Here is a 53,644-nt window from a genome sequence, read left to right as displayed (position 1 = left end):
GCTCGGCGACGCCGGCATCGTGCGCCACCGCGGCAAGATCGAGGCGGCCATCAACAATGCGCAGCGGGCCCGCGAACTGCTGGAGACGGAATCATCGCTGGCCGCCTACTTCTGGCGCTTCGAGCCCGATCCGGCCAGCCGGCCCAAAGTGCTGACACCCGAGGTGCTGCGAACCATGGCGACCTCGCCGGAATCCACGGCGCTGTCAAAGGACCTGAAGAAGCGCGGCTGGCGCTTTGTCGGTCCCACCACCATGTACGCGCTGATGCAGGCGATGGGGCTGGTCAATGACCACCAGGAAGGCTGCACGACCCGTGCCGAGGTACTGGCTGCACGCAAGGTGTTCAAGGTGCCGCGCTAGCGTTGCGTGGACGTATACCCGGCGCGCCAGGTATACGCCGGCGTACCAGCGCCATGGCCCGCGTAAACGTCAGGCCAATGCGAACAGCGCAATGGTCCTGTCTATGTCTTTAATATTGTTTACGTATGTAAACATAGTAGTAGTAGGTAAACCAGGCATCAGGCCGTGGATAAGTCACCTTTCCCCTTTTGGCTCAGGGACTTGCAACAAAGATAACCACTGCGGGATAACCCTGATTCGCCGGGATAGCGCGGCAGTCACGTATACGTCGGCAGTGCGGGCGCCCGAGTTATCCGTATACGTCCCACAAGGCGCCCCCAGGCGGGGCACAGCTTGTCCGGCCGGTTATCCCCAGCAACCGGCAAAGATGTCCACAGGCCGGGCTCAGGCAGCGCTGGCCTGGCTGCTCATGTATACGGGATCGACGTGCGTCATCACGTTGAGCACGTGATGGTTCTCCAGGGTGCGGCGCCGGGCTTCGACCGCGATCGCATGCCCCTGCGCCACCGTCAGCGCGGCATCGATCTCCAGGTGCACGTCAACCAGCACCTGGTCGCCCATCTTGCGGGTGCGCAGGTCGTGCAGGCCCAGCACGCCGGGCGTGCCCAGCATGGTCGCGCGGATCGCTGCGACGGTTTCCTCGTCGGCCGCGCGGTCCATCAGGTCGTTAAGCGCATCCCAGCCGAAACGCAGGCCCATGCGCGCAACCATCAGCCCGACCACGATGGCCGCCACCGGGTCGAGCATGTGGTAGCCCAGCAGGTTGCCGCCAATACCCAGCGCCACCACCAGCGACGAGGCCGCATCCGAGCGCGCATGCCAGGCATTGGCCACCAGCATGCCCGAGCGCACGCGCCGCGCCACCGCGAGCATGTAGCGGAACAGCAGTTCCTTGGACACCAGCGCGACCAGCGCCACCCACAAGGCCACTGGCTGCACCGGCTGCAGGCTGGCCGGGTGCTGCAATTTGTCCACCGCCGCCCACAGCATGCCTGCCCCCACCGCCAGCAGCAGCACGCCAAGTGCCAGCGACGCCGCGGTCTCGAAGCGCAGGTGGCCGTACTGGTGGTGGGCGTCCGGATCCTTGCGGCTCTGCCAGGCGGCCAGCAGCACCACGAAGTCGGACAGCAGGTCCGAGAGGGAATGCGCGGCGTCGGCGATCAGCGCCTGCGAGCCAGAGATGACACCGGCCACCGCCTGCGCGGCGGTCAGACCGATATTGACGGCCACGCTGACCAGCGTGCTGCGCCGGCCAGCCCGGTGGCGCGCGTCGGCCTCGGCCGGGCTGGCGGCGGTGGCGTCGTCCGGAAGGCCGGCGGATGCCGGCCGCAGAGGGTTGTGTTCCGATTCCATCGGGGTGACTATAGCCCAACATCCGCGATAGGCGGACCGGGCCACGGCGGCGCTGCCGTGCTGATTTCGTAACAGCGCTGGCGAAGTTCTGGTGTCGCCTTTACCGTTACACAGGACGGAAACACCCGGACACTGCAAGGAGGACCCAACGATGGCGATTCGGTCACTTGCCTCGCACAGCACATCCCAGCTGCGCCGCCTGGTCGGACAGATGCAGGCGGAAGTCGATGCATTAGAGAACCTTTCCACCCCTGACGCCGATGCGCAAAGCCGCCTTGGCTATGCCATCGGCCGCCTGCGCGACGGCATCGAGGCGGTCGAGGACGCGCTGCAGTCGCTGCGCGCGCTGCAACAGGTACGGCCCTCGGCGATGAAGGCCCGCCGGCCAACCCGGGTGGCCTAGCCTACCCGCGCCTGCACGCTGGCGCGACCCAGCTCCTTGTTGTCCCCATGGGCCGGCTTACGCCGCCGGGCAATAGCGCAGCGCCCGCGACATGGCCGCGCACGCCGCCGGCACCGGGCCGATGACGGGAATCGGAAAGCGCTGGCCCAGCGCCCGGGCGGCCTCGCCCAGCGGGCCGCCGCCGATGATCACGGCTTGCGCGCCGTCGGCTCGGATGCAGGTATCGACTGCGCCCGCCAGCAGGTCTTCCTGCTGCTGCGGCGCGCCGCCCAGCGCGCGCGGATCGCCCTCGGTGAAGCGCGTGCCCGTGAACAGCTCGTCCAACCCCTGCCGGCGCACGCTGGCGCTGATCGACGCCGCCAGCCGCGGCGTGGTGGTGGCGATGCCGAAGCGCCGCCGCCCGGCCGCGGCCGCGTGCATCGAGGCTTCGCCGATACCCACCACCGGCACTGACAGCTGCGCGCGCAGGGCCTCGATGCCGGGGTCGCCGAAGGCGCCGACGATCACGCCGTCGGCACCGCCGGCCAGGCGCAGCATGTCTGCATCACACATAGCCTCGGCGGCGACGGCAAGGTCGTCTTCATCGATGATCATCGGCGCCCCGCGCGAGACCGTCGCGCCGACCACGGCCGGCGGCGCGGCCATGGCCTGCGCGAACCAGGCGCGCGCGATCTCGACCATCATCTGCGTGGTGGCACTCGACGTATTCGGGTTGATCAGCAGGATGTGGCTCATGGATGTCTCTTGAGATTCAGGATTGCCAGCGCAGGGACATCGCCAGCGGGTGGCTCGATTTCCTGTTGGCTTGCATGGGATCGAACAAGGCCCCGGCGGGTGTAGGTTGGCGGCGGCAAAGGCGCGTACGCCTGTGCCGAGGAGTCAACGATAGCGTATGGCGGCTGCCAGCGCGAGATGACGGACAGCGCGGGCGGCAGAAACACAAAAGCCCCGGAAAGCGTTGGCTTTCCGGGGCTTTTGCGCGGGATATCTGGTGGACCGAAGGAGGATCGAACTCCCGACCTCTGCATTGCGAACGCAGCGCTCTCCCAGCTGAGCTATCGGCCCGTGGCGGTTGATTGTAGCGTAATACCGCAGCGCCCTTCAATCCTCTGCGCGGCGCGTGACGGGGCCGCACAACATCAGGCGGCCATGCCCGGATTGCCGTCCATGCCGCGCACGCGCGGCAGGTTCAGCGGGCGGGCGCTGACTTCCCTGGTGCTGCGCAGCCACTGCGCCATCACGTCCCAGATCGGCGCGCCGCCGGCCTGGCGCGCCTCTTCGGCCACCGGGGCCCAGCCCGCCACCTTGTAGGTCTTGCCGGCTTCCAGCGGCTTGCCGGCCAGGCGCATGTCGCTGATGCGCTTGCCCATGCCGGCGGTCGGATCGATGGTGTACTGCAGCCCGCCCACGCGCACCATGTCGCCGCCCTGCTGGTAGTACGGGTCGGGGTTGAACAGGTTGTCGGCCACGTCTTCCAGGATGGTCTTGATGGTCTCGCCGCTCATCTGCGTCACCGTGGTGTACGGGTAGGTGATGGCGGTCTGGTCCATCAGGTGTTCCATGGTGATGGCCTCGCCCGGCAGCAGCGTGGTGCCCCAGCGGAAGCCCGGCGAGAACGCGATCTGCGCGCCCTGGGCCTGCATCAGGCCGTCCAGGATCAGCTGGTCGAAGGTGCCATTGAAATTGCCGCGGCGGTACAGCAGGCCGCGGTTGACGGCCAGCACTTCGCCCAGTTTTTGCTCATAGGGCGCGCGTACCTTCCTGATCAGCGCGTCCATGGCGGGATCGGCCGGCAGGTAGTTGGCGAACACCGGCAGCAGCCGGTAGCGAAAGTCCGCGACCTTGCCGCGCTTCACATCAAAGTCCAGCACGCCGAGGAACTTGCCGTTGGAGCCGGCATTGGTCACCAGCGTGGTGCCGCCGGCATTCTTCACCGGCACCGGCGCGGGCATGCCGTCATGGGTATGGCCGCCCAGGATGGCATCGAGCCCGCGCACGCGCGAGGCCAGCTTCAAGTCCACATCCATGCCGTTGTGGGACAGCAGCACCACCGCCTGCGCGCCCTTGCCGCGCGCTGCGTCGATGACCTGCTGCAGGTTCTCTTCCTGGATGCCGAAGGTCCAGTCCGGCACGAAGTAGCGCGGGTTGGCGATGGGCGTGTACGGGAACGCCTGGCCGATGATGGCCACCGGCACGCCGTTGATCTCGCGGATCACGTACGGATCGAACACCGGATCGCCGAAATCGTTGGTCTTGACGTTCTGCGCCAGGAAGGCGACCTTGCCCTTGAAGTCCTTGTCGACGATCTCCTTGACGCGGTCCGCGCCCAGGGTCATCTCCCAGTGCGGCGTCATCACGTCCACGCCCAGCGCCAGCGCGGCGTCGACCATGTCCTGGCCCTTGGTCCATAGCGCGGTGGCCGAGCCCTGCCAGGTATCACCGCCATCGAGCAGCAAGGCGCCCGGCCGGTCCGCCTTCAGCCGTTTCACCAGCGTGGCCAGGTGCGCAAACCCGCCGACCTTGCCATAGCGGCGCGCGGCCTCGTTGAAATCCAGGTAGGTGAACGCATGCGCCTGCGGCGTGCCGGGGCGGATGCCGTACTGGCGCAGCAGCGCGTCGCCGACCAGGTGCGGCGGCTTGCCGGCATAGTCGCCGATGCCCAGGTTGACGTTGGGCTCGCGGAAATACACCGGCCGCAGCTGCGCATGGCAGTCGGTGAAATGCAGCAGGTGGACGTTGCCGAAGCGCGGCAGGTCGTACATGGCCTCGGCGGCCTGCGCGGCGTGCGCGTCTTGATGGGGGAACGTCATGCCGCCGGCGCCGGCAATGGCCAGCACCTGCAGGAACTCGCGTCGGTTCATGTCTCTTCCTGGAATTGGCGCTGGCGGTCGGCCCTGGCGCGGGCGTCCGCCATCGCAAAACTATGGCCGCGCGTACCGCTCCAGCGCCGCCACGTCGTCTTCAAGCATTTCGCCCACTTCCTTCTGCGCCACGCGGCCGCGCGCGTCGATCACGTACAGCTCCGGCAGTCCCTTGCGCTTGCCGAACACGGCCTGCAGCTCGGGCGAATCCATCGTCGCCGGGAAGGTGTAGCCGCGCTTCTTCATGTAGTCGGCAGCCTCGCGCGGATCCTTGTCGATGCTGATGGTCAGCACCTGCAGCGGCGTGCCGCGCGTGCGTTCGTAAAGCTTCTGCAGGCGCGGGTTCTGCATCGCGCAGAACGGGCACCACGAGGCCCAGTATTCGACCACCAGCGGCTTGCCGGCCAGCGCGCCAGCGCTGAGCGTGCGTCCGTCGAGCGTGCGCACGTCGGGCAGGCGCACGGTGTCGCCGACCTCCAGCGCTGCCGCGCCAGCTGCGGCGCCGGTCAGGCTGAAGGCCAGCAGCCAGCGCAGCAGCACGGCAGGCGCGCGCATCGGCCTTACTGGTTGACCGGCGAGGCCGGGTCGAGCAGCAGCGCCATCACGTCGCGGATCTGGGCCTCGGTCAGGATGCCCTTGTGGCCAAAGCGCGGCATGTTGGAGCAGGCGGCGTAGGCGCTGGAGTCCCAGATCTTGCCCCAGGTGTACTTGATGACTTCCTGCGAGTTGCCGCGCAGCTTGCCGTACTGGTACAGCGACGGGCCGATATTGCCGAACGAGATCTCGGCCTTGGTCATCTGGTGGCAGGCGTAGCAATTGCCGCCGTTGGTGCCGCCGACCTGGTCGGTGAACTGCATGCCGCGGCCGTTCTGGGCGACCTTTTCGCCTTCCTTCCAGTCGCCCAGCCATTTGTCTTCGGCGGGGTATTTCACCTGCTTGAGCTCGGCCGCTTCGATCTTCTTGGCAAGCTTTGCCGGCACCTTGGTGCGGTCCGGGTACTGGCTGCAGGCCTGCTGCATGCCGTCCTGGTTGAGCACACCCTCGACCGTGACCGGCCCGCGCGACGAGAACGAGTCCTCGATCAGGTGCTTCATATCGGCACCGCTGACGGCGGCGGGCTTGCCCTTGGGCGCGCGGGCCTTGGCGCTGTCCTGCGCGTGGGCGCCGCTTGCCAGCAGGGTGGCCAGGGCCGCGATGGCCAGTGCCTGGTGTTGTCGTTGCATGTTGTCTCTCCCGTACTGGTCAGCGCTTCATCGCCGGACCGTCGTAGGTCCCGCCGTTGGCGTTCTTCGCCAGGAACATGGTCAGCGCGGTGATCACGTCCGAGCCATAGGCGGGTTCGGGAAAGCGCTGCTGGCGCAGGCAGTCGTACAGGCGGTGCTGCATGGTGCGGACCTCGCCCTGCGAGACGCGGTAGGCGGGCCAGGTGGTGTAGGCCGCCTGCGCGCCCTTGTCGGTCAGCAGGTTGGGCAGGTCCTGCAGGCGGATGCGCTGGCCGTCCACCGCATGGCAGGTGGCGCAGGCAAAGTCATAGGCGCCGCCGCGGTAGAAGAACATCTTCTCGCCCAGCGCATAGGTGCGCTTTTCTTCGGGATGGCCGAGCTGCACGTTCATCTTCACGCCGCGCGACTCGCCGGTCAGGTAGGCCACCAGGCGCTCGATCTCGGACGGCTTGCCCGACGACGAGAACGGGTTCTTCGTTGCCTCTTCCCTGGTCAGCCCCTGCAGCGTCATGCGGCAGTAGGCGAGCCGCTGCTCCAGGTCCATCACCTTGCCGGCGTCCTTGAAGTAGCGCGGCAGCTCGGCGTAGGCGCCCTTGGTCACGCCCGGGCCCTTGCCCAGGTCGCATTGTTCCAGCGAGGCGTTCTTCAGGCCGGCCGGCTTCTTCCACAGTTCTTCGCCTGCGGCTTCCCACAATTCGGCGGGATTGCCTTCGGCCAGCATCTGGCGGTACTTGGCGATTTCGTCGGCGGTGCTGCCCTGCGCATGCACGGCGGCAGCTGAGGCCACCGCAGCGGTGGCCGCCGCGGCCAGCGCGGCGCGCCGGGCCAGGCTTCGGATGGTGTTCATGGGGCTTCTCCTCGCGGCCTCGCACCGTGGCGGGCCGTTCTCTCTCTTGTTGCCGGAAGCTACGCCGCCCGGCTCAGGGCTTGATATAGGCGTAGCCTTCTTCGGCCTGCAGGCGCGCAATCTCGACCACGCCGGCCGGTACCACTTTGGCTTCCATCAACAGGCTCGATTCCGCAATCTTGCGTGCGGTCAGCGTGTTGCGGCACACGCGGAACTCCACCCCGGCCGAGGCCAGCGCGCCCACCGGGCCGTCAAAGGTGTTGCCGCGCGCATCCTTGGCGCCTTCGACCAGGAAATCGATGCCGTAGCCGAACGCCACCACCACGATCTTCGTTCCCGGCGCGCCGTTCAGGTGGTTGCGCAGGTTGCCCATCGCGCGCACCGCCTGGTCGATGCCTTCCGACAGCTGGTACACCACCTTGATGCGCCCGCCCTTGCCCGCAGCCGGCGCGGCCTGGGCCGCGGCTTTTGCCGACAGGCCGATGGCGGCCAGTGCCGCCGATGCTCGAATAAATGCTCGCCGCATGTTGTTCCTTCCCGCCGGGCCAGTCCCGGCATCCGTCCCGAACCTTAGCAGAGGACGGCATGGCCTGCCGGCCGCGGAACGGCTGTCAGGCGATGGTCGCTTCGTCGGTGCGCTTGTCGCCCTTGTTGTCGATCCAGGTCACTGCGACCTTGTCGCCCTTGGCGCCGCCCTTGAACTTGAAGTTCAGGAACGGGTCCTTCGACACCGCCGGGCCGAACTGGGCGCGGAACACTTCCTTGCCCTTGCACTGGGCGGTCACGGTCTGGATATGCCAGGCCGGCACGGCCTTGCCGGATGCGTCCTTGCGCTGGCCGGTTTCCATGTCGTGCTTCATCAGAATCTTGACGTCAACCACGCCGCCGTTTTCGGTGGCGCGTACGCGCATCGGGTCTGCCATGTGTTTCTCCTGTTGCAGTTTGGGAATCTCGATCCGGGGCGCGGCGTCAGCCGCCGCAGCCGCCCAGCGTGACCTTGATTTCCTTCGATGCCACGTACCACTTGCCGCCGGCCTTGACCGCGGCATGCACGACCGAGGTCTGGCCCATCTTCACGCGCGTGGAGACGAACGGCTCGGTGCCGGCCGGGATGATGAAGTCGGCGGCCAGCGTGTTGGGGTTCTTTTCCACCAGGATCGCGATCTGCTCGGTATCCGGGATGGTGCTGGTCACGGCCACCGGCACCACGGCGCCGTTCTCGGCGATGTCGGGGGCGGTGAAGGTGATGGCGGTGCTTTTCTCGGTGCCGCTGCCGCCGAGCGCCTTGATCACGTCGGCAACGCTCTTGCCGTCAAAGGCGTTCTTGTTCCACTCGGCCGCCTGCGCCTCGCTGATCAGGCCGGTGGCGGCCATCAGCGACAGGACAGCGGTGACCCGCAGCACTTCTCGTCGTTTGGAATTCATGTTTCTGCTCTCCGGCTACTCCGTTCCAGTCGGTCGATGACCGCTTCGGGGATCTGCTTCATGCGGCCGGTACATGGCCGGCCGCTGGTCTGTCCTAGCCGCGCGGCATTCACCGCCCGGCCTGGTGCATCGGCGGACTGCCCGCCTGGTCGGTAAGGCTTACTTGGCGGGGGCGCCAGCCAGCACCCACTCGACCACGGTCTTCAGGTCGGCGTCGTTGAGCGCCGCATTCGCGGGCATCGGCACCGGGCCCCAGACGCCCGAGCCACCGCTCTTGACCTTCTTGGTCAGCGTCGCCAGGGCGTTCTTGTCGCCCTTGTACTTGGCGGCCACTTCCTTGTAGGAAGGTCCGACCAGCTTCTTGTCGACCTGGTGGCAACCCATGCAGGCGTTCTTGTTGGCGATCTCCTGTGCCTTGGCGGCATCGACCGCGTGGGCCGATGCGGCGGCGCCGAGCATCAGCGCTGCGATGACAAACTGCTTCATTGTTAAGCTCTCCAAGCTCTGTAAAGCCGTGGGGACGGCAAAGGCCGCTGGGCCGTACTGCAATGGCTTCGCGGCACACACTGGCCGCCGCCCGGGGGCACTGCGGTGGCCAGTCCGCTATTTTGCCTCAAGAATCCAGCCCACCATGGCCTGCACGTCGGAATCCGGGATCTGTGGCTGCGCCGGCATCGGCACGCTGCCCCATGCGCCCTGCCCGCCTGCCTTGACCTTGCGCGCCAGCGCGCCATGCGCGTCCTGGCCCTTGTACTTGCCGGCGATGTCGGCAAAGGACGGCCCAACCAGCTTGCGGTCCATCGCATGGCAGGCCATGCACTGGTACTGGCTGGTGAGCCGCGCGCCCGGCGCGGCCGGCTCCGAAGGAGCTGATGCAGCACTTTTCGATACGGTATTGCCCGCGGCCACGCCGCGCACCGGGCCGAAGCTCCGCTGCTGCTGCGCCAGTTCGCCATGGGCATCGCGGGCATAATCCGGTATCGACGAGGTAATCGCCACCTTGCCGGCGCAATCCTTCATGCAGGCCGTATTGCGCGTGTCCGGGCGGCCGCGCCCCGGCCACAGGCCGTGGCCGGTGGTCATGCCGTCGCGGTTGGGCATGCGCCGCTGGATCTCGGCGATATTGGCGTCGGACAGCGTGAAGTCGGCCGGGACGACCTCGCCCAGGTGCAGCATATAGGCGGTGACCGCGTAGACGTCGCCCACGCTCAGGCTCTTGGGCGCGTTCCACGGCATGGCGCGGTGGATGTAGTCCCACAGCGTGCTGACGGTGCTGACCTTCATCAGCGTGGTGCGGTACGGCTGGTTGCCGGTCATGCCGGCCACGCGGCCGCGCCTGATGTCTTCGGCGGTGGTGCCGCCGACCAGCGGCGTGAACACCTCGTTGGATTCGCCGAAGTCGCCGTGGCACGACGCGCACTTGCCGTCCCAGACCTTCTGCCCCTGCGCCACCGTGCCGCTGCCCCTGGGCAGGCCCTGGAAGTCCGGGCGCACGTCGATGTCCCACGCGGCGACTTCGGCGGGCGTGGCGGTGCGGCCAAGTGCCGCACGCGCGTCGGCCGTGCCCGCCCACGCCGGGGCGGCGCTGACGGCTGCCAGCACCAGGGCGGCGGCGGTCCTGAGTTCAGCCCACATGGACATTGGACACCTCGCCGCCTGCCGCCACCTGCCAGCTCTGGATAGCGTTGTTGTGGTAGATCGAGCGCGTGCCGCGCACCGCGCGCAGCTGCCCCAGCTTCGGCTGCACATAGCCGGTGTCGTCGATGGCGCGGCTTTGCAGGATGGCGGGGCCGCCGTCCCAGACCCAGTCCAGGTTGAAGCGCGTCAGGCACTTGGACAGCACCGGCGCCTCCAGCCGCGCGCTGCGCCAGTTGCGCCCGCCGTCGGTCGAGACATCGACACGCCTGATGCGCCCGCGCCCCGACCACGCCAGCCCGCTGATGTTGTAGAAGCCCTTGCCCACCATCTGCTGCCCGCCCGAAGGCGTGGTGATGACCGACTTGCACTCCTGGATCGAGGTGTACTGGCGCAGCTTGCCGTCCGGCATCATGTCCACGTAGTGGATGGTCTCGTCCTTCGCATTCCACGGCTGGTCGCCCAGCTCCAGCCGGCGCAGCCACTTGACCCACGACACCCCCTGCACGCCCGGCACCACCAGCCGCAGCGGATAGCCGTTCTCGGGGCGCAGCATCTCGCCGTTCATGCCCCAGGCGACGATGATCTCGTCGGCCAACTCCATCGGGATGGTGCGCGTCATCGACGAGCCATCGCCGCCTTCGGCCAGCAGGTAGCGGCCGCGGCGCAGGTCGGCGCCGGCATCGTCCAGCAGCACCCGCAGCGGCACGCCGGTGAACTCGCAGCACGACAGCATGCCGTGGGTGTACTGCACCGTGGGCACGGCCACGTTGCCCCATTCCATGCCGGTGTTGGCGCCGCATTCGATGAAATGCATGCGCGACACCGCCGGCAGGCGCATCAGGTCGTCCATGGTGTAGACGCGCGGCGTGCGCACCAGGCCGTTGAGCATCAGGCGGTGGCGGGCCGGGTCGATATCGTGCCAGCCCTGGTGGTGGCGCTCGAAATGCAGGCCGTTGGGGGTGATGATGCCGAAGAAGCCCTGCAGCGGCGCGAAGGCCACCGAAGCGGCGGAGACGCGCGTCAGGCCCGGCGACTCGCGCCGCACCAGGTTTTTCTCATGCACGGAGGGCTGCCCGTACGGGCGTGCAGCCACCGGCTGGCCGAGCGAGGTGGCCCACGGCTGCGGCTGCAGGATGGCGGGATCGCCGTCGGCTGCCAGTGCCTGGCGGCCCGCCGTGGCGGCGGCAATCCCCGCGGCCGCGCCCAGGAAGCTCTTGCGCAGGAAGTCGCGCCGCGGCGCGTCCAGGCCGTGCCGGCCGATGTCCTGCTGCAGCGATGCGCTGACGAAGTGCTCGGGCGCGGGCACGATGCGCCCGGGCCGGTTCCGTTCCTGCAAATCGGTCTCCTCCGGCGCGCTCGCCACGGCCCTTGGACCGGTCGGCGTGCCTGTTATCGGGCCGCTGCAGCGGGTGCGGCAGCGATCCGTTTACCGGAAGAGCTGAGCTAGCCTGCGGTGCGCCGCCTGCGCGCCGGGGCTTCGGGTGCCGGCTGTGCCATGAAGCGGTCGACCACGCCGGAGGGCAAGGCGCTGTCCTCCAGCCGGCTCGCCACCTGCACGCAGACCGTGCGGCACAGCTCGATCACGCTTTCGTCCGCAATGGCGTAGAACACCAGGTTCGCCTCCTTGCGGCGCGACAGCACGCCCGAGCGGTACATCGCGTTGAGATGCCGCGACACATTGGTCTGCGACGAACCCACCGTCTCGACCACCGTGCTGACCGGCTTCTCGCCATCGCACAAGGCGTGCAGGATCTTCAGCCGCGTCGGCTCCGCCAACAGGCTGAAGTAGCCCGATACCTTTTCGAATACGCGATCCAGCTCTTCCATGGCATCCAATATATTCGTATATGCGTGAATGCGCATATAGTGTTTACCCACTGATGCAGCACAGCATAAGTGCGGCGGGAGGATCAGCGGCGCGCCAGCGCCCTGCCCGCCCACAGGCGCTGGCCGAACACATTGAGCAGCAGCCCGGCCATTACCACTGCCGCGCCCGCCCACTGCGCGCCGGACAGGTCCTCGCCAAGCAGCACATGCGCCGACACCAGCCCCACCACCGGCACCAGCAGCGTCAGCGGCGCCACCTGGCTGGCCGGGTAGCGCGTCAGCAGCCGGCCCCACATGGTGTAGCCGAACACCGTCGCCGCAAAGGCCAGGTAGGCCACGGCGAACACGGCCATGCCCGACACATGGGTGACGCTCTGCACGATGCGCGCCGGGCCCTCGACCCACAGCGACAGCAAGGCGAACGGCACGATCGGGATCAGCGCGCCCCAGATCACCAGCCCCAGCAGGTCGACCGGGCCGATCTTCTTGCTGACGATATTGCCGCTGGCCCAGCAGAACGCCGCGCACAGCGTCAGCACGAAGCCCGCCACGCTCATGCCGCCGGCGCTGCCGGCACCGGCCCCGATCAGGGCCAGCCCGCCCGCCGCCACCGCCATGCCCGCGATGTTGTGCCAGCGCACCGGCTCGCCCAGCCACAGCGCCGCAATGGCCAGCGTGAAGAAGGCCTGCGACTGCAGCACCAGCGAGGCCAGGCCGGCCGGCATGCCGACCGCCATGGCGTAGAACAGGAAGGCGAACTGGCCCAGGCTGATGGTGACGCCGTAGGCCAGCAGCAGCCGCCACGGCACGCGCGGGCGCGGCACGAAGAAAATCGCCGGGAACGCCACCAGCAGGAAGCGCAGCGCACCCAGCAGCATCGGCGGCATGTCCGCCAGGCCAACCTTGATGACGACGAAGTTGACGCCCCAGACGCAGACGATGGCGAGGGCGAGTAGACGGTCTCTGGCTTGCATGAGGGGGCTGGGGGCGCGGCCCGGCACAGTGCCGGACAAAACCCGTAGGGTAGCAGCCCCCGGCCTTCGGGGCATGGCCCGCCCTGCACCTACCCCAGCATCTCCGCCCAAATGCCCTTGGCCCATGCCAGTGCGTAGTCGCCTTCGAGCTGGTTCGGCGCCTCCGACAGCCCGCCCGATCCCGGCACCGTGACCATGGTCTTCTGCGCCGCGTCATAGCGATGCACGCTGGCCACGTGCACCGCCTCGCGGTCGGAGGTGAAGCTGTAGCAGGTGTTGTTGTAGAGCGGCTGCGGGTCGGGTGCCCGGCCCGACAGCAGCGCGACCATGGCCGCGGCCGCGACCTTGCCATGCTGGTTGGCCATATGGCCCGACTTGGGCATCAGCGGCGCGATCTGGATGGCATCGCCGATCACGTGGATATTGGCCGCGGCGCGCGACTCGAAGGTGACGAAGTCCACCTCGCACCACTTGCCATTGGCCGTGGCCAGCCCCGCCGACACCGCGATCGCACCGGCGCGCTGGGGTGGCAGCACGTTGAGCACGTCGGCACGCTCGTCGTCCTGCACCTCGAACTTGAGCGTGCGCGTGGCGGGGTCCACATCCACCGCGTTGAACTGCGGCCGGTATTCCACCATGCCCGGGTACTGCGACGCCCACACCTTGCGGAACAGCCCGGCCTTGGAGGTGATGTCGGGGTTGGCGTCCAGGATCAGCACCTTGCTGCGCGGCTTGTGCTGCCTGAAGTAGTACGCCACCTGGCAGGCGCGCTCGTAGGGTCCCGGCGGGCAACGGTAGGGCGCCAGCGGGACGCTGATGGCATAGGTGCCGCCGTCCGGCATGGCCTCCAGCTGGCGGCGCAGCGCAACGGTCTGCGGGCCCGCCTTCCAGGCGTGCAGGACCTGGTCGCCGCCGGGCTGCTTCAGCCCGGGCAGCGCATCGCTCATCATTTCGACGCCGGGCGACAGCAGCAGGCGGTCGTAGGGCAGCGTGGCGCCGCCCGCGAGGCGCACGGTCCGTTTGGCCGGGTCGATGGCCACGGCGGTATCGCGCACCAGCCGCACGCCGTGGCGGCGCACCAGCGCGTCGTACGGCAAGGTCAGGTCCGCCAGCTGCCGGCTGCCGCCGAGCACCAGGTTCGACAGCGGGCAGGAGATAAAGGCCGGATTGGGTTCGACCAGCGTGACCTCGATCGCCTGGCCGCTCCACTCGCGCAGGTAGCGCGCGGCGGTGGCGCCGCCGTAGCCACCACCCACCACCACCACCCTGGCCGGCGCCGCGGCGCGTGCCGACCCGACCCCGACCGAACCCAGTACTGCGGCGCCCGCGGCGCCCAGGAAGCTTCGTCTTTGCATGGTAGTCCCCCGCTGTCAGCGCACCGCGGCGAACCACGCCGTGATGGCCGCGATCTGGTCGTCGCTGTAACCCTTGGCAATCTGGTGCATCACCGTGGCCGGCCGCGTGCCGGCCTTGAAGGCCTGCATCTGCGCGGCCAGTTCCGCCTGCGGGCGGCCGGCCAGCGGCGGGATCGTGCTGCCCGCCGGCGCGCGCCCGGCAGGGCCGTGGCAGCTGGTGCAGGCGGCGGCCTGGCTGCGCGCACGCAGCGCGGCATCGGTGGCAGGGGCGGCGCTGTCTGCCGACAGCGCCGGCTGGGCGCCGCACAGCGCCGCGGCCAGCAGCGCCAGCCGCAGCAACACAGCGGGCCGGGGGAAGATTGTCATGGTCTCGCTCCGTGTAGGGCCGGCGCTGGGTTCCGCTTGGGGGCGGCCGGCGTGGCTACCGTAGCACATCGGGCAGGGACCGTGTGCGGTGAAAACCGCAGAAGGACAAACGGCGTCCGCATGAGCGGACGCCGTCGGAACCGGCCCGGGAAGCTGGGCCGGGCGCGTGCTCAGGGCAGGTTGCGGCCCGGCGGCAGCGTCACCGGCGAAGTCACCGGTGCGGCGACCGGGCTGGTGGTCGCGGTGGTGCCCGTGGCGGCCCCGGCCGGCGCATCGATCGGACCGCCCACGCCCGGCACCGACTGCACCGGCGCCGGCGTGCCGACATTGCCGTCGAACGACGGGTTCTGCGAGGTGGAAGCCGAGTCCAGGCGCGCGCGCTCGGTGTCGTTGACGTAGTCGAAGGCCTTGACCACCTTGGTCACGCCCGAGGCATTGCGCGCCACGTCGGTGGCGCGGTCGCCCTCGGCGGCGGTGACCACGCCCAGCAGGTAGACCACGCTCTTCTCGGTGGTGACCTTGATCGAGTTGGACGGCACGCCGTCGGCGGTCATCAGCAGGGTCTTGACCTTGCTGGTCAGGTAGGCGTCCTGGCTCTGGGTCATGAAGCCCGGCGAGTTGACGACCTCGAGCTCATTGATCACCACGCGCGCATTCTGCAGGCCACGCACATACTGCTCGACCTGCTGCTTGACGGTGTCGTTGCTGGCTTCGCCGGTCAGCAGCACCTTGCGGTTGAACACGGTCACGTTGACGCGGGCCTGGCCGCGGTAGCGCGAGTTGATGGTGTTCTCGGCCTCGAGCTGCAGGCCGCGGTCCACGGTCTGGGTGGCGGCCGGGCGGCGGTCGGTGGCCATGGCCACGCCGGTCCCCATGGCGCCGGCGATCACGGGGAAGCAGCCGGCGAGCTGGGTGGCGCAGACCAGCACGGCCGCCGCGGCCAGGCTGGCGCGGCCAAGGCCGGCGGTGCGGGAAGGATGGCGCGCGCCGGCGCCGTTCCGGGGGGCTTGCGTAGTGGGCAGGTTCGTCATGCGGTCCTTGCTGTGGCTGGATGTTGGGAATGGGAGGAAGGCAGCATCAGGCTTCCCCGAGCAGTGCCTCGTCGATGCCGTCGCACAGGCAATGCAGGGTCAGCAGGTGCACTTCCTGGATGCGCGCGGTGCGCTCGCTCGGCACGCACAGGTGGATATCGAATTCATCGAGCAGGCCGGCGATGGTGCCGCCACCCTTGCCGGTCAGCGCAACCACGGCCATCTCGCGCTGGCGCGCGGCTTCGATGGCGGCGATCACGTTGGCAGAATTGCCCGAGGTGGAAAGCGCCAGCAGGATGTCGCCGGGCTGGCCCAGCGCCTCGACCTGCTTGGAAAACACCTTGCTGAAGTCATAGTCGTTGCCGATCGCGGTCAGGATCGAGCTGTCGGTGGTCAGCGCGATCGCGGCCAGGCCGGGGCGCTCGCGCTCGAAGCGCCCGACCAGTTCGGCGGCAAAGTGCTGCGCATCGGCTGCGGAGCCGCCGTTGCCGCAGGCCAGGATCTTGTTGCCGCTGGTCAGCGCGCCGACCATGCGTTCCACGGCGGCGTCGATATAGGGGGCCATCACCGCCGCGGCCTGTCGCTTGGTCTCGGCGCTGTCTAGAAACTGTTGCTGGATACTGTCGATACTCATGGCTCTGGGGCCTTGTTGTTGCCATTGCGATCCGCGGATCGTACCTTAGGGTCTGCCGCGCATTATGAACCAGCCCCGGCGGCATCCTGGTCAAAGGCATGCTGCAGCCAGTCCAGCCGGCCGGGTTCCAGGGCCACCACGTCGAAGCGGCACGGCGGCACCTGCGCCAGCGTGGCCAGGTAGTGCGCTGCTGCCAGCAGCACGCGCCGCTGCTTGGCCGGCGTGACGCTGGCGGCCGCGCCGCCGAAGCCCCGGCCGCTGCGCTGGCGCACCTCAACGAACACCAGCGTGCCGTCCGGCGCGCGCATGACCAGATCGATCTCGCCGCCTTTGCAGCGATAATTGCGCACCACGGGCTCCAGGCCCTGGCGCCGCAGGTGTGCCAGGGCCCGGTCCTCCGCCTGCGCACCGCGTAGCTGTGTGTTTTGCAACTGCGTGGTGGATTTGAATGATGGCATCAACGGAAGTTCTCAAGCATGAGTGACTGGATCTCCCTGGCGGCCAGCCAGTCCTACCCGGCCGGCACCCTTTATGTCGTGGCCACGCCCATCGGCAACGTCGCCGACCTGTCGCTGCGCGCGCTGCATGTGCTCGGCCTGGCCGACGCCGTGGCCTGCGAAGACACCCGCAATACCGGCCAGCTGCTGTCGCGCGTGGGCCTGCAGCGGCCGCTGGTGGCCGTGCACGAGCACAACGAGCGCGAGGCCGCGGGCCGCATCGCGGCGCGCCTGGCGGCCGGCGAGCGCATCGCCTACGTCTCCGACGCCGGCACGCCGGGCATCTCCGACCCGGGTGCGCGCCTGGTCGAGGCGGTGCGCGCCGCCGGCCATCCGGTGGTGCCACTGCCCGGCCCCAGTGCCGCGGTGGCCGCGCTGTCGGTGGCGGGCGACATGCTCGATGCCGGCGAAGGCCGCTTCACCTTTGTCGGCTTCCTGCCCAGCAAGCCCAAGGCGCGCACCGAGGCCATCGCCCGGCTGGCGGCGCTGGACCACGCCTGGGTCTGCTACGAGGCGCCGCACCGCATTGCCGACACGCTGGCAGCGCTGGCCGCGGGCCTGCCAGGCGAGCGCCGGCTGCTGGTCGGGCGTGAACTGACCAAGCTGTTCGAGGACATCGCTGTGCTGCCCGTGGCGCAGGCGCCGGCCTGGCTGGCCGCCGACCCGAACCGGGCCAAGGGGGAATTCGTGCTGGTGGTGGAAGGCGCTGGCGCCGCAACTGCCGCGGATGGCTTGCCGGATGCCGAGGCCCAGCGCGTGCTGGCGCTGCTGCTGGCGGAACTGCCGGCCAAGCGCGCCGCCAAGCTGGCGGCCGCCATCACCGGCGCCGGCACCGATGCGCTCTACCAGCTGGCGCTGGCGCAGCGCGCGGGGCAGGCAGAGGACTGACGCGGTGCGCGCGTGATCCCGGGATCGGGAGGAGGAAGGTAAAGCAGAGGTGTCAGCGCGCGGCGGCATGCGGCGGCGCTGCCCTGGTCAGCGCCGTGTGCGCTTGACGGTCTTGCCGCCGGCCTTGGTCGACTTGCGCGCCTTGGCGGGCGCCAGCGAGTTGGCCAGTTCCGGCACGGATACGTCGTCGTCGCCGCTGCCGTCGCCGGCCTCGGTGCCGCCGGCATCGATCTGCGGACCCAGCGCGGCCACTTCGGTGCGCGTCAGGCGGCGGATTTCGACGTTGGTGGCGCCGCGTTCGACGAAGCCCAGGCGGCGCGCGGCGCCGTAGGACACGTCCAGCACGCGGTTGCCGTGGTATGGCCCGCGGTCATTGATGCGCAGCACTGCAACCTTGTTGTTGCGCAGGTTGCGCACCAGCACCCAGCTGTCGAGCGGCAGCGTCGGATGGGCGGCGGTCATGGCGCGCATGTCGAAGCGTTCGCCGTTGGCGGTCTTGCGGCCATGGAAGCCCTTGCCGTACCAGGACGAAACGCCGCGCTGCTCGAACGTGCCGATGTCGGCGCGCAGGCCGTCCAGCGAGCTGCCGCTGCGGCCTTCTTCCGCGTCATAGCCGAACAGGTTCCAGCTGCCGCCGCCCGAGGCGCGCGCGGACTTGTTGTCTGCGTCGGTGCGATCGGTCTTGCCGGCCTTGCCGTTCTTTGCCGCGCGCGTGGGCACGGCGCCAGCGTTGTCGTTGCTTGCGTTGTCGCCTTCAGGGGGCGTGGCACAGGCGGCCAGCACCACGGCGCATGCGGTGCATGCGCCGAGCTTGGCCAGCCGTTGCCAGCGCTTAACGAGAGCGGAGATCCGTAACATGGGCGGCAGTCTAACATTGACTCTTTACGACTATCTCTTTCATTTTGTTACGAAATCTGTGCGATTTCGCACGATCATGACCTATCTGCCCGGAATCCCGCTTGTGGCAAGGGATTCCCGCCCGAGACGGGGCTTTCGCTCAGGTAATGCATAAAGCACACGACTTGCATCGCGGGCGGTGAATCGCCGCCCGGCGCTACAATGCTGGGCACCGCCCGCCGTCCGTGCGGGCCACTCCGTGGCGCCCGGCCAGAAGGCGCCCGGCGCACAAGAAATCGTCCATGAAAGCCCTGCTCATTCCCGTCACGCCCTTCCAGCAAAACTGTTCGCTGCTGATCGATGAAAGCACCGGCCGCGCCGCGGTCTGCGATCCCGGCGGCGACCTGGATCGCATCCGTGAGGCGGTCAGGGAGCAAGGCGTCACGCTGGAAAAGATCTTCCTGACGCATGGCCATGTCGATCACTGCGCCGGCGCCGCAGCGCTCGCGCGCGAGCTGGATATCCCCATCGAAGGCCCGCAGCAGGACGAGCGCTTCTGGATCGAGCAGCTGCCCGAGCAGACGCGCCGCTTCGGCTTCGGCCACGCCGAGAGCTTCGAGCCAGACCGCTGGCTGGAGAACGGCGACACCGTGCAGTTCGGCAACGAGACGCTGGAGGTCTACCACTGCCCCGGCCACACGCCCGGCCACGTGGTGTTCTTCTCGCGCGCCAACCGGCTGGCGGTGGTGGGCGACGTGCTGTTCGCCGGCTCGATCGGCCGCACCGACTTCCCGCGCGGCAACCATGCCGATCTGATCCGCTCGATCCGCACGCGGCTGTGGCCGCTGGGCGAGGACGTGACTTTCATTCCCGGGCACGGCCCGGTCTCCACCTTCGGCGAGGAACGCCGCAACAACCCGTTCGTGGCCGATCACCTGACCGACGTGGGCTGAGGCCGTGGCCAAGCGACAGGTGCCCGACACCCGCCCGGAGATCTACGTCAGCACCGACGTGGAAGCCGACGGCCCGATCCCGGGCCCGCATTCGATGCTGTCGTTCGCGTCCGCGGCAATGCTGGCGGACAAGACCGTGGTGGGCACGTTCTCCGCCAACCTCGAGACCCTGCCCGGCGCCGCCGGCCACCCGGTGCAGATGCAGTGGTGGCAAACCCAGCCCGAAGCCTGGAGCGCCTGCCGGCGCGACCTGCAGCGCCCCGAGGACGCCATGGTCCGCTATGTCGAATGGGTCGAGAGCCTGCCCGGCAAGCCGGTCTTCGTGGCCTTTCCGGCCGGCTTCGATTTCACCTGGATGTTCTGGTACATGATGCGGTTCGCCGGGCGCTCGCCCTTTGGCTGGGCCGCCCTCGACATCAAGACGCTGGGCTTTGCGCTGACCGGGCGCCCCTACCGCAAGACCGTCAAGGCGGCCTTCCCGGCCGCCTGGATGGATCCGCTGCCGCACACCCATGTGGCGCTGGACGATGCGCTCGAACAGGGTGCGCTGTTCTGCAACATGCTCGCTACGCTGCGTGAGCGCGAGGCCGCACTGGCCAGCCTGGCGTCCGATGCCGCAGCGGACGCTAGCGAGCCCTCACCTTCGTCCGGGCAGCCCTGAACGGTTGCTGCGCCGCGGCAGCCACGGCGGCACGCCCCTTGCAGGCTTTGCGTTCGCATCCCACGCAAGCGCGCCTATAGTAGAAGCGGATATGGCGTACCGGGCGAAACGAGCCACAGACTATCCGGCGCACTTGCGCAGCCACGCCATATGCCGTTTGAGCCATGTTGCCCGGATCGCGCGGCGCCTGCCGAGGAGGTGTCGATCATGCGTTTTCATACCGACCTGCACTTGAGAGACCTGGCCGGCCGGATCCATTGGCCGCATGCCACGCGGGGCGCCACACCTATCACCCATCGCCACACCTCGGATGAGGACGCCGAAGTCGCCAAGGCCACGCTATACGTCAGCACGGTGACGCTGGTGGTGCTACTGGTCGTACTGGCGGCCATCGCTTTCGGTCAGGAGGCCATGCACTGGCTGGGTGTTCATTAGACGACCCGCCTGAAGCTGTTTGCCTCAAGCACCGGCCGGCCCCCACCACGTGGGGGCCGGTTTTATTTGGTGCCGTGCATGGGCTGGCTCAGGCCAGCAGCGGCGCCACGTTCTCGGGCGGCCGGCCGATCGCGGCGCGGCGGTTGCGCACCACCACCGGACGCTGCAGCAGGATCGGGTTGTCGGCCACGGCGGCCAGCAGCTCGGCCTCGGTCAGGCCAGGATCGGCCAGGCCCAGATCGGCGTACGGCGCTTCGTTGTCGCGCAGCATCTCGCGTACCGGCACGCCCAGCATGGTGTGCAACTGGCGCAGCGTGGCCAGCGACGGCGGCTCTTTCAGGTATTCCACGATTTCCACCGGTTCGCCCAGCCGCTCGCTGGCGGCCTGGACCAGGGCGAGCGTTTCGCGCGACTTGGAGCAGCGGGGGTTGTGGTAGATGGTGATCATGGCAGGGTCCTTTCTTGTCGTTGCCGTGCCCCGCCCCGGGGCGTTGGCACTAATGCGGTGCAAATCAATCCGCACTATATACAAGACACCGGCCCTCGCGCAGCATCACGCTGGTGCAAGTGGCCGGCACGCATCCTGCGTTGCCCCAAGTCCTTGCATAGGGCGCCATTCCCGATGACTTCCACTACCGTTTCCGCCACGACGCCGTCCGCCGGCACGCGCAAACCCTTCACCCTGCGCGACGCCACACCCGCCGACGTTCCTGCCATCCACGCCATCTACGCGCACCATGTGCTGCACGGCCGCGCCTCGTTCGAGGAAACGCCGCCGAGCCTGGACGAGATGCAGCTGCGTTTTGCCGAAGTCCACCGCAAGGGCCTGCCCTACCTGGTCGCCGTGCGCGACGGCGAGGTGCTGGGCTATGCCTATGCATCGTCCTACCGCGCGCGCAGCGCCTACCGCTTCGCCATCGAGGATTCGATCTATATCGACCACCGCCGCGTCGGCGAGGGCCTGGGCCAGGCCCTGCTGGCCGAACTGGTCGCCCGCTGCGAGACCGGTCCCTGGCGCCAGATGGTCGCCGTGATCGCCTGCACCGCCGGCGGCGAAGGCGCCGGTTCGCTGGCCGTGCATGAGCGCCTGGGCTTCCGCACCGTCGGCCGGCTGGAAGCGGTGGGGTTCAAGCACGGGCAATGGATCGATACGGTGCTGATGCAGCGGGTGCTGGGGGTGGGGGCGACGACGCTGCCGGCGTAGGAGGAATCAGCCGCGGCAAGTTCCGACGTGTCCCATAGTCGCGCAGGTGCCCTGGTATCGACAATGCCTATTCTTCGTCATTACAAGGACATTGGACATGCTGGTGTCGGAAGAAGCCCCGTTCATTCTCACGCTGAACCCGCAATTGCGTGACGCATTCATAGCCGAGGCCGCGGCTGAGGGCCTTACCACCTCGCAGGTTGCTGAGGCGCAGGTGCGCGAGTATCTGGCGCGGCGCAGGCAGGCACGCGACGAGGAGGTCCTTTTCCAGCAGATGATTGAGGAAGGCAGGGTTTCGATGCGTGCCGGCATCGGCATTCCGAATGAGCAGGTGGAAGCAGAGTCCGCCGCGTGGTGTGCCGCGATATTGCGGAAAGCTTGAGAACAAGAAAGCAAAGCGCCACGGGGTCTCCGTGGCGCTTTTGCGTTGGCCGACCGCCTGTTGGCAGTCCGGCTCAATCGAAATGACTTACTTCATCAGGTCCGACAGCGCCAGCGCCACCACCTTGGTCGCGCGGTTCAGGTCGTTCAGGCGCAGGTTCTCGTCCGAGTTATGGCCGCGGGCTTCCATCAGCGTGCGCGGGCCGGCGCCGTACAGCACGGTCGGGATGCCGCGCTTGGTGTAGTGGCGCGCGTCGGTGTAGAGCGGCACGCCTTGCACCGGGATCTCCACGCCGAATACGGACTCGGCACGGCTCTTCAGCGCGCCGATCAGCTTTTCCACGCCCGGCAGTTCCGACAGCGGCTCGGCCAGGATGATGCGCTCGACCTTCACTTCGATGCCCGGACGGTCCTTGGCGGCCTTTTCCACCACGGCGCGGATCTCGCCTTCGGCGTCGAAGCCGATTTCCTCGGGGATCATGCGGCGGTCGACGCGGAAGGTCACCAGGTCAGGCACCACGTTGGTATTGATGCCGCCCTTGATCAGGCCGACGTTCAGCGTGGCGGTGTCGATGCCCGGCACCTTCGACTTGCGCGTGGCCAGCTCGGCGCGCAGGCCGTAGATGGCTTGCAGGATGTGGGTGGCGGCTTCGATCGCATCCACGCCCGTATGCGGCATGGCGGCGTGGCCCTGCTTGCCCTTGACCGTCACTTCGACGTGCAGGCAGCCGTTGTGCGACGAGGTGATGCCGTACGAGAAGCCGGCCGAGATGGCGTAGTCGGCCTTGCTCAGGTTGTTGTCGAGCAGGAACTTGGGACCGATGTCGCCGCCGGTTTCCTCGTCATAGGTGAACTGCAGCTCAACCGCGCCGTTGATCCTGGCGCCCTGCTTCTCTGCTTCCATCAGCGCCAGCACGGCGTAGGTGTAGGTGGCGAAGTCAGATTTGGATACCGCCACGCCGCGGCCGTACATGACCGGGCCGTGCTCGCTGTCGGCCACTTCACCGCCGTACGGGTCCTTGGTCCAGCCCAGGCCCGGGGGCACCACGTCGCCGTGGGCGTTCATGGCGATGGTCGGGCCGCCCGTGCCGAACTGCTTGCGCACGATCAGGTTGGTGGCGCTGATCATGCCGGCTGCCTTCACCAGCTCGTCCGGCACCTTGTGCGCCTCCACCGTGAAGCCCAGGCCCTCCAGCAGTTCCTTGGCGCGCTTGCCATGGGCGTCGCAGTCGCCTGCGGGGTTGTCCGAGGGCACCTTGACCAGTTCGGCCAGGAAGGCTTCCTGTTCCGGACGGTGCTGGTCGATGAACTGCGTCAGCGTGGTTTCAGTGGGGTTCATATTGTCTCGTGCGGTCATGACTTGTTCTCTCAACTACGGAGGGGTTCGGGTGGGTTCCGGGGAATCTGCGCTGGCTTACTGCGGCAGGCGGAAGTGCTCGACGAAATCGCTGAACACGCGCGCGGACAGGGCGGCGTCCTCGGCGGTCATGGTTTCGGTGGGATGGTGGCTGATGCCGCCGTTGCCGCAGCGCACGAACAGCATGGCGACGTCGGCGATGGCGGCAATGGCCATGGCGTCGTGGCCGGCGCCCGACGGCAGGTGGCGCACCGGCACGCCCTGGCGGGCAATCGCGGCGGCCCATTGCTCTTGCAGCCACGGGGCGCAGGGAACACTCTTCGCCTCATGGGTCTTGCGCACCTGCGTGCGCACGTTGCGGCGCGCGCACACGCGCTCGATCTCGGCCAGCACGTCGTTGACGGCGGCCTCGCGCTCGGCGTCAGCGCCGGCGCGGATGTCGATGGAGAACACGGCGCGGCCCGGCACCACGTTGGCGGCGCCGTTGGGCACGTTGAACTGGCCGACCGTGCCGACCAGGCCCGGCTTGCCGCCGCAGCGCTTCTCGATATACAGGCCGATCTCGGCCCCGGCCATGGCGGCGTCGCGGCGCATGTCCATCGGCACCGTGCCGGCGTGGCCGGCCAGGCCTTCGAGCTCGACGATAAAGCGGGTGGCGCCGGAGATTGCGGTCACCACGCCCACCGGCAGGTTTTCATTGAGCAGCACCGGACCTTGTTCGATGTGGACTTCGATGAAGGCCGCGACCTTGCTGCTGTCATGCCTGGCGGCGGGCAAGGCAGTGGCGTCGAAACCGGCCTCGCGCATCACCTGGCGCATGGTCTTGCCGCTGTCGTCGACGTTGTCCAGCACGTTGTTGTCGAAGGTGCCGGCGATGGCGCGGCTGCCCAGCAGCGTGGCCTTGAAGCGCACGCCCTCTTCCTCGGCAAAGCCGACCACCTCGATCGCAAACGGGAAGCGCTTGCCCTGGCGGTTCCATTCGGCCACGCACGCGATCGGCAGGATCACGCCGAGGTTGCCGTCATAGCGGCCGCCGTCGCGCACGGTGTCGAAGTGCGAGCCCGTCAGCAGCGCCGGCGCATCGGGCGAGGTGCCCTCATAGCGGCCGATCACGTTGCCGGCGGCGTCGCGCCGCACCGTCATGCCGGCCTGCTGCATCCATTCGGTCAGCTGCGCGGCGGCGCCGTGGTGGGCCTCGGTCAGGTAGGTACGGGTGAGCATGCCGGGCTGCTCGGTGTGGACGGCCAGGGCGTCGGCCCAGGCCATGATGCGCGTGCCAGTCTCTGCGGCGGACGGCGACGGATTTGCTGCCATGCGTTGTCTCCTGCTGGAAGTGCGTGAACGCCGCGGCGGGTGGTCCGGCAAGACCCGCCGGCGTCTGCCGCAAGGCCTGCCGGCGCGGGCGTGGCGCCCGGGCCGAAGCTCTATTCTGTGCGATTCATGTTAGCACAGTGAATTCAAAAATTGCATACAAAAATGATATGTACTATATTCGCTTCCACGTTCAGACAATTTGCCGCGGACAATCCGGTCCGGACAGGCGATTGCGTGGATTCCGCCTCAACAGGGGGGCCATCCGCGAAGTGGCGCGCTCCCGACCCGGAAGCCAGCACGGAACGTAAGGCCGGCAGCCACCCGCCAGTAGAGCAGTACGGGGCCGCCGGTGATTCCTGGATCAGATGGGCCAGCCAGCGCCAGCCAATGGACAGGCGCCGGACCGGCCCGGTACGGAGACAACCATGCAGCATGCAGTTCCCTCGCAGCCCCGCCCCGGCGCCCCCCAGCCCCGTTTGCACATCCGCTTCACCCGTTCGCTGTTTGGCCAGGTGCTGATTGCCCTGGTAATTGGCACGGCACTCGGCCTGGCATTCCCTGAATTCGCCGCCAAGCTCAAGCCGCTTGGCGATGCCTTTATCAAGCTGATCAAGATGCTGATCGGCCCGATCGTGTTCTGCGTGGTGGTGGCCGGCATCTGCGGCGCCGGCGAGCTGAAGAAGGTCGGCCGCGTCGGCATCAAGGCGGTGGTGTACTTCGAGATCGTCACCACCATCGCGCTGGCGCTGGGCATCCTGCTGGCCTATGTGTTCCAGCCCGGCGTCGGCATGAATGTCGACCCGCGTTCGCTCGATGCATCGGCCATCGCCGGATTTATCGACAACGCGACCAAGGTGAAGGACCAGGGCACGGTCGACTTCCTGCTCAAGCTGATCCCCAATACCGTGTTCGGCGCCTTTGCCAACGGCGACGTGCTGCAGGTGCTGCTGGTGTCGATCCTGTTCGGCTGCGCGCTGTCTCTGGTGGGTGAGCCGGGCCGGCCGCTGGTCAGGCTGATCGACACCTTCTCGCATACGCTGTTCAAGATGATGGGCTTCATCATCAAGCTGGCGCCGCTGGGCGTGCTGGGCGCGGTGGCCTTCACCGTGGGCAAGTACGGCATCGGCTCGCTCAAGCAGCTCGGCTTCCTGGTATTCCTGTTCTACGGCGCGGTGATCGTGTTCGTGCTGGTGGTGCTGGGCACCATCATGCGCGTGTGCGGCTTCTCGGTGATCAAGCTGATCCGCTACCTGCGCGCCGAGCTGCTGGTGGTGCTGGGCACGGCCTCGTCCGACAGCGTGCTGCCGCAGGTGATGAAGAAGCTGGAGTTCATGGGCATCAAGAAGTCGGTGGTGGGCCTGGTGATCCCGACCGGCTACTCGTTCAACCTGGATGCGTTCTCGATCTACCTGACGCTGGCCGCGGTTTTTATCGCGCAGGCGACCAACACGCCGCTGGCGATGGGCGACCTGCTCGGCATCCTGGCGGTGGCGCTGGTCACCTCCAAGGGCGCGCACGGCATCCCCGGCTCGGCCATCGTGATCCTGGCCGCGACGCTGTCGGCACACCCGGCGATTCCCGCCATCGGGCTGGTGCTGGTGCTGTCGGTGGACTGGTTCATCGGCATCGCGCGTGCACTGGGCAACCTGATCGGCAACTGCGTGGCGACCGTGGTGGTGGCCGCCTGGGAGAAGGATATCGACCGCGAACGGGCCCATGGCGTGCTCAACGGCGCCATCGAGGCGACCGACCTGGATGCTGGCCTGGCCGCGATGGCGGAGGACGGCGTTACCGCCGGTTCTCCGGTCCCTGCGCCGGGGCGATAGAATCATGCCATCTCCCCAACCGCGCAGCCCCTGCGCAAGTGCGCTGCCATGCCCGAGCATATCGATCCTGACATGACCGCCGAAGCGATCGCCGAAGACATTGTCGCGGCCATCGTTTCGCACCGCCTGCCGCCCGGCACCAAGCTGCGCGAGGAGGCCCTGGCCAGTGTCTACCGCGTCAGCCGCACCAAGGTGCGCGCGGCGCTGCTGATGCTGTCCAAGGACAAGGTCATCCAGATCGTGCCCGACAAGGGTGCCTTCGTGGCCAAGCCCAGCGCCGAGGAGGCGCGCGAGGTCTTCGCGGTGCGCCGCATCCTGGAAGCGGCGCTGGCGCGCGAGTTCGTTGCCAAGGCGACCCCGGCCGACTACAAGCGCATCGACCGCCACCTGGCGGCCGAACGCAAGGCGCTGGGTGGCAACGATGCGCAGGTACGCACCCGGCTGCTGGGCGACTTCCATATCGTGCTGGCCGAGGTGGTCGGCAACGGCGTGCTGACCGAGATGATGCGCGAGCTGTCGACGCGCAGCGCGGTCATCACCATGCTGTACCAGTCGCGCCGCGACGCGGCCTGCTCGTCGGACGAGCACCGCGAATTCATCGAGGCCGCCCGTGCCGGCGATGTCGAGCGGGCCGTCACGCTGATGGTGGACCACCTGGGCCACGTGGAAGGTGCGCTGCATTTCGAGGAAACCGCGCCGGTGTCGCGCGGCAAGGACCTGGTGACCGCGCTGCTCGCGTAGGCGTCTGCTTGACGTGAGTCAAAGCGGCCACTGCCGCCCGCGCGCACACTTGACCCCGCCATGAAGACGCGGGGGCGCACTTCATGAGCACTCTGCCTTCCGGCACCTCATCGTCGGAAGGCCGCCCGCACGCTGCAACGGTGTGCGGGCTTTCTTTTTTCTGAGGACTGGGTTTTGCGCTGCGGAATGGCGCCCTGTCCCGCCGCCTGGCCGCGACGCAGTCCCGCACCCGTTTTTTCCTTTCCCGCCAGCTAGTTGCAGCGCCCGGAAGGCATTCCCGGCGCCGCCATAGTTGCGTCCGCGGCGGCCGGCATTGCCGGCAATACGTGAGATCGAATCCCGGCTTCGGGTTAGGATGCCGGAGGCCCGAGCCAGAGGCCGGCGCCGCCCCCCGCAGGATCCGGGGCGGACGCACACCAGAACAGAAACATGGAGACCGTCATGCGCCATCGCGCGATACCTGCGCTGCAGCCACGCCGCCGGCGCTAGCTCTCCCCTGCATTTCGCAACGCCACGGTCCTGCCTGACGCCGGATCGCGGCCCGCATCGCATGACCATCGATCGAGAGGACTTCCCATGCCCAGTGCCTTCCGCCCCGACGCCTTTGCCGGCAAGACCATATTCGTCGCCGGCGCCTCCTCCGGCATCAACCTCGGCATCGCGCACGGCTTCGCGCGCGCCGGGGCGAAGCTGGCGCTGATCAGCCGCACCGCCGAGCGCATCCAGGCCGCCGCCGACACCATCACCGCGGCCGGCGGCACCGCCATCGGCATGGCCGCCGACGTGCGCGACTATGCCGCAGTGGAAGCGGCCTTCGCACGCGCCCAGGACAAACTGGGACCGATCGACGTGGTGATCTCCGGCGCCGCGGGCAACTTCCTCGCGCCCGTGGTCGGCATGTCGGCCAATGCCTTCAAGACGGTGGTCGATATCGACCTGCTCGGCACCTTCAACGTGTTCCGCGCCAGCTTCGACCACCTGGCCAAGCCGGGTGCGTCGCTGATCGCGATCACCGCGCCGCAGGCGGTCAACGCCATGATGTTCCAGGCCCATGCCTGCGCCGCCAAGGCCGGCATCAACATGCTGATCAAGTGCCTGGCGATGGAATGGGGCCCGGCCGGCGTGCGCGTGAACGGCATCTCGCCCGGCCCGATCGCCGACACCGAAGGCATGGCGCGGCTGGCGCCCACGGCCGAGATGGAGGCGCGCTACAAGGCCCGCCTGGCGCTGCGCGACTACGGCACCAAGGACGATATCGCCGATGCCGCGATGTACCTGAGCAGCGACAACGCGCACTACGTCACCGGCACCATCCTCGACTGCGACGGCGGCAGCAAGCTGGGCGACGCCTCCGCCGACGCGCTGAAGAAGCCGCAGTAAGTTTCCGCACCCGCACCGAACCACGACCAAGCAACAAGGAGAACCACCCATGACGGCATCCGTCCTCTATCAAGCCAGCGAAGGCGTGGCCACGCTGACCCTGAACCGCCCGGACGTGCTCAACGCGATGAACGGCGACCTGATGCGCGAGCTGCGCGAGGGCGTTGAGCGCGCCGCCGGCGATGCCGGCGTGCGCGCCGTGCTGATCACCGGCGCGGGCCGCGGCTTCTGCGCTGGCGCCGACCTTGCCGCGCGCGGCAAGGATGGCATCTCCGATTCCGGCACGCTGCTGCGCGAGCGCTACCACCCGATCATCATGGCGCTGCGCCAGATGCCCAAGCCGGTCGTCACCGCGGTCAACGGCGTGGCCGCCGGTGCCGGCATGAGCCTGGCGCTGGCGGGCGACGTGGTGCTGGCGGCCCGCTCGGCCAGCTTCCTGCAGGCCTTCTCCAAGATCGGCCTGGTCCCGGACGCCGGCAGCACCTACTTCGTGCCGCGCTATGCCGGCGAGATGCGCGCCCGCGCGCTGGCCATCCTGGCCGAGAAGATCGATGCCGAGGAGGCCCAGCGCATCGGCCTGGTGTGGAAGGTCCACGCCGACGACGCGCTGCAGGACGAGGCCGGCAAGCTGGCCCGCCACCTGGCCACCATGCCGACCATGGCCTACGGCATGATCAAGGAAGCCCTCAACCAGAGCTTCGACAACGACCTGGCCGCGCAGCTCGAAGTGGAAGCCACGCTGCAGTCGCGCGCCAGCCGCAGCGATGACTGCAAGGAAGGCGTAGCCGCCTTCATGGAGAAGCGCAAGCCCCAGTTCAAGGGCCGTTGAGAACCCGCATCACAAGGAGCCAGCGCATGAGCGCCAGCAGCAACGAACGTATCCTCGTCACCATCGAAGACGGCGTCGCCGACGTCCGCCTGAACCGCCCCGACAAGATGAACGCGCTCGACCAGGCCATGTTCGACGCGCTGATCGAGACCGGCGAGCAACTGGCGCGCATGCCCGACCTGCGCGCCGTGGTCCTGTCAGGCGAGGGCCGCGCCTTCTGCGCGGGGCTGGACATGGGCCGCATGGCGGGCATGTTGTCGGGCGGTGGCGGCGAATCCCACAACGACAGCATCGGCGCGGGCCGCCTCGGCAAGCGTACCAACGGCATGTCCAATCGCCCGCAGTACGCGTGCATGGTCTGGCGCGAACTGCCGGTGCCGGTCTTCGCCGCGGTCCACGGCGTGGCTTTCGGCGGCGGGCTGCAGGTGGCGCTGGGCGCTGACGTACGCTACGTCGCGCCCGATACCAGGCTGTCGGTCATGGAAATGAAGTGGGGGCTGGTGCCCGACATGGCCGGCATGGTGCTCACGCGCGGCCTGGTGCGCCCCGACGTGCTGCGCGAGCTGATCTACAGCGCGCGCGTGCTGAGCGGCACCGAAGCCTGCGAACTGGGCCTGGGCACCTACCTCGCCGACGACCCGCGCGCCGCGGCGCTGGAAGCCGCGCGCCAGGTGGCACAGAAGAACCCGGATGCGATCCGCGCGGCCAAGCGCCTGATGGCGGTGGTGGAGCGCGGCGACAATGCCGCCATCCTGCAGGCCGAGTCCGACGAGCAGGACCGGCTGGTCGGCTCACCCAACCAGCGCGAGGCAGTGCTGGCCAATATGCAGAAGCGCGCGCCGCGCTTCGAGCCGGCGGGCTGAAGCAAGCCGCTCAGTGGTGGTGCCGCGCGGCTCGCCGGCGGCGCCACCACAACGCATAGACCACCACGTTGACCACCAGCACCACCGCGCCGAGCCACAGCTGCACCGCGGGCGTGAGCCCGGCCGGATAGATCAGCGGCAACAGGTAGCGCTCGACAAAACCGCCGCTGTAGCCCGCCTGTCCCGCGGCCCGGCGCAGCATGTTTTCCAGCGGCGTCAGCGGGCAGATCCAGCCGGACCATTCGATCAGCACGCCCCACACCGCCGCCGGCAGGTGCAGCCATGCGACACGCGGCCAGCGCAACACCAGCAGGCCGCCCGCCACCACGAACAGGATAAACAGCCCGTGCACGATGACCACCAGGTCGGCCAGCCAGGCTGTGATCGGCATCGCGCTCGGCGGCGGCCTCAGTTGCCGCCCGCCGTGTCCATCCAGTAGCCCGGGCGCGCGAACTGCGCCTTCAGGTGCTCGATGAAGAAACGGATCTTGGCCGGCACCGGCCGCTGCTGCGGGTACACGGCAAGGATGTCGTAGGCCGGCAGCGCGTATTCGTCCAGCACCGTGATCAGCTCGCCGCTTTCCAGCTGCGGCAGGATCTCCCAGGTCGAGCGCCAGCCCAGGCCCAGGCCCTCGCCGGTCCAGCGGTGCAGCAGCTCGCCGTCGTTGCAGTCCAGGTTGCCGTTGACGCGCACGGTCACGGTCTTGCCGTTCTGGCTGAAGTACCAGCCGCGCTGCTGGCCGCCCTGCAGGTTGAACGCCAGGCAGTTGTGCTGGGCCAGGTCGTCCAGCGTCTGCGGCACGCCGTACCTGGCGAAGTACGCCGGCGTGCCGCACACCACGCGCTTGTTCGAGGCCAGCTTGATCGCGACAAAGTTCGGGTCGATGGCGCCGCCGATGCGGATGCCGACGTCATAGCCTTCGCGCACCAGGTCGACCACGCGGTCGGTCAGGTTGAACGAGATCTGCACTTCCGGGTTGGCCGAGAGGAACGCCGGCGCGTGCGGTGCCACGTGCTTGCGCCCGAACGCCGCCGGTGCCGAAACGATCAGGTGGCCGGTGGCCTTGTGCTTGCCTTCGGCGATCAGCATCTCGGCGCGGTCCAGGTCGGCCAGCGCCTTCTTGCACTGCTCCATGAACACCGCGCCCTGCTCGGTCACGGCGATGCGGCGCGTGGACCGGTGCAGCAGCTTGACGCCGATGCGGGCTTCCAGCGCGTTGATGCGGCGGCCGATCATCACCGGCGTCACGTTCTGCGTGAGCGCCGCGGCCGCCATGCTGCCGTGCTCCACCACGGCGATAAAGGCTTCGATTTGCTTGAGTTTGTCCATCGGATATTCGTCTCCCGGGCGCCATTGTGCGGCATCCCCGGGGATGTGGCATCACTGCGCGGCTGATGGGCAGGATCGCGGCATCCGCATACGGCCGCGTCAGGGCCGCTGCCAGGGGCATGCCGCGTCACCCCAAGCCGGTGCGGAATCAGGCGGCCGGAGCCGCCCGCGCCCTGACCTGCGCGTTCATCTCGGCCGCTTCGCCCAGCACATGGGCCAGCCGCCGCAGCGGCCGGCTGCATTGCACGTGCAGGTACAGGTAGCAGGCCGCGCCGGTCACCACCATCACGCCGTAGAGCCACAGCAGCGTCCCGGCCATGGCCTGCTGGCGCGGCAGTGCCGCCACCACGGCCGCGGCCGGCGCCAGTGCCAGCAGCCCTGCCAGGGTGCGCGCAGCACCTTCCCACAACCGCAGTTGCAACACCACACGCCGCTGGCGCGCCTGCAGCTGCTGTGGCGGGATGCGCGCCAACCGGCGCAGCAGCGCATCCTCGGCCACGCTGTGGCGGTCCATCTCGGCGGCCTGCCAGCGCAGCGGATGGCGCAGCGTGGCCAGCACGGTGCCGGCGCGCGTGAGTCCGGCGCCGACGTAACAGGCGGCCGACAAGGCCAGCAGCGCCTCGAAGGTCCGCAGCGACCACGGCGGCACCGGGTGCTTCAGCCACAGCCGCCAGACGGCCAGGGCCGCGCCACTCAGGATGGTCGCGACCAGCGCCGCGATAAAGCCCACCCACAGCGCGCGCCCGAGGCGGCCGCCCGGCGCCGGAGGGTAGGCGGCCGGCCCGGGCGGGACGGCGGCAAGCGCTTCAAGCAGTTCGTAAGTAGACGGCAGCCTGGAATACATGGTCGGCCCGGATGGCGAGGAATCCCGCCATTTTGCCGCACTGCGCTGCGGCGGCCGGCCGGCGCGGCCCCGTACCCACCGCTGCGCTGCGTGCCCGCACCGTCACACCACATGTCCAATTGCGTACCCCGGCGTACCCCCGCCGACCGTCCGATCTGGCTTCCAAGGCGATATTGCGTACCCCAGGTATCGAATCAACTGATCTCCCTTCTGTTTATCCCACCCCGCCTGCGGGAATAGGATCGACTCCAACGGAATTCACACCATCACTGGAGACAAGATCATGGCAAAGATGAGAGCAATCGACGCGGCAATCGCCGTGCTGGAGAAGGAAGGCGTGACCACGGCATTCGGCGTGCCGGGCGCGGCCATCAACCCGTTCTACTCGGCAATGCGCAAGTCGGGCAACATCAACCACGTGCTGGCCCGCCACGTCGAGGGCGCCTCGCACATGGCCGAAGGCTACACCCGTGCCGAGCCGGGCAACATCGGCGTCTGCGTCGGCACCTCGGGCCCCGCCGGCACCGACATGATCACCGGCCTGTACTCGGCCTGGGCCGATTCGATCCCCATCCTCTGCATTACCGGCCAGGCCCCGCGCGCCCGCCTGTACAAGGAAGACTTCCAGGCCGTCGATATCGAGTCGATCGCCAAGCCCGTGACCAAGTGGGCCGTGACCGTGCGCGAGCCGGCCCTGGTGCCGCAAGTGTTCCAGCAAGCCTTCCACATCATGCGTTCGGGCCGCCCGGGTCCGGTGCTGATCGACCTGCCGTTCGATGTGCAGGTGGCCGAGATCGAATTCGATGTCGACACCTACCAGTCGCTGCAGCCGTACAAGCCGGCAGCCTCGCGCGCCCAGATCGAGAAGGCCATCTCGATGCTGAACGCGGCCGAGCGCCCGCTGATCGTGTGCGGCGGCGGCGTGATCAACGCCGACGCGGCGGATCTGCTGGTCGAGTTCGCTGAACTGGTCAACGTGCCAGTGGTGCCGACCCTGATGGGCTGGGGCGTGCTGGCCGACGACCACCCGCTGCAAGCCGGCATGGTCGGCCTGCAGACCTCGCACCGCTACGGCAACGCCACGCTGCTGGCTTCGGACTTCGTGATGGGCATCGGCAACCGCTGGGCCAACCGCCACACCGGCAGCGTCGATGTCTACACCAAGGGCCGCAAGTTCGTGCACGTCGATATCGAACCCACCCAGATCGGCCGCGTGTTCGGACCTGACCTGGGCATCGTGTCGGACGCCAAGGCCGCGCTGGAACTGTTCGTTGAAGTTGCCCGCGAAATGAAGATGGCCGGCCGCCTGCCGTGCCGCAAGTCGTGGGTGGCCGACGTGCAGAAGCGCCGCCGCACCATGCAGCGCAAGAGCGATTTCGACAACGTGCCGGTCAAGCCGCAGCGCGTGTACCGCGAGATGAACCAGTACTTCCCGCGCGACGTGCGTTATGTCAGCACCATCGGCCTGTCGCAGATCGCCGCGGCCCAGTTCCTGTCGGTCAACGAGCCGCGCCACTGGATCAACTGCGGCCAGGCCGGCCCGCTGGGCTGGACCATCCCGGCCGCGATCGGCGTGAAGACCGCCTCGCCGGATTCGGATGTGGTGGCGATCTCGGGCGACTACGACTTCCAGTTCATGATCGAAGAACTGGCCGTGGCCGCGCAGTTCAAGGTGCCGTACATCCACGTGGTGGTGAACAACTCCTACCTCGGCCTGATCCGCCAGGCGCAGCGCAACTTCGAGATGGACTACTGCGTGCAGCTGGCCTTCGACAACGTCAACTCGCCTGAACTGAACGGCTACGGCGTGGACCACGTCAAGGTGGTCGAGGGCCTGGGCTGCAAGGCGATCCGCGTGTTCAAGCCGGAAGACATCGCCCCGGCCTTCGCCGAAGCGCGCGACCTGATGGCCGAGTTCTCGGTGCCGGTGGTGGTCGAGGTGATCCTGGAGCGCGTGACCAATATCGCGATGGGCACCGAGATCGACAACGTCAACGAATTCGAGCCGATCGAAGACCTCGAGGACATCGAGGAAGCGATCCTGAAGGAAGAAGTGGAAACGGCGTAAGCGGCACCATTCCAACATGGAAGCGCGGGCCACGGCCCGCGCAAATCCAGCGCCCCTGCATCACCGGTTCTGCACCGGCAGAACGACAACACAACTAAACCGGAGAGACTCATGACTAAACTTGCGGCCAACCTCACCATGCTGTTCAATGAAGTCGGTTTTCTCGACCGCTTCGAAGCCGCCGCGCGCGCGGGCTTCCGCGGCGTGGAATTCCTCTTCCCCTATGCCTTCCATGCGGATCAGATCGCTGACCGCCTGAACCGCTTCCAGCTGGACCTGGTGCTGCACAACCTGCCCGCCGGCAAGTGGGAAGCGGGCGAGCGCGGCATTGCCTGCCACCCGGACCGCGTCGGCGAGTTCCAGGACGGCGTGGGCGAGGCCATCAAGTACGCCAAGGTGCTGGGCGTGCGCCAGCTGAACTGCCTGGTCGGCATCCAGCCGCAGAACGTCAAGCGCGAGCAGGCCCAGGAAACGCTGGTGGAAAACCTGCGCTTCGCCGCCAGCGCGCTCGCTGCTGAGCATATCGACCTGCTGGTCGAGCCGATCAACACCTTCGACATCCCCGGCTTCTTCCTGTCGCGCACGCAGCAGGCGGTGGACCTGATCAACCAGGTCAATGCGCCCAACCTGTACGTGCAGTACGACATCTACCACATGCAGCGGATGGAAGGCGAGATCGCCAACACCATCAAGGCCAACCTGCCGAAGATCAAGCACGTGCAGCTGGCCGACAACCCGGGCCGCAATGAACCGGGGACCGGCGAGCTGAACTACCGCTTCCTGTTCAAGTTCCTGGACGAGATCGGCTACAACGGCTGGATCGGCTGCGAGTACAAGCCGAAGACCACCACCGAAGCCGGCCTGGGCTGGCGCGCCGAGCACGGCGTGCAGTAACGGGTTACCACCTACGCCAACCAAGACAGACTTAATCTCATTCAAGGAGACATCAACATGGCAAACCAACGCAACGTCGGCTTCATCGGCCTGGGCATCATGGGCGCACCGATGGCGGGCCACCTGCGCGCCGCCGGCCACACGCTGTTCGTGCATGACGTCAACCCGGCCCCGCAAGCGCTGGTCGATGCAGGCGTGACCGTCTGCACCAGCGCCGAGGAAGTCGCCAAGCGTGCCGACATCATCGTCATCATGGTGCCGGACACCCCGCACGTGGAAGCCGTTCTGTTCAGCGAAAAGGGCGTGGCCGCCGCGTTCAAGGCTGCCGGCAAGGAGGCCAGCCACAGCAAGATCGTGGTCGACATGAGCTCGATCTCGCCGATCGCCACCAAGGACTTCGCCGCGCGCATCAACAAGCTGGGCGCCTCGTACCTGGATGCTCCGGTGTCGGGCGGTGAAGTGGGCGCCAAGGCTGCTTCGCTGACGATCATGGTCGGCGGCCCGCAGGAAGCCTATGACCAGGTCAAGCCGCTGTTCGACCTGATGGGCAAGAACGTCACGCTGGTCGGTGGCAACGGTGACGGCCAGACCACCAAGGTGGCCAACCAGATCATCGTCGCGCTGAACATCCAGGCCGTGTCCGAAGCCCTGCTGTTCGCCTCCAAGGCCGGCGCCGATCCGGCCAAGGTGCGCCAGGCGCTGATGGGCGGCTTTGCGGCTTCGCGCATCCTGGAAGTGCACGGCGAGCGCATGGTCAAGCGCACCTTCGACCCGGGTTTCCGCATCGAACTGCACCAGAAGGACCTGAACCTGGCGCTGCAGGGTGCCAAGGCACTGGGCGTGGCACTGCCCAACACCGCCACCGCGCAGGAGCTGTTCAACACCTGCGCCGCCAACGGCCTGGGCAAGCAGGACCATTCGGCCCTGTGCCGCGCGATCGAGATCATGTCTAACCACCAGATCGCCAAGTAAGCAGCAACCACGTCGTCCCCGCCCTGCGGGGACGACTAGCTTTCCCCGTCAGCACCAGGACTTTTCATGCTCGCCACCGAACCTCAAGCCGCCCTGCTCTCGCCCCAGCGCGCCGCAGCGCATCCCGCACAGTCCGACGCGCGCGCGCTGTTGCGCGACCTGCTCGACACCGCGGTCGCTTCCGTCAGCGCCAGCCATTGCCTGCCGCCGCACCTGCCCACGCCGCCCAAGGGCCGCACGGTGGTGATCGGCGCCGGCAAGGCCGCTGCCGCGATGGCGCAGGCGGTCGAGGCGAACTGGCAAGGCGAGCTGTCGGGCCTGGTGGTGACGCGCTACGGCCATGGCGCCGATTGCCAGCGCATTGAAGTGGTCGAAGCCGCGCATCCCGTTCCCGACGAAGCCGGCCAGCGCGCCGCGCAGCGCATGGTGGAACTGGTGCAGGGCCTGACCGCCGACGACCTGGTGCTGTGCCTGATTTCCGGCGGCGGCTCCGCGCTGCTGGCCGCGCCCGCGCCGGGCCTGACGCTGGCCGACAAGCAGGCCGTGAACAAGGCGCTGCTCAAGAGCGGCGCGAGCATCGGCGAAATGAACTGCGTGCGCAAGCACCTGTCCGCGCTCAAGGGCGGACGCCTGGCGCTGCACTGCGCCCCGGCCCGCGTCGAGACCCTGCTGATTTCCGATATCCCCGGCGATGACCCGACCCTGATCGCAAGCGGCCCGACGCTGCCCGACGCGACCACCTGCGCCGACGCGCTGGCCGTCATCGCCAAGTACGGCATTGAAGTCCCCGCCAACGTGCGCGCCCACCTGGAGAGCGGCGCCGGCGAAACGCCCAAGCCCGGCGATGCCCGCTTCGAAGGCCACCGCAACGTGACGCTGGCCACCGCGCAGCAATCGCTGGAAGCCGCGGCCGCGCGCGCGCGTGAACTGGGCTACGAGGCCCATATCCTGTCCGACTGCATCGAAGGCGAAGCCCGCGAAGTGGCCGAAGTGCACGCTGCCATCGCGCGCCAGGTGGCGCAGCGCGGCCAGCCCTTCAGCAAGCCCTGCGTAATCCTGTCCGGCGGCGAGACCACCGTGACCGTGCGCGGCAAGGGCCGCGGCGGGCGCAATGCCGAGTTCCTGCTGGCCCTGGCGGTGGCGCTCGACGGCCTGGCCGGCGTGCACGCAATTGCCGGCGACACCGACGGCATCGACGGCTCCGAGGACAACGCCGGCGCGCTGCTCTCGCCCGACACCCTGACCCGCGCCGCCGCGCGCGGTCTGTCGGCGCGCGCGCACCTGGACAACAACGACGGCTACGGCTTCTTTGCCGGCGTGGGCGACCTGATCGTCACCGGCCCGACCCGCACCAATGTGAATGACTTCCGCGCCATCCTGATTGTGTAGGTCCTGCAGTCGTCAGCGCAGTACCGCCATACCGAAGCAGTCGTTCACCTGAACAGCATTACCCGGCGCGCCACATGGCGCGCCGTCCGAGAATGGAAGAGGAGACATCATGAGACGCCAGCGCAAAGCGAAGATCGTTGCCACGCTTGGACCCGCAAGCACCGACATCGCGGTGATCCGCGAACTGTTCGAGGCGGGCGCCGACGTGTTCCGGCTGAACTTCAGCCACGGCACGCACGAAGACCACCGCGCGCGCTACGACGCCGTGCGCAAGATCGAGGCCGAAACCGGCCGCCCGATCGCGATCCTGGCCGACCTGCAGGGCCCGAAGCTGCGCATCGGCACCTTCGCCGCCGGCAAGGTCGCGGTGCGCGCGGGCGATGTATTCGTGCTCGACAGCGATCCCACCCCGGGCGACGGCACCCGCGTCTACCTGCCGCACCCCGAACTGTTCGCCGCCGCGCAGCCGGGCCAGTCGCTGCTGATCGACGACGGCAAGGTACGCCTGTCGATCGAGGCGGTGACCACCGGCACCATCACCACGCGCGTGGTCAACAACGGCACGCTGTCCGACCGCAAGGGCGTGAACGTGCCCGACGCCGTGATCCCCATCCCCGCGCTGACCGAGAAGGACCGCAAGGACCTGGACTTCGCGCTGTCGCTGGGCGCTGACTGGATCGGCCTGTCGTTCGTGCAGCGCCCGTCCGACATCGTCGAAGCGCGCGAGATCGTCGGTACCCGTGCCGGCATCCTGTCCAAGATCGAGAAGCCGGCCGCGCTGCAGCAGCTCGAAGAGATCGTGCGCGTGTCCGATTCCGTGATGGTGGCGCGCGGCGACCTCGGCGTGGAACTGCCGCCCGAGCGCGTGCCCGGCGTGCAGAAGCGCATCCTGCGCGTGTGCCGCCAGCTGGGCAAGCCGGTGGTGATCGCCACGCAGATGCTGGAATCGATGATCGACTCGCCGGTGCCGACCCGCGCCGAAGCGTCGGACGTGGCCAGCGCCATCTATGAAGGCGCCGACGCGGTGATGCTGTCGGCCGAGTCGGCCAACGGCCGCTACCCGGTGCCGGCGGTGTCGATGATGAACCGCATCGTCACCGAGGTGGAACGCGACCCGCTGTACCGCAACCTGCTCGACGCCCAGCACGAGACCCCGCTGAACACGCGCCAGGATGCGATCTGCGCGGCGCTGCGCGAAGTCACGCAGATCATCGGCGCCGTCGCGACCGTGACCTACACGTCCTCGGGCGCCACCGCGCTGCGCGCCGCGCGCGAGCGGCCGTGCGCACCGATCGTCAGCATCACGCCGAACCTGGAAATCGCGCGCCGCCTGGCCATTGCCTGGGGCGTCCACTCCACCGTGAGCCCGGATGTGCAGAGCGTGGATGAAATGGTCGAAGCCGCCACGCGCGCGGCGGTGGCCGAAGGTTATGCCGTGCCTGGCGACCAGATCACCATCGCCGCGGGGATGCCGTTCGGGCAAGGCGGGACCACCAACCTGCTGCGCGTGGCTGAAGTTGGCGCCGGCGCGGTGGCAACCGCACCGGCTGCGCGCGAGGCCGCCTTGGCCTGACCGCGCAGCTTGCGTTCCCGTCCCGGAACGTTCGCGTCATCACGGAACCGGGTGCAGACCCGGTTTCTTTGTTTTGCCGCACACCGCCTGCGTTGCCCGTCTCCAGGGCGAGTGGGTGGTGTTTTTTTGTTTGGGCCTGGTGTCCGGCACCGAAAACAGCAGCTGACACCGGATTGCTATACTGCTTGCCATCCTCCCACCCCGCAATTTCCCCTCCCCCCCGGAGTCCCCCATGCGCCTAGATGACGAAGCCGAAAGCCAGCACGTTGAAGACCGCCGCGGCGGATTCGGCGGTGTCGGCGGCAAGACCATCGGCATCGGCACGGTCATCGTCGCGCTGGCGGCGTCCTATTTCTTCGGCATCGACCCGATGCTGATCATGCAGGGCGCCTCGGTGCTGCAGGGCTCCGGCCCGCAGCAGCAACAGCAGCAGGCGAACCGCCCGCCGGCGACGGATCAGATGACGGTGTTCACGCGCAAGGTGCTGGGCAATACCGAGCGCACCTGGCAACACATCTTTGAAGCCCAGCTGAACCGCCGCTATGCGCCCCCCACGCTGGTGCTGTTCTCGGGCGCCACACCCACGGCATGCGGCACCGGCCAGTCGGCGATGGGTCCGTTCTACTGCCCCGGCGACCAGAAGGTCTATATCGACCTGGCCTTCTATGACGAGCTGCGCCAGCGCTTCGGCGCCAGCGGCGACTTTGCCCAGGCCTATGTGATCGCGCACGAGATCGGCCACCATGTGCAGAACCTGCTGGGCGTATCGGACAAGGTCGACAGCGCGCGCCGCCGCATGGGCGAGGCGCAGGCCAACCAGCTCTCGGTGCGCATGGAACTGCAGGCCGACTGCCTGGCAGGTGTCTGGGCCGCCACCGCGCAGCGCGCCAACCAGCAATTGCTGGAGCCCGGCGATATCGAAGAAGGCCTGAAGGCCGCCGCCGCGATCGGCGACGACCGGCTGCAGCGCCAGTCGCAGGGCTATGTCGTGCCGGAGGCCTTTACCCACGGCTCCAGCGAGCAGCGCGTGCGCTGGCTGCGCCGCGGCATCGAGTCCGGCGATATCCGCAAGTGCGATACCTTCGCCTCGCGCGACCTGTAAGCGCAGGCTCCACCCCCGACGTGGGAAGGGTGCCGACAATGTGATGTTTGCGTTGCCCGGACTTTGTTCCCTGTCTATAATCGCCGGCAAGGCCGCATTGCGACGGCCAGTCGCCGGCGTCGATCCTCACCGATCCTTCCTGCCGCAGCGCCGGGTTCTCCCCTCAGGACCCCTGCAAGCGCCGCGGTGCACGCCGGCCCCGGTCTGCGGGCCACGCGCCCCCTGACCGACAGGCGACCCGACACGCGGCCAGATCTGCACCATCAGCAACATCGGCCCGGCTTTGCCGCGACTCGACGCCTCTTGCCGCTAAGCCTTGCGGCGTCTCCACACCCAAGCCGTTCCGTTCCAACCGCACCGGAGCCACGGCCGATCTTCACTTGCCGTGCGCCCGTGCCAGCCCTGACCTGACATGGCGTCGTTTTTCCTGAAGCGCCCGGCGTTTGCCTGGGTGCTGGCCATCCTGACCGTGGTAGCGGGCCTGGTGGCCCTGAACCGCATCCCCATCGCCCAGTACCCGGCGGTGGCGCCGCCCACGGTGATCGTCTATGCCGATTACCCGGGTGCGTCAGCGCGCACGGTGGAGGACCGCGTCACCGCGGTGCTGGAGCAGCAGATGCACGGCATCCCCGGCCTGCTCTACCTGGATTCCAGCAGCGAGGGCGGCACCGCCACGGTGACGCTGGGCTTCCGCCAGGGCACCGACCCGCAGCTGGCGCAGGTCAACGTGCGCAACCGCGTGGCGCAGGCCGAGCCCTTGCTGCCCGAGGCGGTGCGCCGCGGCGGCGTCTATGTCGACCAGGCCAGCAGCAGCGCCTTCATGTACGTGTCGCTGGTGTCCGACAGCGGGCAACTGGACGAGACCGCGCTGGGCGACTTTGCCGCGGGCTCGGTGCTGCCGCTGCTGCGCCGCCTGCCCGGCATCGGCAAGGCCGAGCCATACGGCGCCGAGTACGCGCTGCGGATCTGGTTCGATCCCGACAAGCTGCACGCCTTCAACCTGACCACGGCCGAGGTCGAGGCCGCCATCCGCGCGCGCAACGGCAACGTGACCCCCGGCCAGCTGGGCGCCGCGCCGGCGCTGCCGGGCCAGCCGTTCCAGGCGATCGTGCGTCCGCCCGCGCCGATGAGCGATGCGCAGGCGTTCGGGCGCATCGTGGTGCGCGCGGCCACCGACGGCTCGGCCGTGCTGCTGCGCGACGTGGCGCGGGTGGAGCTGGCCGCCAGCGACTACCGCTACGGCTCCACGCTGAACACGCGCAACGCCGCGTCGATCGGGCTGAAGCTGGCCGACGGTGCCAACGTGCTGCAGACCTCGCGCACCGTGCGCGCCGCGCTCGATGCCGCCAGCAAGGGCTTCCCCGGCGACGTGCGCTATGAGATCTCTTACGACGGCGCCACCTTCGTGCAGGCGTCGATCTCGCGCGTGGTGCTGACGCTGGTCGAAGCCACGGTGCTGGTATTCCTGATCCTGTACCTGTTCCTGGGCAACCTGCGCGCCACGCTGATCCCGTGCATCGTGGTGCCGGTATCGCTGCTGGGCACGGTCGCGTGCCTGTATGCGCTGGGGCTGTCGCTGAACGTGATCACGCTGTTCGGCGTGGTGCTGGCGATCGGCATCCTGGTGGACGACGCCATCGTGGTGGTCGAGAACGTCGAGCGCATCATGCGCACCGACGGCGTGGGCGCGATGCAGGCCGCGGCGCGCTCGATGCGCGAGGTCTCGGGCGCGCTGGTGGCGGTGACGCTGGTGCTGTGCGCGGTGTTCGTGCCGATGGCGTTCTTCGGCAGCGCGGTGGGCGTGATCTACCGGCACTTCGCGGTGACGCTGGCGGTATCGATCGCGTTCTCGCTGTTCTTTGCGCTGACGCTGGCGCCGGCCATGTGCGCCAGCCTGCTGCGCCACAGCGCGGCGCCGGCGCGCGGGCCGCTGGCCTGGTTCGATGCGCGCTTTGCCGCCTTCACCGGGCGCTATGCCGGCTGGGTGCAGGCGCTGCAGCGCAGGCGGCTGCGCTGGCTGGCGGTCTACCTGGCGTTGACGCTGGCATGCGGCTACGCCTTGTGGAAGATGCCCAGCGGCTTCCTGCCAGAAGAGGATACCGGCGAGATCGTGGTCGATGTCGAGCTGCCCGCCGGCAGCACGCAGGCCGACACGCGCCGGCTGGTGGCCGGGCTGGAACAGTGGATGCGCGACCAGCACTACCCGGTGCATTCGAGCTTTGCCGTGCTGGGCTGGTCCAGCGGCGGCAGCGGCGAGCAGCGCGCCAGCCTGTATATCGGCCTGACCGACTGGAAAGCGCGCGGACGCAAGCACACGGCCCAGGCCGTGCTGGAGCGGCTGTCGGCCGGGCTGGAAACCTGGCCAGGCCGCGGCGCGGCGCAGCTGTTTGCGTACAACAGCTCGGCGCTGCCGGAACTGGGCAGCATCGGCGGCCTGGACATGCGCCTGGTGGCGCGCCAGCCGGTGGGGCGCGAGGCGCTCTTCGCCGCGCGCGACAAACTGCTTGAGCGCGCCAGGCAGGACCCGGTGCTGGGCGAGGTGCGCGCCACCACCGGCCAGCCGGTGCCGGCGCTGGACCTGAAAATCGACTACCGCAAGGCCGAGGCCTTCGGCGTCGATGCCGATACCGTGCACCACACGCTGTCGGCCACGCTGGGCTCGCGCTATATCGACGAAGTCGCGCGCGAGGGCCGCGTGCGCCGCGTGATCCTGCAGGCCGACGCGCCGTTCCGCATGCAGCCGGACCAGCTCGCGCGCGTGCACGTGCGCAACGCACAGGGCGCGATGGTGTCGCTGGCCGCGTTCGCCTCGCTGGAATGGGGGCGCGGCGAGGTCACGCTGGAGCGCTTCGACGGCTTCAGCTCGGTGCGCATCAATGCCGAGGTCGCGCCGGGCCACACCACCGGCGCGGCCATGACGCGGCTGGCCGAACTGGTGCGCGAGCTGGGGCCGGAATACGACGTGCGCTGGACCGGGCGCGCCTTCGAGCAGGAGCAGACCGGCACGCAGGCGCCGTGGCTGTTCGCGCTGTCGCTGCTGTTTATCTTCCTGTGCCTGGTGGCGCTGTATGAAAGCTGGACCCTGCCGCTGGCGGTGATCGCGATCGTGCCGACCGGCCTGATGGGCGCGGCCGCGGCGATCTGGCTGCGCGGCATGCCCAACGATGTCTACTTCAAGGTGGGTGTGGTGGTGATCATGGGGCTGGCGGCCAAGAACGCGATCCTGATCGTCGAATATGCCGAGCAGTTGCGGCGCAGCGGCGCGGGCATGGGCGCGGTGGAGGCCGCCACGCGCGCGGCGCGCCAGCGGCTGCGGCCGGTGGTGATGACCTCGCTGGCCTTTGTGCTGGGCGTGGTGCCGCTGGCAATCAGCACCGGCCCGGGCGCGGGTGCGCAACAGGCGGTCGGCACCGGCGTACTGGGCGGCATGCTGGGTGCGACGGTGCTGGGTACGCTGGCGGTGCCGCTGCTCTATGCCGCGATCGCGCGCAGGTTGCCGCGCGCGCAGCCGGAGCCCGGACACGACTCGACCGCCACGCAGCCGCCTTCGGCATGAGGAGCATGCCTGCGCGCTAACGCGGTCACGAGCCGAGGGAAGAGAAAAGCGCCTGCCTGGCGAAGAGAGAAGGAGGAGGAGGTCAGCCGGGCAGGCGGGAGAGAAAACTTGCGGCCACCGCAGTGGCCGCACGAGGTCTTTGGGAAGACCTGCGAGGATCAGACGCGATAGCCGTACAGCGAGCCGTCACCGGTGCGGGAATTGTCGAGCGCACGATCGGCAATATCACCGGTGAAGGTGTGCGCACCTTCGCTGAAGGTATCGAACTTGTCCTTCTTCGAGATCTCGCCGCTGAAGCTATGCGAGCCTTCGGTGAAGCTGTCGAACTTGCCGTCGCGGCGCGAGCCTTCCGAGTACGGGTCGAAGCGGCCGGTGCGGGCTCCGTCCGTGTATGTATCGAACTTGCCTTGCTTGGCGCCGTCCGTATACACATCGTACTTGCCGGCCTTCAGCGCATCGGCGTACACATCAAACTTGCCAACCTTGCTGGCAGCGGGGGCAGCCAACGCCACAGCGGACGCGGCGACCGCCGCGAACACAAGCGCGCCGCCAAGGATACGTCTGGCGATCATTTGGGACTCCTTCAACTGATTTCGTCGTTCTTTCTTGTATGGACCGGGATGAGACTCCGGCCGCCCTGCAATCTATGTTGCGATGCGAGCACGGACTGAAGATTAGTCACAGTCCGCGCAAGCAGAAATACCGCTGCGACGAATGGTGCGTTGCGAGTCGTGAAACGTCTGGCTTGCCGATGAATGGTGTCGATGGATTGCCGGGCACACGCGGCGCAGGACGCGCCTGCGTGGCCCCGGCAGCACGCCTCAGGCGGCTGGGATTTGGCTCAGGATGCGGCTCAAAGCGTGTACTGGCCGCTGGCTTCCGGCTGGAACGCGATCCCGGCGACACTCACCTGCTGCTCGCGGCCGTCGGGCAGCCGGTAGCTGACGGTCTGGCCGGCGCGCGCGCCCAGCAGCGCCTGGCCCACCGGCGACAGCACCGACAGCCGGCCGGCATCAAAGTCGGCCGCGTCGGGGTACACCAGCGTCCAGTTGCGCGGGGCCTGCTCGCCCGGCAGGTTGCAGACCAGGCGCGTGTTCATGGTGACCACGTCGGTCGGGATCTCTTCTGGCGCGACGATGGTGGCGCGCGCCAGCAGGCTGTCGAGCATGTCCTCAAGCTGCGCCGAGCCGGCGCGGCTGGCGATGCGCTCCAGGCGGGTCACGTCGAGTTCGGTCAGGTACAGGGTGGCGGTATTCGTTTTGGTGGCCGTCATGGCGGGTCCTCCGGCAGTCGGGTGGTTTGGCGCGGCCCGGCCAGCATGGCAGGCGGCGGCGGTCAGGTCTTGCACGTTGGCATGCCGCGCAGCAGCGCGGACATCAACGGATCGGCGAAAGCCTTGCGGCAATTGCCGGCAACAACGGAAACGCTGGCTCAGGCCCGGTTCGGCCCGGGCCCCGCTTGTGGGAGACGAATCAGGCTGGGAACCGGGCGGAATCAGGCGGTGCGCTGATCCGGCGGGGAGAGACCGCGCGCGTGGCGCGCTGGGGCAGGATGTTGGCCGTGACGATCGCGCACGCGTGCGCGCGGCCGGTCCGCATCAGGCGGACAGGCGCATCGGGCATCGGCGTCAGGCGATCAGTCATGGTCATGCAGAAGGTTTGATCAGGGGCAGCGGATGGTTCTCTGAACAGGCGAGCCGCGTAAGTCGTTGCTCACTACGTCGCTCACTGGCTGCGCTGCCGCCGGGGCCCGTGCACCGCAGTGGTGCGATCACGGGAATAGCCATCGTAGCACAGCGACGCGCCTGCGCGCCTCACCCATTGGCAGCATGCCCGGCCTCGTGCGCGCCCGCATGGCATTCACAGGCCGCGCCGGCCGCGGCCTGCTGCAGGTTCTGCAGGATGCCGCACTCACTGGCGGGCTGGTGGTGGTGACAGGTCTCGCGCAGCGCGCGCAACTGCCCCTCAAGCGCCTCCAGCGCCACCCGCTGCGCATGGATCTGCGCGATCTGGCGGTCCAGCAGCGTATTGATGTCGTCGCAGTCCTGCGACGGATTGCGCTCGAACTCGCGCAGCCGCCGCACATCCGACAGGCCCATGCCGAGCGAGCGGCAGTGGCGCACGAAATTCAGCTGGACCAGGTGGCCATCGTCATAGCGGCGATAGCCGTTGGCCTCGCGCCGCGGCGCGTCGAGCAGGCCTTCGCGTTCGTAATAACGGATGGTCTCGACATCGCAGCCGCTGGTACGGGAGAGTTCGCCGATGCGCATATTGTTTCCTCTGTGCCCTGGCAATCCCAGTAACCACTACAGGGTTGGCGATAGTGTAGGCCAGTCCTGGCTAGTGTGCAGAGGCGGCGGATTCGCCGCCTGGCTCGCGATTCCCGGTCCGGGTTGAGCAGCGCCAGGGCAACTGGTTGCACATGGTGTGGTATCCCTCATGCTTGAGGCCTGCGCCACGGCGCATCCTGTAGAATTCCTTGAACACTTACTGACAAGCCGTCCTCACGTGCGCTCCATCTGGCTTCTGCTGCTGATCCTGATGCTGGCCTGCCTGCCTTTCCAGGGCTGGGCGGACACGTTCGCGCACGCCATGGCGTCCCCTGCCGATACGGCGGGCGCACCGGCCCCCACCGCTGGCAGCGCCGACCTCGACGACACTGCCGCCATGGGTGACCAGCCATCACCCCTCTCCGAAACCACCGAGCCGCAACTGCAGCCCGGTGCCGACCTCGCCGAGCAACTCCTGCCGGCACCTCCGTTGCGCTTTGCGGCCTGGTCCGGCCGTGTGGCGCCGCCGCGCTATGCCGGCGTTCCGCTGCCCGACCCCGACCTGCCGCTGTTGCCGCGTCCCCCACGCGCCTGAATCCCGCTGGCGCGGCCTGGCCGCGCTCGCCCGTTCCTGCGTGCCGTGCCCCGGCGCGCGCCTGCGGCCCGTCCGCGTCTTTCCGCCGTACTGCTCCACCACATACTCATGAAACGCGTATTGCTTTTCCTGGCGACCAACCTCGCCGTCATGCTCGTCCTCAGCATCACCGCCAGCGTGCTGGGGGTGAATCGTTACCTGACTGCCAATGGCCTGAACCTGGGCACCCTGCTCGCGTTCGCCGCGCTGATGGGCTTCGGCGGCGCCTTCATCTCGCTGCTGATGTCCAAGACCATCGCCAAGTGGTCCACCGGCGCGCAGGTCATTACCCACCCCAGCACCAGCACCGAGCTGTGGCTGGTGCAGACCGTCGAGAAGCTGGCGCAGCGCTCCGGCCTGCCCATGCCTGAAGTGGCCATCTACGACGGCGAGCCCAACGCCTTCGCCACCGGCGCGACCAAGAACAGCTCGCTGGTGGCGGTGTCCACCGGCCTGCTGCAGTCGATGTCGCACGACGAAGTCGAAGCGGTGCTAGCGCACGAGGTGGCGCACGTGGCCAATGGCGACATGGTGACGTTGACGCTGATCCAGGGCGTGGTCAACACGTTCGTGATCTTCCTGGCGCGCGTGGTCGGCTACTTCGTCGACTCGATGTTGCGCAAGAGTGACGAGGAGTCGAGCGGGCGGGGCATCGGCTACATGGTCACGGTGGTCGTCTGCGAAATCGTGTTCGGCATCCTGGCCAGCATCATCGTGGCCTGGTTCTCGCGCCACCGCGAATTCCGCGCCGACGCCGGCGCGGCCGGCCTGATGGGTTCGCCCACGCCGATGGTGGCGGCGCTGCGCCGCCTCGGCGGCCTGGACCCGGACGGCCTGCCGCAGAACATGCAGGCGATGGGCATCGCCGGCGGCAAGTCGTGGCTGGCGCTGTTCTCGAGCCATCCGCCCATTGAGCAGCGCATTGCCGCGCTGCAATCCGCGCGCTGAAGCCCGGGGCAAGCAATGCCCCCGGCGCCGGGGCCTGACACTGGCGCGGCGCCGGCTACCTGACAGGGAGTTTTCGATGCGATCGAGCGTGCTGGAACCGACAAGCCCCGCGTGGCGCGACACGCTGGCGCGATGTCGCCATGATTGCTACCACACGCCTGGCTGGCATAATGCCGCCGAGCGCAGCGACCACGGCAGCGCTGCCGCGGTGCTGGTGCGTGACGGCGCCCACGAGTTGCTGGTTCCGCTGGTGCGCCGGCCCATTGCCTGCGGCAGCTGGGATGCCACCTCGGCCTATGGCTACGGCGGCCCGGTGTTGAGCACCGATGTCCCGGCCGGGTTTGCCGAGGAGGCACTGGGCGCGGCGCTCGCGCTGCTGCGCGAGTGCGGCTGCGTGTCGTGGTTTATCCGCCTGCACCCACTGCTCAATGCCGACTGGAACAGCCGCCTCGGGCTGGTGATGGATCAGGGCGAGACGGTATCCGTCGACCTGACCAAGAGTGCCGAGCAGCTATGGCACGAAACGCAGGCGCGCCACAGGCTGGGCATCAACCGCGCCCGGCGCGCGGGCGTGAGCGCACGCCTGGACCGTGATTTCGCCATGCTGCCGCGCTTTATCGCGCTGTACAACGCGACCATGGCGCGTTTGGGCGCGTTGCCCTACTACTTCTTCGACGCGCAGTACTACCGCACCCTGGTGCGCGCGCTGGGCGACGACCTGCTGCTGTTCGTGGCGGAGGAAGACGGCCGCATGATCGGCGCGGCGCTGTTCACCGTGGCCCGGGGGACGGGCATCATGCAATATCACCTGTCCGCCTGGGACTGGGCGTACCGCCACCTCCAGCCGACCAAGACCGTGATCCATGCCGCGCGCGAATGGGGCCGCACCAACGGCCTGCACTACCTGCACCTGGGCGGCGGGCTGGGTTCGGCCAAAGACTCGCTGTATGAGTTCAAGCGCGGCTTTTCGCACGATACGCATGTGTACCGGACCCAGCGCCTGGTGGTGGACCCCGACCGGTACGTGGCGCTGTCCGGCGGCGACAAAGCCACGCTGGATGACCTGGGTGGCTTCTTTCCGGCTTACCGGCGCCCGGGCGCGCGCTTCGGGCCGCCGCAGGCGGATGCCGGCGACAACGTGCCGGCGCTCGCGGCATTCAAGACCGGGACCTGAAGCCGGACTGCTGCGGCGCTAGTCGACCACCCGGCCCCGCAGCACCTTGAGCTGACTGCGCTGGCTCTTGGATTCCAGCCGGCGCCGGCGTGATGCCAGCGTGGGCCGCGTGGCACGGCGCACGCGCGGCGGCGTGGCCACGCTGCGCACCAGTTCGTGCAGCCGCCGCACCGCTTCGTCGCGGTTCTGGTCGAGGCTGCGGAACTGCTGCGCCTTGATCACCACCACGCCGTCGCGCGTGATGCGGTGGTCGTGCAGCGCCAGCAGGCGTTCCTTGTGGTCGGGCGCGAGCGAGGAGGCATGCACGTCGTAGCGCAGGTGCACGGCATTGGACACCTTGTTGATGTTCTGGCCGCCCGCACCCTGCGCCCGGATCGCCGTGATCAGGTATTCGTGATGGGGGATGACGAGGTCGTCGGTCATGGTGGGATCATAGCAAGCGCTGGTGGCACTACCGCCACGCATAGCCGATGCCAACCCCGTAAGTGACCTGGTTGCGCGTGCCGCGCTGGGTCACGATGGGGCTGTCGGCGGCATCGCCGGTCAGGCGCTGGCCGTACACCATCGCCCCCCATACCAGTGCTTGTCGAACTGGTAGAGCAACGCCAGCCAGCCGGTGAACTGTTCCAGGCCCCCGCCCGGGCTATAGACAGGCAGGCCGCTGGCCGCCGAATCCGACGGGGTGACGCCGAAATAGGTGCGGTTGAAACTGCCGCTGACCCACGTCGCGCCCAGGCCGGCTCCCGCATAGACCCGCGGGTGCAGCGGCACCCACAGCGAACCCGTTGCAGCGATATGCGTGCCGCCGTAGATGATGCCGGCATTGGTCATCACGTTGACGCCGCCGCGCAAGCGCCAGGGGACACGGCCCTGGTTCAGGTATTCATAGCCGACGTAGCCGCCGGCCTCGAACGTGGTGTCGATCTCGTGCAGGCGCGAGACCACCGGATCGTCAACGTCGTTGCGTCCAAGGCGCAACCCCACTGCCGGTCCCCACTGGAAACCGGTTAGCCCGCCAAAGTTGAACTGCGCATACGGGCCATACCATTCCAGCAGCCGGCCGCCCGGCGTGACATAACGCAGGCCCGGCACCACGCCGATCATGCGGTCCTTGCCGCCGGCAAACTCGGTGGTAGAGCCAATGCCAAGCCCGGCCATATTGGGGAGCGAACCCGGCAGGCTCAGCGGCGCAGCGGACACCGAGGTTGCTGCGCCGGCGAGCAACAGTGCTGCCAGCACGCCGCCCAGCTTGCGCAGGGGCGTTGTCGAAATTGCCATGTTGGTTTCCGGGAGCGCGGCACACGGCCCGCCGCGCGAGATTGCGTGGATCGAGTGAATCTATCAGCACTGTCGCGCGGCACGGCGAGGTGCGTGCTGAGAGTTTTCAGGGCGCGATTTAAAGCCGCGCCCGCTGTGCTGACCCGCTGATGTGAAATGTTCCGGCGCGGTTCGGGCACGCTGCGCGCAGCCGACGGCAGCCGCATCATGTTCCAGCGCATCGGCAACAGCACCCTGGCGCTGGTCGACTACTTCTCCGCCGCCGACCTGCTGCTGCGCACTGCGTTGCACCTGAGCGCCGTGCTGGCCGCCAGCGCGCTGGCGCTGGCGTTGCTGATGTGGGTCACCTTGCAGGGCATCGGCAAGCTGTTCTCGCACTGCCTCGCGCGCGGCGAAGCGCTGCGCGCGCTGCCCGAGACCGACGCGCTGACGGGCCTGACCAACCGCCGCGAGTTCGAGGCGCGCTTCGGCATCGAGTACGAGCACTGCCTGCGCGACAAGACGCCGATGTCGATGCTGATGATCGATATCGACCGCTTCAAGCGCATCAACGACAACTGGGGCCACGCCAGCGGCGAACGCGGGCTGCGGAAGCTGGCCAGTGTCATCGCACTAAACTTCGGGAGGAATTTTGGCGCGCCCGGCTGGGATCGAACCAGCAACCCCTGCCTTCGGAGGGCAGTACTCTATCCATTGAGCTACGGGCGCACAGGACGGTTTTGCAACCGGTTTGTGGGTACAGCGGTTGCGGCGGGCGAGTGCCGCCGCAGGAAAGTCGTATAGGATACCGCGTTTGCCCCGTGCCGTCCATGCGGGCCCGCCAGGGGCTTCAGGGAACGTCTCGCAACCGCCGCTTTTTGGCACTGGCGGGGGGCCTTTGGCGCTATAATCGCCAGCTATTTGCGTCAAATCGTGCCCGCCACACCGCCGATGCAATGAGTCGACCGGGGTCAAGGCCGCGCGGCTTGTTGTCGGCGACAATCAGGTCCGGTCCGGGAGACAGTCCGCAGCGCGCAAATAGCAACAGACCCAAGTCAGGCAAGGGCCGCAGCCAGCACGGGCGGTCCGCATGGGGCCGGACAGCGGTCAGCGAGTGACCAAGACCGGGCCAGAATAAGCAAGCCGAGCGTAAGCGGCCAGAAGGTTTCCTGCAAAACTGAGAGTTCTGTATGAGCGACGTCCACAACGAACACGACGAACACGAGTCTCCCATCAAGACCCCGAAGCAACTGATCGCAGTTGTGATCGCGGCTTTCCTGGTGCCGATCATCGTGATCATTCTGCTGGTCAACTTTGTCGGACACGGCTCGACTGAAAGCGCCGGCGCCGCCACCACGGCGGAAGCCGTCAACGACCGCATCAAGCCGGTTGCCTCGCTCGAAATCAAGGATCCCAACGCGCCGCGCGTCTTCAAGACGGGCGAGCAGGTCTACAAGGAAATCTGCGCCGCGTGCCACGCCACCGGCGCGGCGGGCGCACCCAAGTACGCCAACGCCGGCGACTGGACCGCGCGCATCGGCCAGGGCTTTGACGGCCTGATGAAGTCGGTGATAAACGGCAAGGGCGCGATGGCCGCGCGTGCCGGCACCACGCCGGACGACTACGCCGACTACGAACTGGCCCGTGCCGTGGTCTACATGGCCGACGCCGGCGGTGCCAAGTTCCCGGAACCGGCTGCCCCGGCTGCCGCCGCGCCGGCGACTGCCGCAGCCCCTGAAGCCGCCGCCGCTCCGGCCGCCGGTGCCGCGCCTGCACCGGCAGCTCCCTCGGCAGCGGCCCCGGCAGCTGCTGCCGCCGCACCCGCTGCTGCGCCGGCCGCCTCGGCCGACGTGGGCAAGAAGGTCTACGAGCAGGTCTGCGCCGCCTGCCACGCCGCCGGCGTGGCAGGTGCGCCCAAGTTCGGCGACAAGGCCGCCTGGGCGCCGCGCCTGAAGGAAGGCATGGACGCGGTCCACAACTTTGCGCTCAAGGGCAAGGGCGTGATGCCGCCCAAGGGTGGCTACGCCGGCCCGGACGCCGACGTGATCGCCGCCTCGGACTACATGGCCAACGCCGCCAAGTAAGTCCGCCTGCTGCAAACAAAAAGCCCGCGCACATTGCGCGGGCTTTTTTTCGTCCGTACCGCTTGCGCGGCCGCTACACCACGCGCGAGTACCGCGCCCGCGGCACGAAGCGCACCGGCTGCGCGCCATCGTTGGCGGCAACGGCCTGGGCACCCGTGGACGCTGGCCGCGCGGCGTCTTCGCGCAGGTAGCGGTCGAACACCATCGCCACGCGCCGCACCAGCAGCCGGCCCAGCGGCGTCACGGTGATGCGGTCCGGCGCGCATTGCACCAGTCCGTCCGCGCCCAGCGCGGCGAGGTCGGCCAGTTCCGGCGCAAAGGCCGTGCCGAAGCGGATGCCGTGGCGCGCTTCCAGCGCCGGGATATCGAGCACTCCATTGCACATCAGAGCGCCGATGATCTCGCGCCGCAGGTGGTCGTCGGCGCTCATCGCCACGCCGCGCGCCAGCGGCAGGCGGCCGTGGTCGAGCGCGCCGTAGTACTCGTCCAGCGTGCGCGCATTCTGCACGTAGCGCCCCGCGATCGCGCCGATCGCGGAAATGCCGAGCCCGACCTGGTCGTAGCCGGCATGCGTTGAGTAACCCTGGAAGTTGCGCTGCAGCCGCCCTTCGCGCTGGGCCACGGCGAGGTCGTCGTCGGGCAGCGCGAAATGGTCCATACCTATGTAGACGTAGCCCTCGGCGCTCAGCCGCTCGATGGTGGAGACCAGGATGTCGAGCTTCTCGCCGGCGGGCGGCAAGGCGTTTTCATCGATGCGGCGTTGCGGCTTGAACACATGCGGCAGGTGCGCGTAGCTATAGACCGAGAGCCGGTCGGGGCGCAGCGCCAGCACCTGATCGATGGTGCGGCCAAAGCGCGCCGCGGTCTGGTGCGGCAGGCCGTAGATCAGGTCCAGGCTGACCGAGCGGAAACCCAGCGTGCGTGCGGCATCCACCACGGCGCGGGTCTCTTCGAAGGGCTGGATGCGATGGATGGCCTGCTGGACCTTGGGATCGAAATCCTGCACGCCCAGGCTGACGCGGTTGAAGCCCAGTTCGGCCAGCAGCGCCATGCGGGCGTGGTCGACGCGGCGCGGATCGATCTCGAT

56 protein-coding genes, 2 tRNA genes and 2 pseudogenes (2 of these 60 only partly in view) are annotated in these 53,644 nt (G+C 68.2%); 25 read left to right on the top strand and 35 right to left on the bottom strand.

From position 1 onward, the window contains the following. Positions 1-361 carry the 3' portion of a DNA-3-methyladenine glycosylase I gene (locus AC1Q6V_RS25940; protein WP_010813432.1) on the top strand. It extends 257 nt beyond the left edge of the window, so 361 of the gene's 618 nt are visible here — the last part of the coding sequence; the start codon falls outside the window, past its left edge; its stop codon occupies positions 359-361. A gap of 384 nt (positions 362-745) precedes the next feature. On the opposite strand, the gene AC1Q6V_RS25935 is transcribed toward AC1Q6V_RS25940, so the two are convergent. Continuing rightward, complete coding sequence (locus tag AC1Q6V_RS25935; RefSeq protein ID WP_439668347.1) at positions 746-1,714, bottom strand: cation diffusion facilitator family transporter; 969 nt, start codon at positions 1,712-1,714, stop codon at positions 746-748. A gap of 151 nt (positions 1,715-1,865) precedes the next feature. On the opposite strand from AC1Q6V_RS25935, the gene AC1Q6V_RS25930 reads away from it, so the two are divergent. Next, entirely contained in the window at positions 1,866-2,117 is a 252-nt protein-coding gene (locus AC1Q6V_RS25930) for a hypothetical protein (RefSeq protein ID WP_010813430.1), read from the top strand. A gap of 57 nt (positions 2,118-2,174) precedes the next feature. On the opposite strand, the gene AC1Q6V_RS25925 is transcribed toward AC1Q6V_RS25930, so the two are convergent. The 19 genes from AC1Q6V_RS25925 to AC1Q6V_RS25835 form a co-directional block, all read right to left on the bottom strand. Beyond that, on the bottom strand, positions 2,175-2,852 hold the full coding sequence (locus tag AC1Q6V_RS25925; protein ID WP_010813429.1) for an aspartate/glutamate racemase family protein: 678 nt from the start codon (positions 2,850-2,852) through the stop codon (positions 2,175-2,177). 254 nt (positions 2,853-3,106) lie between these two features. Then, positions 3,107-3,182: transfer RNA gene (locus AC1Q6V_RS25920), tRNA-Ala, on the bottom strand. A 74-nt stretch (positions 3,183-3,256) separates the two neighbouring features. After that, a complete protein-coding gene (soxB, locus tag AC1Q6V_RS25915; protein WP_454749985.1) occupies positions 3,257-4,978 on the bottom strand; it encodes a thiosulfohydrolase SoxB in 1,722 nt (573 codons plus the stop codon). A 60-nt stretch (positions 4,979-5,038) separates the two neighbouring features. Then, positions 5,039-5,533, bottom strand: a complete 495-nt coding sequence (locus tag AC1Q6V_RS25910) for a TlpA disulfide reductase family protein (protein ID WP_011616195.1) — start codon at positions 5,531-5,533, stop codon at positions 5,039-5,041. A 5-nt stretch (positions 5,534-5,538) separates the two neighbouring features. Beyond that, positions 5,539-6,201: a sulfur oxidation c-type cytochrome SoxX gene (gene soxX, locus AC1Q6V_RS25905; RefSeq protein WP_010812114.1), complete on the bottom strand. Its 663-nt coding sequence runs from the start codon at positions 6,199-6,201 to the stop codon at positions 5,539-5,541. Between the two features lie 19 nt (positions 6,202-6,220). Further along, the gene (soxA, locus tag AC1Q6V_RS25900) at positions 6,221-7,048 is read right to left on the bottom strand and encodes a sulfur oxidation c-type cytochrome SoxA (RefSeq protein ID WP_454749986.1); all 828 of its coding nucleotides are present in this window, start codon (positions 7,046-7,048) and stop codon (positions 6,221-6,223) included. 73 nt (positions 7,049-7,121) lie between these two features. Continuing rightward, positions 7,122-7,574 carry a DsrE family protein gene (locus AC1Q6V_RS25895; RefSeq protein WP_010812116.1) on the bottom strand — a complete coding sequence of 151 codons (453 nt, stop codon included), beginning with the start codon at positions 7,572-7,574 and terminating at the stop codon, positions 7,122-7,124. Between the two features lie 85 nt (positions 7,575-7,659). Further along, positions 7,660-7,971, bottom strand: coding sequence for a thiosulfate oxidation carrier complex protein SoxZ (gene soxZ, locus AC1Q6V_RS25890; protein WP_010812117.1), 312 nt, complete (start codon positions 7,969-7,971; stop codon positions 7,660-7,662). A gap of 46 nt (positions 7,972-8,017) precedes the next feature. Then, on the bottom strand, positions 8,018-8,473 hold the full coding sequence (soxY, locus tag AC1Q6V_RS25885) for a thiosulfate oxidation carrier protein SoxY (protein ID WP_010812118.1): 456 nt from the start codon (positions 8,471-8,473) through the stop codon (positions 8,018-8,020). Between the two features lie 159 nt (positions 8,474-8,632). Beyond that, positions 8,633-8,959 carry a c-type cytochrome gene (locus AC1Q6V_RS25880; protein ID WP_010812119.1) on the bottom strand — a complete coding sequence of 109 codons (327 nt, stop codon included), beginning with the start codon at positions 8,957-8,959 and terminating at the stop codon, positions 8,633-8,635. A gap of 117 nt (positions 8,960-9,076) precedes the next feature. After that, complete coding sequence (locus AC1Q6V_RS25875; protein ID WP_011616197.1) at positions 9,077-10,114, bottom strand: c-type cytochrome; 1,038 nt, start codon at positions 10,112-10,114, stop codon at positions 9,077-9,079. After that, complete coding sequence (soxC, locus tag AC1Q6V_RS25870; RefSeq protein WP_011616198.1) at positions 10,098-11,447, bottom strand: sulfite dehydrogenase; 1,350 nt, start codon at positions 11,445-11,447, stop codon at positions 10,098-10,100. Before soxC ends, AC1Q6V_RS25875 begins: the two co-directional genes overlap by 17 nt. 107 nt (positions 11,448-11,554) lie before the next feature. Continuing rightward, complete coding sequence (locus AC1Q6V_RS25865; protein ID WP_011616199.1) at positions 11,555-11,974, bottom strand: ArsR/SmtB family transcription factor; 420 nt, start codon at positions 11,972-11,974, stop codon at positions 11,555-11,557. 47 nt (positions 11,975-12,021) lie between these two features. Then, positions 12,022-12,912, bottom strand: coding sequence for an O-acetylserine/cysteine exporter (locus tag AC1Q6V_RS25860; protein ID WP_010812123.1), 891 nt, complete (start codon positions 12,910-12,912; stop codon positions 12,022-12,024). Between the two features lie 89 nt (positions 12,913-13,001). Further along, the gene (locus tag AC1Q6V_RS25855) at positions 13,002-14,267 is read right to left on the bottom strand and encodes an NAD(P)/FAD-dependent oxidoreductase (RefSeq protein ID WP_011616200.1); all 1,266 of its coding nucleotides are present in this window, start codon (positions 14,265-14,267) and stop codon (positions 13,002-13,004) included. Positions 14,268-14,282: 15 nt separating this feature from the next. Continuing rightward, positions 14,283-14,633, bottom strand: a complete 351-nt coding sequence (locus AC1Q6V_RS25850) for a c-type cytochrome (protein ID WP_010812125.1) — start codon at positions 14,631-14,633, stop codon at positions 14,283-14,285. Between the two features lie 170 nt (positions 14,634-14,803). Further along, the gene (locus AC1Q6V_RS25845) at positions 14,804-15,664 is read right to left on the bottom strand and encodes a BON domain-containing protein (protein WP_010812126.1); all 861 of its coding nucleotides are present in this window, start codon (positions 15,662-15,664) and stop codon (positions 14,804-14,806) included. A gap of 46 nt (positions 15,665-15,710) precedes the next feature. Then, positions 15,711-16,298, bottom strand: coding sequence for a phosphoheptose isomerase (locus AC1Q6V_RS25840; RefSeq protein WP_010812127.1), 588 nt, complete (start codon positions 16,296-16,298; stop codon positions 15,711-15,713). A 62-nt stretch (positions 16,299-16,360) separates the two neighbouring features. Continuing rightward, complete coding sequence (locus tag AC1Q6V_RS25835) at positions 16,361-16,756, bottom strand: YraN family protein (protein ID WP_010812128.1); 396 nt, start codon at positions 16,754-16,756, stop codon at positions 16,361-16,363. An 18-nt stretch (positions 16,757-16,774) separates the two neighbouring features. On the opposite strand from AC1Q6V_RS25835, the gene rsmI reads away from it, so the two are divergent. Then, on the top strand, positions 16,775-17,683 hold the full coding sequence (rsmI, locus tag AC1Q6V_RS25830) for a 16S rRNA (cytidine(1402)-2'-O)-methyltransferase (protein ID WP_010812129.1): 909 nt from the start codon (positions 16,775-16,777) through the stop codon (positions 17,681-17,683). Between the two features lie 87 nt (positions 17,684-17,770). On the opposite strand, the gene AC1Q6V_RS25825 is transcribed toward rsmI, so the two are convergent. Further along, the gene (locus tag AC1Q6V_RS25825; protein WP_454749987.1) at positions 17,771-18,541 is read right to left on the bottom strand and encodes a septal ring lytic transglycosylase RlpA family protein; all 771 of its coding nucleotides are present in this window, start codon (positions 18,539-18,541) and stop codon (positions 17,771-17,773) included. 281 nt (positions 18,542-18,822) lie between these two features. Between AC1Q6V_RS25825 and AC1Q6V_RS25820 the strand changes: the two genes are divergently transcribed. From AC1Q6V_RS25820 to AC1Q6V_RS25810, 3 genes are all read left to right on the top strand, one after another. Beyond that, on the top strand, positions 18,823-19,473 hold the full coding sequence (locus AC1Q6V_RS25820) for an MBL fold metallo-hydrolase (RefSeq protein ID WP_010812131.1): 651 nt from the start codon (positions 18,823-18,825) through the stop codon (positions 19,471-19,473). A gap of 4 nt (positions 19,474-19,477) precedes the next feature. Further along, positions 19,478-20,134, top strand: coding sequence for a hypothetical protein (locus AC1Q6V_RS25815; RefSeq protein WP_010812132.1), 657 nt, complete (start codon positions 19,478-19,480; stop codon positions 20,132-20,134). Positions 20,135-20,341: 207 nt separating this feature from the next. Then, positions 20,342-20,569, top strand: coding sequence for a hypothetical protein (locus tag AC1Q6V_RS25810; RefSeq protein ID WP_010812133.1), 228 nt, complete (start codon positions 20,342-20,344; stop codon positions 20,567-20,569). Between the two features lie 88 nt (positions 20,570-20,657). On the opposite strand, the gene arsC is transcribed toward AC1Q6V_RS25810, so the two are convergent. Next, on the bottom strand, positions 20,658-21,017 hold the full coding sequence (gene arsC, locus AC1Q6V_RS25805; RefSeq protein WP_010812134.1) for an arsenate reductase (glutaredoxin): 360 nt from the start codon (positions 21,015-21,017) through the stop codon (positions 20,658-20,660). A 174-nt stretch (positions 21,018-21,191) separates the two neighbouring features. Here arsC and AC1Q6V_RS25800 point away from each other — a divergent pair, with 174 nt between their 5' ends. After that, complete coding sequence (locus AC1Q6V_RS25800; protein ID WP_010812135.1) at positions 21,192-21,773, top strand: GNAT family N-acetyltransferase; 582 nt, start codon at positions 21,192-21,194, stop codon at positions 21,771-21,773. A gap of 97 nt (positions 21,774-21,870) precedes the next feature. Then, positions 21,871-22,155: an antitoxin of toxin-antitoxin stability system gene (locus tag AC1Q6V_RS25795; protein WP_454749988.1), complete on the top strand. Its 285-nt coding sequence runs from the start codon at positions 21,871-21,873 to the stop codon at positions 22,153-22,155. Positions 22,156-22,242: 87 nt separating this feature from the next. Here the strand turns inward: AC1Q6V_RS25795 and AC1Q6V_RS25790 are convergent, their stop codons facing one another. Both AC1Q6V_RS25790 and AC1Q6V_RS25785 read right to left on the bottom strand, forming a co-directional pair. Then, complete coding sequence (locus tag AC1Q6V_RS25790; protein ID WP_010812137.1) at positions 22,243-23,511, bottom strand: M20/M25/M40 family metallo-hydrolase; 1,269 nt, start codon at positions 23,509-23,511, stop codon at positions 22,243-22,245. Between the two features lie 57 nt (positions 23,512-23,568). Next, on the bottom strand, positions 23,569-24,825 hold the full coding sequence (locus AC1Q6V_RS25785; protein ID WP_010812138.1) for an allantoate amidohydrolase: 1,257 nt from the start codon (positions 24,823-24,825) through the stop codon (positions 23,569-23,571). Between the two features lie 425 nt (positions 24,826-25,250). On the opposite strand from AC1Q6V_RS25785, the gene AC1Q6V_RS25780 reads away from it, so the two are divergent. The 5 genes from AC1Q6V_RS25780 to AC1Q6V_RS25760 all read left to right on the top strand — a co-directional run bounded on the left by AC1Q6V_RS25780 (position 25,251) and on the right by AC1Q6V_RS25760 (position 30,464). Next, positions 25,251-26,651 carry a C4-dicarboxylate transporter DctA gene (locus AC1Q6V_RS25780; protein WP_010812139.1) on the top strand — a complete coding sequence of 467 codons (1,401 nt, stop codon included), beginning with the start codon at positions 25,251-25,253 and terminating at the stop codon, positions 26,649-26,651. Positions 26,652-26,699: 48 nt separating this feature from the next. Then, positions 26,700-27,392 (top strand): GntR family transcriptional regulator, encoded by a 693-nt coding sequence (locus AC1Q6V_RS25775; protein ID WP_010812140.1) that lies wholly within the window; start codon positions 26,700-26,702, stop codon positions 27,390-27,392. Between the two features lie 576 nt (positions 27,393-27,968). Then, positions 27,969-28,772, top strand: coding sequence for an SDR family oxidoreductase (locus AC1Q6V_RS25770; protein ID WP_439668353.1), 804 nt, complete (start codon positions 27,969-27,971; stop codon positions 28,770-28,772). Positions 28,773-28,821: 49 nt separating this feature from the next. After that, the gene (locus AC1Q6V_RS25765) at positions 28,822-29,601 is read left to right on the top strand and encodes an enoyl-CoA hydratase-related protein (RefSeq protein ID WP_010812142.1); all 780 of its coding nucleotides are present in this window, start codon (positions 28,822-28,824) and stop codon (positions 29,599-29,601) included. A 26-nt stretch (positions 29,602-29,627) separates the two neighbouring features. Continuing rightward, positions 29,628-30,464 carry a crotonase/enoyl-CoA hydratase family protein gene (locus AC1Q6V_RS25760; RefSeq protein WP_010812143.1) on the top strand — a complete coding sequence of 279 codons (837 nt, stop codon included), beginning with the start codon at positions 29,628-29,630 and terminating at the stop codon, positions 30,462-30,464. 10 nt (positions 30,465-30,474) lie between these two features. On the opposite strand, the gene AC1Q6V_RS25755 is transcribed toward AC1Q6V_RS25760, so the two are convergent. From AC1Q6V_RS25755 to AC1Q6V_RS25745, 3 genes are all read right to left on the bottom strand, one after another. Next, the gene (locus AC1Q6V_RS25755) at positions 30,475-30,855 is read right to left on the bottom strand and encodes a DUF2784 domain-containing protein (protein ID WP_010812144.1); all 381 of its coding nucleotides are present in this window, start codon (positions 30,853-30,855) and stop codon (positions 30,475-30,477) included. 17 nt (positions 30,856-30,872) lie between these two features. Continuing rightward, positions 30,873-31,793 carry a LysR family transcriptional regulator gene (locus AC1Q6V_RS25750; protein WP_010812145.1) on the bottom strand — a complete coding sequence of 307 codons (921 nt, stop codon included), beginning with the start codon at positions 31,791-31,793 and terminating at the stop codon, positions 30,873-30,875. A gap of 148 nt (positions 31,794-31,941) precedes the next feature. Further along, the gene (locus AC1Q6V_RS25745; RefSeq protein WP_010812146.1) at positions 31,942-32,637 is read right to left on the bottom strand and encodes a hypothetical protein; all 696 of its coding nucleotides are present in this window, start codon (positions 32,635-32,637) and stop codon (positions 31,942-31,944) included. 283 nt (positions 32,638-32,920) lie between these two features. On the opposite strand from AC1Q6V_RS25745, the gene gcl reads away from it, so the two are divergent. From gcl to AC1Q6V_RS25710, 7 genes are all read left to right on the top strand, one after another. Then, positions 32,921-34,705, top strand: coding sequence for a glyoxylate carboligase (gcl, locus tag AC1Q6V_RS25740; protein WP_010812147.1), 1,785 nt, complete (start codon positions 32,921-32,923; stop codon positions 34,703-34,705). Positions 34,706-34,816: 111 nt separating this feature from the next. Beyond that, positions 34,817-35,599 carry a hydroxypyruvate isomerase gene (gene hyi, locus AC1Q6V_RS25735; RefSeq protein ID WP_010812148.1) on the top strand — a complete coding sequence of 261 codons (783 nt, stop codon included), beginning with the start codon at positions 34,817-34,819 and terminating at the stop codon, positions 35,597-35,599. 57 nt (positions 35,600-35,656) lie between these two features. Next, the gene (glxR, locus tag AC1Q6V_RS25730; RefSeq protein ID WP_010812149.1) at positions 35,657-36,571 is read left to right on the top strand and encodes a 2-hydroxy-3-oxopropionate reductase; all 915 of its coding nucleotides are present in this window, start codon (positions 35,657-35,659) and stop codon (positions 36,569-36,571) included. A 66-nt stretch (positions 36,572-36,637) separates the two neighbouring features. Next, a complete protein-coding gene (locus tag AC1Q6V_RS25725) occupies positions 36,638-37,960 on the top strand; it encodes a glycerate kinase type-2 family protein (RefSeq protein WP_058698091.1) in 1,323 nt (440 codons plus the stop codon). A 109-nt stretch (positions 37,961-38,069) separates the two neighbouring features. Continuing rightward, positions 38,070-39,533, top strand: coding sequence for a pyruvate kinase (gene pyk, locus AC1Q6V_RS25720; RefSeq protein WP_439668354.1), 1,464 nt, complete (start codon positions 38,070-38,072; stop codon positions 39,531-39,533). 232 nt (positions 39,534-39,765) lie between these two features. Continuing rightward, complete coding sequence (gene ypfJ / locus AC1Q6V_RS25715; RefSeq protein ID WP_010812152.1) at positions 39,766-40,635, top strand: KPN_02809 family neutral zinc metallopeptidase; 870 nt, start codon at positions 39,766-39,768, stop codon at positions 40,633-40,635. Between the two features lie 412 nt (positions 40,636-41,047). After that, positions 41,048-44,191 (top strand): multidrug efflux RND transporter permease subunit, encoded by a 3,144-nt coding sequence (locus AC1Q6V_RS25710; RefSeq protein WP_011616211.1) that lies wholly within the window; start codon positions 41,048-41,050, stop codon positions 44,189-44,191. A 158-nt stretch (positions 44,192-44,349) separates the two neighbouring features. Here the strand turns inward: AC1Q6V_RS25710 and AC1Q6V_RS25705 are convergent, their stop codons facing one another. From AC1Q6V_RS25705 to AC1Q6V_RS25690, 4 genes are all read right to left on the bottom strand, one after another. Then, a complete protein-coding gene (locus AC1Q6V_RS25705; protein ID WP_010812154.1) occupies positions 44,350-44,763 on the bottom strand; it encodes a hypothetical protein in 414 nt (137 codons plus the stop codon). A 281-nt stretch (positions 44,764-45,044) separates the two neighbouring features. Then, a complete protein-coding gene (gene rnk, locus AC1Q6V_RS25700; RefSeq protein WP_010812155.1) occupies positions 45,045-45,464 on the bottom strand; it encodes a nucleoside diphosphate kinase regulator in 420 nt (139 codons plus the stop codon). Between the two features lie 199 nt (positions 45,465-45,663). Further along, complete coding sequence (locus tag AC1Q6V_RS25695) at positions 45,664-45,840, bottom strand: hypothetical protein (protein WP_161940226.1); 177 nt, start codon at positions 45,838-45,840, stop codon at positions 45,664-45,666. A 164-nt stretch (positions 45,841-46,004) separates the two neighbouring features. Continuing rightward, on the bottom strand, positions 46,005-46,460 hold the full coding sequence (locus tag AC1Q6V_RS25690) for a Cd(II)/Pb(II)-responsive transcriptional regulator (RefSeq protein ID WP_013958354.1): 456 nt from the start codon (positions 46,458-46,460) through the stop codon (positions 46,005-46,007). A gap of 238 nt (positions 46,461-46,698) precedes the next feature. Between AC1Q6V_RS25690 and AC1Q6V_RS25685 the strand changes: the two genes are divergently transcribed. From AC1Q6V_RS25685 to AC1Q6V_RS25675, 3 genes are all read left to right on the top strand, one after another. Beyond that, positions 46,699-47,055 (top strand): hypothetical protein, encoded by a 357-nt coding sequence (locus AC1Q6V_RS25685; protein ID WP_439668356.1) that lies wholly within the window; start codon positions 46,699-46,701, stop codon positions 47,053-47,055. A 108-nt stretch (positions 47,056-47,163) separates the two neighbouring features. After that, the gene (gene htpX / locus AC1Q6V_RS25680) at positions 47,164-48,042 is read left to right on the top strand and encodes a protease HtpX (protein ID WP_058698088.1); all 879 of its coding nucleotides are present in this window, start codon (positions 47,164-47,166) and stop codon (positions 48,040-48,042) included. An 88-nt stretch (positions 48,043-48,130) separates the two neighbouring features. Beyond that, entirely contained in the window at positions 48,131-49,216 is a 1,086-nt protein-coding gene (locus tag AC1Q6V_RS25675) for a GNAT family N-acetyltransferase (protein WP_234788233.1), read from the top strand. A gap of 18 nt (positions 49,217-49,234) precedes the next feature. Here the strand turns inward: AC1Q6V_RS25675 and arfB are convergent, their stop codons facing one another. Both arfB and AC1Q6V_RS25665 read right to left on the bottom strand, forming a co-directional pair. Continuing rightward, entirely contained in the window at positions 49,235-49,639 is a 405-nt protein-coding gene (arfB, locus tag AC1Q6V_RS25670; RefSeq protein ID WP_058698089.1) for an alternative ribosome rescue aminoacyl-tRNA hydrolase ArfB, read from the bottom strand. A 28-nt stretch (positions 49,640-49,667) separates the two neighbouring features. Beyond that, a pseudogene (locus AC1Q6V_RS25665) lies at positions 49,668-50,320 on the bottom strand (MipA/OmpV family protein). 330 nt (positions 50,321-50,650) lie between these two features. Between AC1Q6V_RS25665 and AC1Q6V_RS25660 the strand changes: the two are divergent. Then, positions 50,651-51,052 (top strand): annotated as a pseudogene (locus AC1Q6V_RS25660) (diguanylate cyclase domain-containing protein); the annotation flags it as partial. Between the two features lie 74 nt (positions 51,053-51,126). On the opposite strand, the gene AC1Q6V_RS25655 reads toward AC1Q6V_RS25660, so the two are convergent. Continuing rightward, positions 51,127-51,202, bottom strand: a tRNA-Arg gene (locus tag AC1Q6V_RS25655). 461 nt (positions 51,203-51,663) lie between these two features. Between AC1Q6V_RS25655 and AC1Q6V_RS25650 the strand changes: the two genes are divergently transcribed. Continuing rightward, the gene (locus AC1Q6V_RS25650; RefSeq protein ID WP_011616216.1) at positions 51,664-52,557 is read left to right on the top strand and encodes a c-type cytochrome; all 894 of its coding nucleotides are present in this window, start codon (positions 51,664-51,666) and stop codon (positions 52,555-52,557) included. A 73-nt stretch (positions 52,558-52,630) separates the two neighbouring features. Here AC1Q6V_RS25650 and hemN read toward each other — a convergent pair whose 3' ends face one another. Beyond that, on the bottom strand, positions 52,631-53,644 hold the 3' portion of the coding sequence (hemN, locus tag AC1Q6V_RS25645) for an oxygen-independent coproporphyrinogen III oxidase (protein WP_439668401.1). Its footprint extends 471 nt past the window's final position; only the last 1,014 of its 1,485 coding nucleotides appear in the window; its start codon lies off the right edge, out of view; its stop codon occupies positions 52,631-52,633.

This window comes from Cupriavidus sp. GW823-FHT07B10, assembly GCF_058794355.1.
This window is presented reverse-complemented; position numbering and strand designations above follow the sequence as displayed.

What these genes read in the sequence shown, in the direction of transcription:
- AC1Q6V_RS25935 (WP_439668347.1), bottom strand. Translation starts at nt 1,714, where the DNA reads ATGGAATCGGAACACAACCCTCTGCGGCCGGCATCCGCCGGCCTTCCG.
- AC1Q6V_RS25930 (WP_010813430.1), top strand. Translation starts at nt 1,866, where the DNA reads ATGGCGATTCGGTCACTTGCCTCGCACAGCACATCCCAGCTGCGCCGC.
- AC1Q6V_RS25925 (WP_010813429.1), bottom strand. Translation starts at nt 2,852, where the DNA reads ATGAGCCACATCCTGCTGATCAACCCGAATACGTCGAGTGCCACCACG.
- soxB (WP_454749985.1), bottom strand. Translation starts at nt 4,978, where the DNA reads ATGAACCGACGCGAGTTCCTGCAGGTGCTGGCCATTGCCGGCGCCGGC.
- AC1Q6V_RS25910 (WP_011616195.1), bottom strand. Translation starts at nt 5,533, where the DNA reads ATGCGCGCGCCTGCCGTGCTGCTGCGCTGGCTGCTGGCCTTCAGCCTG.
- soxX (WP_010812114.1), bottom strand. Translation starts at nt 6,201, where the DNA reads ATGCAACGACAACACCAGGCACTGGCCATCGCGGCCCTGGCCACCCTG.
- soxA (WP_454749986.1), bottom strand. Translation starts at nt 7,048, where the DNA reads ATGAACACCATCCGAAGCCTGGCCCGGCGCGCCGCGCTGGCCGCGGCG.
- AC1Q6V_RS25895 (WP_010812116.1), bottom strand. Translation starts at nt 7,574, where the DNA reads ATGCGGCGAGCATTTATTCGAGCATCGGCGGCACTGGCCGCCATCGGC.
- soxZ (WP_010812117.1), bottom strand. Translation starts at nt 7,971, where the DNA reads ATGGCAGACCCGATGCGCGTACGCGCCACCGAAAACGGCGGCGTGGTT.
- soxY (WP_010812118.1), bottom strand. Translation starts at nt 8,473, where the DNA reads ATGAATTCCAAACGACGAGAAGTGCTGCGGGTCACCGCTGTCCTGTCG.
- AC1Q6V_RS25880 (WP_010812119.1), bottom strand. Translation starts at nt 8,959, where the DNA reads ATGAAGCAGTTTGTCATCGCAGCGCTGATGCTCGGCGCCGCCGCATCG.
- AC1Q6V_RS25875 (WP_011616197.1), bottom strand. Translation starts at nt 10,114, where the DNA reads ATGTCCATGTGGGCTGAACTCAGGACCGCCGCCGCCCTGGTGCTGGCA.
- AC1Q6V_RS25865 (WP_011616199.1), bottom strand. Translation starts at nt 11,974, where the DNA reads ATGCGCATTCACGCATATACGAATATATTGGATGCCATGGAAGAGCTG.
- AC1Q6V_RS25860 (WP_010812123.1), bottom strand. Translation starts at nt 12,912, where the DNA reads ATGCAAGCCAGAGACCGTCTACTCGCCCTCGCCATCGTCTGCGTCTGG.
- AC1Q6V_RS25855 (WP_011616200.1), bottom strand. Translation starts at nt 14,267, where the DNA reads ATGCAAAGACGAAGCTTCCTGGGCGCCGCGGGCGCCGCAGTACTGGGT.
- AC1Q6V_RS25850 (WP_010812125.1), bottom strand. Translation starts at nt 14,633, where the DNA reads ATGACAATCTTCCCCCGGCCCGCTGTGTTGCTGCGGCTGGCGCTGCTG.
- AC1Q6V_RS25845 (WP_010812126.1), bottom strand. Translation starts at nt 15,664, where the DNA reads ATGACGAACCTGCCCACTACGCAAGCCCCCCGGAACGGCGCCGGCGCG.
- AC1Q6V_RS25840 (WP_010812127.1), bottom strand. Translation starts at nt 16,298, where the DNA reads ATGAGTATCGACAGTATCCAGCAACAGTTTCTAGACAGCGCCGAGACC.
- AC1Q6V_RS25835 (WP_010812128.1), bottom strand. Translation starts at nt 16,756, where the DNA reads ATGCCATCATTCAAATCCACCACGCAGTTGCAAAACACACAGCTACGC.
- rsmI (WP_010812129.1), top strand. Translation starts at nt 16,775, where the DNA reads ATGAGTGACTGGATCTCCCTGGCGGCCAGCCAGTCCTACCCGGCCGGC.
- AC1Q6V_RS25825 (WP_454749987.1), bottom strand. Translation starts at nt 18,541, where the DNA reads ATGTTACGGATCTCCGCTCTCGTTAAGCGCTGGCAACGGCTGGCCAAG.
- AC1Q6V_RS25820 (WP_010812131.1), top strand. Translation starts at nt 18,823, where the DNA reads ATGAAAGCCCTGCTCATTCCCGTCACGCCCTTCCAGCAAAACTGTTCG.
- AC1Q6V_RS25810 (WP_010812133.1), top strand. Translation starts at nt 20,342, where the DNA reads ATGCGTTTTCATACCGACCTGCACTTGAGAGACCTGGCCGGCCGGATC.
- arsC (WP_010812134.1), bottom strand. Translation starts at nt 21,017, where the DNA reads ATGATCACCATCTACCACAACCCCCGCTGCTCCAAGTCGCGCGAAACG.
- AC1Q6V_RS25800 (WP_010812135.1), top strand. Translation starts at nt 21,192, where the DNA reads ATGACTTCCACTACCGTTTCCGCCACGACGCCGTCCGCCGGCACGCGC.
- AC1Q6V_RS25795 (WP_454749988.1), top strand. Translation starts at nt 21,871, where the DNA reads ATGCTGGTGTCGGAAGAAGCCCCGTTCATTCTCACGCTGAACCCGCAA.
- AC1Q6V_RS25790 (WP_010812137.1), bottom strand. Translation starts at nt 23,511, where the DNA reads ATGACCGCACGAGACAATATGAACCCCACTGAAACCACGCTGACGCAG.
- AC1Q6V_RS25785 (WP_010812138.1), bottom strand. Translation starts at nt 24,825, where the DNA reads ATGGCAGCAAATCCGTCGCCGTCCGCCGCAGAGACTGGCACGCGCATC.
- AC1Q6V_RS25780 (WP_010812139.1), top strand. Translation starts at nt 25,251, where the DNA reads ATGCAGCATGCAGTTCCCTCGCAGCCCCGCCCCGGCGCCCCCCAGCCC.
- AC1Q6V_RS25775 (WP_010812140.1), top strand. Translation starts at nt 26,700, where the DNA reads ATGCCCGAGCATATCGATCCTGACATGACCGCCGAAGCGATCGCCGAA.
- AC1Q6V_RS25770 (WP_439668353.1), top strand. Translation starts at nt 27,969, where the DNA reads ATGCCCAGTGCCTTCCGCCCCGACGCCTTTGCCGGCAAGACCATATTC.
- AC1Q6V_RS25765 (WP_010812142.1), top strand. Translation starts at nt 28,822, where the DNA reads ATGACGGCATCCGTCCTCTATCAAGCCAGCGAAGGCGTGGCCACGCTG.
- AC1Q6V_RS25760 (WP_010812143.1), top strand. Translation starts at nt 29,628, where the DNA reads ATGAGCGCCAGCAGCAACGAACGTATCCTCGTCACCATCGAAGACGGC.
- AC1Q6V_RS25755 (WP_010812144.1), bottom strand. Translation starts at nt 30,855, where the DNA reads ATGCCGATCACAGCCTGGCTGGCCGACCTGGTGGTCATCGTGCACGGG.
- AC1Q6V_RS25750 (WP_010812145.1), bottom strand. Translation starts at nt 31,793, where the DNA reads ATGGACAAACTCAAGCAAATCGAAGCCTTTATCGCCGTGGTGGAGCAC.
- AC1Q6V_RS25745 (WP_010812146.1), bottom strand. Translation starts at nt 32,637, where the DNA reads ATGTATTCCAGGCTGCCGTCTACTTACGAACTGCTTGAAGCGCTTGCC.
- gcl (WP_010812147.1), top strand. Translation starts at nt 32,921, where the DNA reads ATGGCAAAGATGAGAGCAATCGACGCGGCAATCGCCGTGCTGGAGAAG.
- hyi (WP_010812148.1), top strand. Translation starts at nt 34,817, where the DNA reads ATGACTAAACTTGCGGCCAACCTCACCATGCTGTTCAATGAAGTCGGT.
- glxR (WP_010812149.1), top strand. Translation starts at nt 35,657, where the DNA reads ATGGCAAACCAACGCAACGTCGGCTTCATCGGCCTGGGCATCATGGGC.
- AC1Q6V_RS25725 (WP_058698091.1), top strand. Translation starts at nt 36,638, where the DNA reads ATGCTCGCCACCGAACCTCAAGCCGCCCTGCTCTCGCCCCAGCGCGCC.
- pyk (WP_439668354.1), top strand. Translation starts at nt 38,070, where the DNA reads ATGAGACGCCAGCGCAAAGCGAAGATCGTTGCCACGCTTGGACCCGCA.
- ypfJ (WP_010812152.1), top strand. Translation starts at nt 39,766, where the DNA reads ATGCGCCTAGATGACGAAGCCGAAAGCCAGCACGTTGAAGACCGCCGC.
- AC1Q6V_RS25710 (WP_011616211.1), top strand. Translation starts at nt 41,048, where the DNA reads ATGGCGTCGTTTTTCCTGAAGCGCCCGGCGTTTGCCTGGGTGCTGGCC.
- AC1Q6V_RS25705 (WP_010812154.1), bottom strand. Translation starts at nt 44,763, where the DNA reads ATGATCGCCAGACGTATCCTTGGCGGCGCGCTTGTGTTCGCGGCGGTC.
- rnk (WP_010812155.1), bottom strand. Translation starts at nt 45,464, where the DNA reads ATGACGGCCACCAAAACGAATACCGCCACCCTGTACCTGACCGAACTC.
- AC1Q6V_RS25695 (WP_161940226.1), bottom strand. Translation starts at nt 45,840, where the DNA reads ATGACCATGACTGATCGCCTGACGCCGATGCCCGATGCGCCTGTCCGC.
- AC1Q6V_RS25690 (WP_013958354.1), bottom strand. Translation starts at nt 46,460, where the DNA reads ATGCGCATCGGCGAACTCTCCCGTACCAGCGGCTGCGATGTCGAGACC.
- htpX (WP_058698088.1), top strand. Translation starts at nt 47,164, where the DNA reads ATGAAACGCGTATTGCTTTTCCTGGCGACCAACCTCGCCGTCATGCTC.
- arfB (WP_058698089.1), bottom strand. Translation starts at nt 49,639, where the DNA reads ATGACCGACGACCTCGTCATCCCCCATCACGAATACCTGATCACGGCG.
- AC1Q6V_RS25650 (WP_011616216.1), top strand. Translation starts at nt 51,664, where the DNA reads ATGAGCGACGTCCACAACGAACACGACGAACACGAGTCTCCCATCAAG.